Origin of the sequence: Arthrobacter cavernae, assembly GCF_017368795.1 — a bacterium.
GTDB lineage: Bacteria > Actinomycetota > Actinomycetes > Actinomycetales > Micrococcaceae > Arthrobacter > Arthrobacter cavernae.
Map to the genome: position 1 here is coordinate 1 of NZ_JAFNLL010000029.1, position 57,181 is coordinate 57,181.

Below are 57,181 nucleotides of genomic sequence, written 5' to 3' on the forward strand. Positions count from 1 at the left end.
CAACCCCCACCAAGGGGACCGGCTCGCTCCGGAGCAACTTTTCAAACTTACACGATGGCTTCCTCCGAGTCAAATCGGCGTTCTTGACTTGATTTCCATGTGGATGCATGTCAACTTCACCGATCTCCACTGGGGAGCTGCGCGGGTACTAACTATACCACCACTTTTCCGGGCTGGCAAAGCCCTCGCCGAGGAGGGCCCTGGAAGCCCGGAATGACGCGGAAGAGGGCCCGGAAACGCGTGGTTTCCGGGCCCTCGAAGGGCTTCCGCGGACTGTTGCTTAGCCCGCCGGCGTGAACCAGGTGGAGCCGAGCGGCGGCAAGGTTACGCTCAGCGACGCAGGCTGTCCGTCCACTCCGGGTGCCGTGGCGGCGAGGCTTCCGGTGTTGACCACGCCTGATCCGCCATAGACCTCGGCATCGGTGTTCAGGACTTCCCGCCACTTCCCGGCCACGGGCACGCCGAGGATGTAGTCCTCGTGCGGGCCGCCCGAGAAGTTCACTGCACAGACGAGCGGCTTGCCCTCGGTGTCCCAGCGGATGAAGGTCAGGACGTTGCGGTTCGAGTCGCCGCCGTTGATCCAGGTGAAGCCGGCGGGCTCATTGTCCTGTTCGTACAGGGCCGGCGTCGAGGCGTAGAGCCCGTTCAGATCGCGGGTCAGCTGCTGCAGTCCGCGGTGCGCCGGGATGTCCGCCAGGAACCAGTCGAGTCCGTGCTGTTCGGACCATTCGGCTTCCTGGCCGAATTCGGTGCCCATGAAGATCAGCTGCTTGCCCGGGTGCGCCCACTGGTAGGCGAGGAAGGCACGCAGGTTGGCCAGCTGCTGCCAGCGGTCACCGGGCATCTTGCGCAGCATGGAGCCCTTGCCGTGCACCACTTCGTCGTGGCTGATGGGCAGCAGGAAGCTCTCCGAGAACGCGTAGATCATGGAGAACGTGATGGTTCCGTGGTGCCAGCTGCGGTTCACCGGGTTCTCGGCGATGTACTTGAGCGAATCGTGCATCCAGCCCATGTTCCACTTCAGGCCAAAGCCGAGTCCGCCGTGGTCCGTGGGTGCGGTCACTCCGGAAAAGGCGGTGGACTCCTCGGCGATGGTCACTGCGCCGGGGTGGGTCTTGTAGATGGTGGCGTTGACTTCCTGCATGAAGGAGATGGCATCGAGGTTCTCCCGGCCGCCGAACTTGTTGGGCGACCACTGGCCGTCTTCGCGCGAGTAGTCCAGGTAGAGCATGGAGGCCACGGCGTCCACGCGAAGTCCATCGATGTGGAATTCATCCAGCCAGTACAGCGCGTTGGCCACCAGGAAGTTCCGGACCTCGGTCCGGCCGAAGTCGAAGATCAGCGTGCCCCAGTCCGGGTGCTCTCCGAGCCTGGGGTCGGCGTGTTCGTAGAGCGCTTCGCCGTCGAAGCGGGCCAGGGCCCATTCGTCCTTGGGGAAGTGTGCCGGGACCCAGTCCAGCAGGACGCCGACCCCTGCCTGGTGCAGGGAATCGACGAGGAAACGAAATTCGTCCGGGTGCCCGAAGCGTGAGGTGGGTGCGTAGTAGGAGGTGACCTGGTAGCCCCACGAGCCGCCGAAGGGGTGCTCTGCAACCGGCATGAACTCGACATGGGTGAAGCCGAGCCACTTGACGTACTCCACGAGCTCCTTGGCCAGCTCCTTGTAGCCGAGGCCCAGGCGCCACGAGCCCAGGTGGACTTCGTAAACGCTCATGGGCGAATTGTGCGGATCGCGGTCGGCTCGGGCGGTCATCCAGGCCGCGTCCTTGAAGCGGTAGTGCGACTCCACCACACGGGATGCCGTCAGCGGCGGAACCTCCGTGCCGAAGGCAAGGGGATCGGCCTTCTCCACCCAGTGACCGGCCTTGGAGAGCAACTCGAACTTGTAGCACGCCCCTGCTACAACACCGGGGACAAAGATTTCCCAGACGCCCGAGGAGCCCAGCGAGCGCAGCGCATGCTGGCGGCCGTCCCAGTCGTTGAAATCGCCCTTGACGCGCACGGCCTGCGCATTGGGAGCCCACACGGCGAACGAGACGCCGTCCACGTCGCCCAGCGCCGAACGGTACCGCTGGACGTGGGCGCCCAGCGTGTCCCAGAGCCGCTCGTGCCGGCCCTCGCCGATCAGGTGCAGGTCAAGCTCACCGACTGTGGGGAGGTAGTGGTAGGGGTCATCCACTGTCAGCGGCTCGCCGCCGTCGTACACAACCTCAAGACGGTAGTCCGGCACGTGCCCGGCCTGGAGCGGTTCCAGGACGACCGTCCAGATGCCGTCGCTCTCGTGCTTCATGGGCGTGGTGCCTGCTTCAGTCACCACGGCCACGGAATCCGCCAAGTGTTTCACCGTACGGACTGTGACATGTCCGTGGTCATCAAGGTGTGCCCCCAGCACGGAGTGCGGAGCATGGTGCGCGCCGGCCGCCACACGGGCCAGGGTCTCGGCGTCCACATGCAAGGGGACGCGGGGCCGTTCGGTACGTGCAGAGCCAGTCATTTCATTACCTTCCGCTGTAGCCGCGGCATGCTTGCCGGGGCTCATGTTGTCGAGGAGTTGTCGCGATGCGTTGGCCGGAATGGGGAGCCACTCCGGCCGGTTCCGCAGCTCGTAAACCACTTCGTATAAGGCCTTGTCCAGCCACAATGCCACAAAGAGTGGAGAGCGGCGGTCTATGGTTCCGGGCGTGACTTCGCCGTAGCCGGCCAGGAATGCCTCGGCGCAGTCGTCCACCCAGCGCGTGGGGATCCTGGCGCCCGGGTTTTCGCGCCCGGCGGCGCCGGCGGCGTAGTCGAAGGAGCGCAGCATGCCGACCACATCGCGCAGCGGCATGTCGGGGAGGTTGCGCTCGGAGATGGGCCGCAGGGGCTCCCCTTCGAAGTCGAGGATGGCCCACCTCCCGGGCCCGCCCGGCACTGCAGGGACCTGCAGGATCTGGCCGAGGTGCAGGTCGCCGTGGATGCGCTGCAGGCGCCCGGCGCCTTGCCCGTCGAGCCGCGCCAGAAGCGTTTCGAGCCTGTCGTCATAGGGCCCGACGGCGGCAGCTGCTTCCGTCCACGAGCGGCGGATGCGCCCTGCTACTGCGGGTGCGATGTCCCTGCCCGGATGCGTTTCCGCGCTGCTTCCCAGGGTGCGCGCGAGCCTGTCGTGGACCGTGGCTGTGGCAACGCCGAGCGCATGGGCTTCTGCGCTGAAGTCGGCGCCCGCTGCTGCTGCGTCAACGGCCAGCCGCCAGGCGTCCAGGCAGCCGTTAAGGAATTCATGGGCCACAGCGAGTTCACCGCTTGCCGTCCCGGCAGGCGTTGCCCAGGATCCGGTGATCCAGCCCAGCGTCGCAGGGACCTCGGAGGTACCGGCCGCGGTCAGTGCGGCGCCAAGCTCCACCTCGGGATTCCGACCGGCGGAAAGGACCCGGAAGATCTTCACCATCGCCGCGCCCGCGCCGTCGTCGACGATCACCGAAGTGTTGGACTGCTCGCCGGACAGGACCCGGACGCCTGATCCCGCTGCCGGGAGCGCAAAGCCGGGCCGGACGAGGTGGCCGCTGGCGGCGCCGTCGGCTGTGGAGCGTTCGTGCTGCATGAGGTCCAGCCACGCCGCGATGAACAGGGGGTCATGCACGGCGTCGTAGATCCAGCGGCGCCCCAGGCCCGGAAGCGTGGCTTCGCCCACCAGCGCAGACCCGGCGTCGTCGAGCGGCGCGGACCTGAAGCTCAAGGGGAGCTGCACGACGTCGGCACGGCCGCCGCCGTCGGCCGTTTGGTAGGACACGGCCGCGAGGACGATGTCCAGCACGGCGTCGCTGCCCAGGTCCCCCAGCGGGAAGCCGCCTACGCGTTCCAGGCCGAAACCGGCGTTCTTGACCGGGAACCAGCGTTTCCCGGGCAGCCATGCCCGGAGCAGTTCCTCCATGGAAGGATCAAAAGTGCCCTGCCTCATCTCATCCTTTGGACGCCACCACAGGGACGGCCTGCGTGTAGGGAGATGTGGGGTTGGAGAAGGCCGAGCGCAAACGGAGCCAGTAGAAGCTGTGGCTGCCGAGCGTCAGCGTCAGCCTGCCGTTGTCCCCGACGGCAGGAAACGGCTGGCCGCCGAACACGTCGCGGAGCCCGCGTCCCGCGTACTCGGGAACGTCCAGTGTGGTGGCCACCGGGTGCTGGGAGAGGTTGAAGACGCACAGAATCGTCTCTGCCTCTTCGCCTTCGGCGTTGCCCTCGCTGAGCTCCCGGACGTAGGCCAGCACCACTTCGTGGTCCGCCTCAACGTGTCGGAAACCGCCCAGGCCAAAGACCGGATGGTTCCGCCGGACGCTGAGCACCTGGCGGGTCCAGCGCAGCAGGGATCCCGAGTGCGCGGCTTCGGCTTCCACGTTGGCCATGCCGTAGTTGTAGACCAGCGACTGGATCACCGGGAGATAGATCTTCCCGGGATCGGCGCTGGAAAAGCCGGCGTTCCGGTCAGGATTCCACTGCATCGGGGTCCGGACGGCGTCGCGGTCATCCAGCCAGATGTTGTCGCCCATGCCGATTTCGTCGCCGTAGTACAGGAACGGGCTGCCCGGCAGGGAGAGCAGCAGGGCGTTGATGAGTTCGATCTCGGCCCGTGAGTTGTCCAGCAGCGGGGCCAGCCGGCGGCGGATGCCGATGTTGGCCCGCATCCGCGGATCCGGGGCATACCAGCCGAGCATGGCCGCCCGTTCGTCCTGGGTGACCATTTCCAGGGTCAGTTCATCGTGGTTGCGCAGGAACGTACCCCACTGCGCGCCCGCCGGGATGTCCGGCGTCTCGCGCAGCGTTTCGATGATGGGGGCGGCCTTCTGGTCCCGCAGCGCGTAGTACAGCCGGGGCATGATGGGGAAATGGAAGGCCATGTGGCATTCCGGTTCCTCCTCCGTGCCGAAGTATTCGACCACCTCGTGGGGAGGCTGGTTTGCCTCGGCGATGATCACGCGGCCGGGGTAGTTTTCGTCCACCATCTTGCGCAGATCGCGCAGGAACGTGTGCGTTGCGGGCAGGTTCTCGCAGTTGGTGCCCTCTTCTTCGAAGAGGTACGGGATGGCGTCCGCCCGGAACCCGTCGATCCCCTGGTCCAGCCAGAAGCGGATCACATCGTAGAGCGATTCCACCACCTTGGGGTTTTCGAAGTTCAGGTCCGGCTGGTGGCTGAAGAAACGGTGCCAGAAGAACTGCCGGCGGATCGGGTCAAAGGTCCAGTTGGACTCCTCCGTGTCCACGAAGATGATGCGCGCGTCCTGGTACTTCTCGTCGGTGTCACTCCAGACATAGAAATCCCCGTACGGCCCGGAGGGGTCCCTGCGGGATTCCTGGAACCACATGTGCTGGTCCGAGGTGTGGTTCAGTGGCAGGTCGATGATGACGCGGACGCCCCGGGCGTGCGCCTCGGCAACGAGCCGCTTGAAATCGCTGATGGTGCCGAACTCGTCCAGGACCGAGTTGTAGTCCGCGATGTCGTAGCCGCCGTCGCGCAGCGGGGAATGGAAGAACGGCGGCAGCCAGAGGCAGTCCACGCCAAGCCACTGCAGGTAGTCCAGCTTGTCGATGAGGCCGTGAAAGTCCCCGGAGCCGTCTCCGTTAGCATCCGCAAATGCCCTGACCAGTACTTCGTAGAAGACCGCTTTCCGGTACCAGTGTGGATCATGCTGGAGACCGGGGGCGCTCAGTTCGAAGGTGTTCTTCGGGGTGAAGTACTGGCCGGGATTCGACGGGGTGAAGCTCACTAAGGTTGCCTCCGGATGCTGAGGATGTGCGCCGGCTCGATGTGGGCGTCAAGCCGTACGTAGTTGTCCCCGCCCCACTCCCAGCTCTGGCCGCTGATCAAATCATCCACCCGGAAGCGTCCGTTTGCACCGGTATCGGCGGGATCCAGCTGCAGGGCAGCCAGATCCAGGGAAACCGTGCTCTCGCGTGCACTGTGCGGGTCCACGTTGACGACGATGATCAGGGTGTCCTTGCTGCCGTCTGGCAGCGTCTTGTGCTTGGAGTAGACGATCGTGGCGTCATCGGTGCTGTGGTGCAGGGTGAGGTTCTGCAGATCGCCCAGCGCGGGGTGCGCCTTGCGAATGGCGTTGAGCCGGGTGATGTACGGCGCCAAGGTATGTCCGGAGGCGGCGGCGCCGTCCCAGTCGCGGTCCTTGTACTCGTACTTCTCGTTGTCGATGTATTCCTCGGCGCCGGGCCTGGCCACGTGCTCATACAGTTCGTAGCCGGCGTAGACGCCCCAGAGCGGGCTGGCCGTGGCCGCGAGCGCGGCGCGGATGCGGAAGGCCGCGGGGCCGCCGTACTGCAGGTACTCGGTGAGGATGTCCGGGGTGTTGACGAAGAAGTTCGGCCGGAAGTAGGCCGGGCTTTCGTGGCTGACCTCGGTGAAGTATTCCTCAAGCTCGGCCTTGGTGTTGCGCCAGGTGAAGTAGGTGTAAGACTGCTGGAAGCCGGCCCGGCCCAGGGCGTGCATCATGGCAGGGCGGGTGAACGCCTCCGCCAGGAACACGACCTCGGGGTGCTTCTTGTTCACCTTGCCGATGAGCCATTCCCAGAACCACACGGGCTTGGTGTGCGGGTTGTCCACGCGGAAGATCTTCACTCCGTGACTGATCCACAGGAACACGATCCGCAGGATCTCCTTGGACAGGCCCTCGGGGTCGTTGTCGAAGTTCAGCGGGAAAATGTCCTGGTACTTCTTGGGCGGGTTTTCCGCATACGCGATGCTGCCGTCCACGCGCGTGGTGAACCATTCGGGGTGCGATTCCACCCAGGGGTGGTCCGGCGCGGCCTGCAGGGCCAGGTCCAGGGCGACCTCGAGGCCGAGTTCGGCAGCACGCGCCACGAAGGCATCGAAATCCTCAAAGGTGCCCAGATCCGGGTGGATGGCGTCGTGCCCGCCTTCCTTGGCGCCGATGGCCCACGGCGAGCCGGGGTCCTGCGGGCCCGGAGTCAGTGTGTTGTTGCGCCCCTTGCGGTGCTGGACGCCGATCGGGTGGATCGGCGGCAGGTAGATGACATCGAAGCCCATGCCGGCCACGGCGTCGAGCCGCTTCGCCGCCGTACGGAAGGTCCCCGACGTCCATTCGCCGGTGGCCCGGTCCAGGACGGCACCTTCGGAGCGGGGGAAGAACTCATACCAGGAGCCGCGGCCAGCAAGCTCGCGCTCAACCAGCAACGGGTACGTTTCGGATACGGCCACGAGTTCGCGGATCGGAAAACGCCCGACGGCGGCAGCCACGTCCGCGCCGAAGCCGGCGCCCAGGCGCTCCTCGGCGGATTTCGCCGTGTCGGCGAGCGCTGCCGCCGCGGCACGGAAGGTGCGCTTGTCCGCGGCGCTGCGTCCGGCGTCGTCGGCTGCTCCCGCAAGGAGGGCGGCACCCTCGGCGAGCATGAGCTCGACGTCGATCCCGGCTTCAACCTTGACCTCGGCGTTGTGGTGCCAGGTGCCGTAGCGGTCGTGCCAGGCCTCGATGACGAACGACCAGGCGCCCGGGGCGGTAGGGGTCAGCAGCCCCTCCCAACGGTCCGTGCCCATGCCGCGCACGCCCGGAGCCGGCGCGAGGCGGACGCGCTGGCGCTCCTTGCCCTTGGGATCGAGCAAGACGGCGGTGACGCCCAGCTGGTCGTGGCCTTCGCGGAACACCGTGGCGCCCACCACCAAGTCCTCGCCCGGCAGGGCCTTGGCGGGAAAGCGGCCATCCTCGATGACCGGCTGCACTGCAGTGATGGGGAACCTGCCGAAGCGGAGCCCGTCTGTAATGTGCGCCTTCGTCTTGGTTTTCGATGGTGAGCTGGCTCGCAAAGTAGTGGTCACAGCCTCGACGTTAGCGACAAAAATCACAGATTGCTAAGGCGCCGTCACATACTCCTGCTTGCAAGGAGTCATTTACCTAAAAGAAACCAAAACCGGTTCCAGCTGTCGTGGGAGTCCGTTAGTGTGGCGCTCGTGAAGGCAATCCGAAGGTTTACAGTCCGTACCGTCCTCCCCGAGTCGATCCGGCCCCTGGCACGGCTCGCGACCAACCTGCGCTGGTCCTGGCACCGGCCCACGCGTGAGCTCTTTGCGGGCCTCAGCCCGGAGCTCTGGGAAGAGAGCCATCACGACCCCATCGCCCTGCTGGGTTCGATCAGCCGGGAAAAGCTGGAGGAGCTGGCCGCCGACAGCGGAGTCGTTGAGCGCATCCAGTCCGCGGCTGCCGACCTGGACCGCTACCTCAGCCAGCCCCGCTGGTACCAGGGCCTGGGCGAGGACGCACCCGCCTGCATTGCCTACTTCTCGCCCGAGTTCGGCATCACCGAGGTGCTCCCCCAGTACTCCGGCGGCCTCGGCATCCTGGCCGGCGACCACCTCAAGGCCGCCTCGGACCTGGGCGTGCCCCTGATCGGCGTCGGGCTCCTGTACCAGGCCGGCTACTTCAAGCAGTCGCTGTCCCGCGACGCCTGGCAGCAGGAAACGTACCCGGTCCTGGACCCGGACGGCCTGCCCCTGACGCTGCTGCGCCAGCACTCCAAGGGCGGCGTCCCGGGCAAGCCGGTACAGATTTCCCTCCCGCTGCCCAACGGCCGCACGCTCCACGCGCACGTCTGGCGTGCCGACGTCGGGCGTGTGCCGCTGCTGCTGCTGGACTCCAACGTTCCGGCCAACGACGACGCCGCCCGCGGCATCACCGACCGCCTGTACGGCGGCGGCGGAGACCACCGCCTGCAGCAGGAGCTGCTGCTCGGCATGGGCGGCGTCAAGGCGCTGCGCGTCTACCAGCAGCTCACCGGCACCCCCGCACCCGAAGTCTTCCACACCAACGAAGGCCACGCCGGCTTCCTGGGCATCGAACGCATCCAGGAGGCCATGGCGGACCCCAACGAACCGCTCACCTGGGACGAAGCCCTGGCCGCCGGCCGCGCCTCCACGGTGTTCACCACGCACACCCCGGTCCCTGCCGGCATCGACCGCTTCGAGACCGTGCAGATCAAGCACTTCTTCGAAGCCGGACTGGCGCCCGCGGTGCCCACCGAGAAGATCCTGGAACTGGGACGCGAAAACTACGACGGCGGCAACCCGTCCGTGTTCAACATGGCCGTCATGGGGCTCCGCCTCGCCCAGCGCGCCAACGGTGTGGCCAAGCTGCACGGCGTGGTCTCCCGGGAAATGTTCGCCGGGCTCTGGCCGGGATTCGACCACTCCGAAATCCCCATCACCTCGGTGACCAACGGCGTCCACGTGCCCACCTGGGTGGACCCGCGGATCGCCATGCTGGCCCGTGAGCAGTTCGGCTCCGAGGCCGAGGCCCTGGGCCGCTGGGACCTCGCCTACAACGTCAGCGACGAAGATGTTTGGGCCATGCGCCGGCAGCTGCGCGCGTCCTTGGTCGAGGATGTGCGGCGCCGGCTGCGGGCCTCGTGGAAGAAGCGCGGGGCCGCCGACGCCGAACTGGGCTGGACCGACACTGTGCTGGACCCGGATGTGCTGACCATCGGCTTCGCCCGCCGCGTGCCCACCTACAAGCGCCTGACGCTCATGCTGCGTGACCCCAAGCGGCTCAAGGCCCTGCTCCTCGACCCCCAGCACCCCATCCAGCTCGTCATCGCGGGCAAGTCCCACCCGGCCGACGACGCCGGCAAGAAGATGATCCAGGACCTGGTCCGCTTCACCGACGACCCCGCGGTCCGGCACCGGATCGTGTTCCTGCCCAACTACGACATCGCCATGGCACGGACCCTGTTCCCCGGCTGCGATGTATGGCTGAACAACCCGCTGCGCCCGCTGGAAGCCTGCGGCACGTCCGGCATGAAGGCCGCCATCAACGGTTCCCTCAACCTCTCCGTGCTGGACGGCTGGTGGGACGAGATGTACGACGGCGAGAACGGCTGGGCGATCCCGACGGCCAACAACGGCGCGTCCAGCGAGGAACGCGACGACATCGAAGCCGCGGCCCTGTACGAACTCCTGGAAACCCAGGTCGCCCCGCGCTTCTACGGCTCCACGGTGTCCGACGGCGCCGGCGCGGCCGGGCCCTCCCAGCCGCGGCCGGAGGCCGTCCCGACGCACTGGGTGTCCATGATCAAGCACACCCTGGCCCACCTGGGCCCGGCCGTCTCCGCCGAGCGCATGCTGCAGGACTACGTCAACACGCTGTACCGCCCCGCAGCCGTATCAGGACGCCGGGCCGCGGCTGAGTCCTTCAAGGAAGCCAAGGGACTCGCCGCCTGGACGTCCAAGGTCCGCGCCGCCTGGCCGCAGCTCATGGTGGAACACGTGGACTCCGTGGGCGTCTCCGAGGAACCGCAGATCGGCGACACCCTGCAGGTCAACGCCTACGTCGCCCTGCACAACCTCACCCCGGACGACGTGTCCGTGGAGGTGGCCTACGGGCGGGCCGAGGAGTCCGACGAACTCGAGGAAGTCACTGTGGCCGAGCTGGGCGCCCTGGAGAACCTCGGCAACGGCCGCCACCTGTTCAGCGGCTCCGTGGTGATCAACCGCTCCGGCTCCTTCGGCTACACCGTGCGGGTCTTCCCGAAGCATTCGGCGCTGGCGTCCAAGGCCGAACTGGGGCTGATCGTCAACGCCTAAGCCGTTTCCAGACATCCGCCGGATGTCAGTCATCCTCCGCGTGCTAGCTCGTTCCTCGCTTTTGACGCACGCTTCCGGATAACTGACATCCGGCGTTCGTTTTGTGGAAAGCGCCGTTGGCGGTTGGCGACGTTAGTTTTGGAAGACCGCGATTACTGCGAGGTCGCGGCCTGAGTAGGATTCGGCGTCCTGGAGGATTTCGCAGACCACTCCGAAGGAACGGTCCGTGCGGTAGGCCGCCGGGACCTGCCAGATCAGGGTGACCGGGGCTTCGCCGTCTTCTGACAGGGAGTCGGCGAAGTCATGCAGGGAGTCGTTGAGGGCGTCGAGGTTCACGCCATAGTATTCGGGAAAGTCGAGGACCTGGCCGAAGACCTCCAGGACTGCCTTCTTGCTGTCGGCGGGGGGCACCAGGACCGTGCGGCGGCCGGCGTCGCTGACCTGCTGCTGAAGTTCCTCGATCGTCCAAGTGTCTGCTGAATAGATCTTCATGGGCTCCTACTTGCCTTCGACGATGAACTTGAACGATTCGTAGTGGTCCGGCGTGTAGTACTTGGCGCCGTCCTTGCCGGCGATGATCCGGCGTGGACCGCGGTCCGACTCACCGGGAGTCTTCACTGTGTATTCCCTTGTAGTATCCACCGGATTTCTTCGGCAGCTGCGAGGCGTTGACGGCCGCCAGACCCGAGGACGAGAACAACGACGGCGATGACAAGTCCCGCCAAGGCAAGCAGCCTGCTGCTGCTCCGCTTCATGTGATGGATCCCTAGGTGCGGTAGATGTTGATGGTGTTGGCTTGCAGGATATCCCGCTCGCCGGAAGCCACCAAGGCGCCCTGTCTGCGCTCGTGGAGTTCGGAGGTGGTGAAGCGGAGCTCGAACATGCGTTTGCCGACGCCGGACTCGCTCAGGATCTCGGGCAGGACGATCTTGAGGTCGTTCTTGCTCCCGTTGACCACGATCAGGCCGCGGATTTCGCTGTCCTCGGCGCCCATCAGGAGCTGCACCACCCGCAGTGCAGGGTCATGCCAGCGGGTGGGCGTCATCCGCTTGCCCTTGTCATCAAACCACTGCAGGAAAGAGTCGTCCGCCTTCGCGGGAAAATCCCAGGGCTGGTGCCGGAGGAAGGACCTGCGCAGCTCAATGAGCTCCTTGGTGGTCCGGAGGATGGCGCTGGACTCGTGCGACATGCCCCAGTCGAGCCACGCCATGTGGTTGTCCTGGCAGTAGGCGTTGTTGTTGCCGTTCTGTGTTCGACCCAGTTCATCGCCGGCCGTGATCATGGGGACCCCGACCGACATGATCAAGGTGGTCAGCAGGTTCCGGATGGACAGCCCCCGGGCAGCAACCACCGCCCCGTTCTCCGTGCGGCCCTCGACACCGTGGTTGTAGCTGCGGTTGTCGCCATGGCCGTCCCGGTTCTCCTCCCCGTTGTCCTCGTTGTGTTTGCGGTCGTAGCGGACCAAGTCCATCAGCGTGAAGCCGTCATGGGCGGTGATGAGGTTGATCGAGGCCAGGCGCGAACGGCCGGACTGCGCGAAGAGGCCGGCCGAACCGGAAAGGGCGTCGGCGAGCAAAGTGACAGGACTGCCGTGCCCGCCCGATTCGATGGCAGCACGGTCGGACAGCCAGAAGCGCCGAACGCCGTCGCGGAAGTGGTCGTTCCAGTCCGCCCAGCCCTCCGGGAACCGCCCCGTCTGCCAGCCGTCGTACCCCACATCCCAAGGTTCGGCGATGAGCTTGACCTTGGACAGAACCGGATCCTCGGCGATCCCGGTGAGGAACGGATGCCGGGGGTCGAACTGGTTGCCCTCGTTGCGGCACAGGGTCACGGCCAGGTCGAAGCGGAAGCCATCAATATGGAACTCGTTCACCCAGTACCGCAGCGAATCGAGGGCCATCCCGACCACCGCGGGATCGCTGAAATCGAGCGTATTGCCGCAGCCGGTGGTGTCCAGGTAGCGGCCGTGGGCGTCGTGCCGGTAGTAGCGGCCCTCGGCCAGGCCGCGGAAACTCAGCGCGGGCCCGTCCGGCCCGGCCTCGGCCGTGTGGTTGTAGACGACGTCGAGAAGGACCTCGATGCCGGCGGCATGCAGGAGTTTCACCATGCCCTTGAGCTCGTCCTGCACCGCGTGCGGTCCGGCGTTGCGGGCCGCTTCCGTGGCGTAGTCCGCGTGCGGCGCGAAGAAGGCGGCCGTGTTGTAGCCCCAGTAGTTGGTCAGGCCAAGGTCCTGGAGATGCGCCTCGTCGAGGTGGAAGTGCACCGGAAGCAGCTGGACGGCGGTCACGCCCAGCTCGCTCAGATGCTTGATCATGGCCGGGTGGGCCATACCGGCGTACGTGCCGCGGAGGTGCTCGGGGATGCCTGGGTGCAGCATGGACTGGCCGCGGACGTGTGCCTCGTAGATGATGGTGCTGCGCATGGGAATGCGCCGGGCGAAGTCGTCGCCCCAGTCAAAAGCGGAATCCATGCAGACACTGGTGAGGAATTCGCCCCGTTGGTCCACGGCCCGGCCGTAAGGATCCAGCAGCAGCGGCTGGCCGCCGTCGGTGGCCTCGGCCATGGCATCGAAGTCCGGTGCCGGGACGGACAGGGGGAGCCCGCCCTCTCCGGGTGCGGCGCGGAAGCCGTACCGGGTGCCTGGCGGCATGCCCCCGACAATCCCGAAGTGCACGCCGTCTTCCTGGTAAGGAAGTGTATGGGCGCGCCACCCCTCGCCCGGGGCCTGGTAGGCGAGCTCAACGTGCCTCAGGTCCGGGGCGAAGACGGCCACGTTCACGGAGTCCGGAGCAGGCTCCTCGGCGTACGGAAGCCCGGGCTGGGGGATGCTCAGTCCGAGCGGCGAGGGCCGCGATGCGCCCAAGGTGGATGCTGTGTCAATAATCGGCATAACCATTGATTGCAAGCTTAGTTCCCGGCCTCGGAACTGCGCTGCTGGCCGCTCATGTGACGATCCTCCCGGCACGTCAGTTCCGGTATCCCGGGCAGTACCGCACCGGCCGAATGTGCCGTTCACATGCTGAAATATCCCGCCGGACGAGTGATTCGGCCATTCGGTGACGTGGCAGCCGGCGCCTTTTGTTTCGCCGGGCCGGCACCGTGCACCCCGTTTGCCGTTGCATACTTTACGGGTACACCAAACTGGAGGTAACTGTGCGTGTAGCACTCGCTCAAGTCATTACCGGCCGTGATCTCGCCGGGAACCTCTCACTCCTGGAGGACTACGCCCGGCGTGCCAAGGACGGCGGAGCCGAACTGGTGGTCTTCCCCGAGGCCACCATGCGGGCGTTCGGGAATTCGCTCGTGGACATCGCCGAGCCGCTCGACGGACCGTGGGCCACCCGGGTGCGCGAGATCGCCGCGGAGCTGCATATCGTCATCGTTGCCGGCATGTTCACGCCCGGCACGGGCGGCACCGGAACGGCCGGGTCCAAGGTCCGCAACACACTGATCGCCACCGGCCCCGACGTCGACGCAAGCTACGACAAGATCCACCTCTTCGACGCCTTCGGCTTCGCCGAGTCGGACACCGTCGATCCCGGCACCGAGCCCGTCACCTTCGAGGCCGGCGGTCTGACCTTTGGCCTGGCAACCTGCTACGACATCCGATTCCCGGCCCTTTTCACGGCCAACGCCCTGCGGGGCGCGGTGGCCAACATCGTCTGCGCGTCCTGGGGATCCGGTCCGGGCAAGGCCGAGCAGTGGCAGCTCCTGGCCCGCGCCCGCGCCGTGGACACCACCACATTCGTGCTGGCCTGCGGCCAGGGCGACCCCGTGACCCAAGGCATCGAGCCCAAGGGCGCTGCCCCCACCGGAGTGGGGTACTCCGCCGTCGTTTCCCCCTTGGGCCAGGTGCTTGAAGCCCTCGACGCCGAACCGGGCCTCCTCTTCGCCGAACTGGACCCCGCCGTCGTCGAGGAAGCCAGAACGAAACTTCCCGTCCTGGCCAACCGCCGCGAATTCCAATAAGAACAGCAACGCTCCCCCACCGAGAGGTGAGAGAGCGTTGCAGCTTTAAGCCCCAAAAGTGAGAGAGCGTTGGCGGCGCGGCCGGCATCCGGAAGCGTGCGTCAAAGCGACGAAGGAGCAGCACGCGGAGGATGGCGGTCGTGCCGCCACCCACCGCACCACTGAGCCTACTTAGCCGCGCGCTGCCTTGAGACTTCGTACAGGGAGATGCCCACCGCCATGGAGGCGTTGAGCGATTCCATGGCGGAGTCGATCGGGATGGAGACGATCTGGTCGCAGTTTTCGCGCACCAGGCGGCTGAGGCCCTTGCCTTCGGAGCCGACCACGATGCAGACAGGCTCGGTGGCCACGGTCAGATCGGGCAGCGAGACATCGCCCTCGCCGTCCAGGCCGAGCACGTAGATGCCCATGTTCTTGAACTGCTTGAGGGCGTTGTTCAGGTTGGCCGCGCGTGCCACGGGGACGCGGACGGCCGCACCTGCGCTGGTCTTCCAGGCGGAGGCTGTGACGCCCACGGAGCGGCGCTCGGGAACGATCACGCCGTGGCCGCTGAAGGCCGAGACGGAGCGGATGATGGCGCCCAGGTTGCGGGGGTCGGTGATGCCGTCCAGTGCCACGAAGATGGGGGCGTTGGAGACATGCCCCTTCTTCCACTTGGCGATGGTTTCCTCGGCGAGGTCGTAGGCGTCCTGGTACTCGTACGGCGGGATCTGCAGCACGAGGCCCTGGTGGACGGCTTCCTCGGTCATGCGGTCCAGTTCCGGCTTCCCGGTTTCCAGCAGCGGGATGCCGCGCTCGGCCGCAAGCTTCAGGGACTCCTTGACGCGGTCGTCCATCTCGATGCGGATGGCGACGTGCAGGGCCTTGGCCGGGATGCCGGCGCGCAGTGCCTCGACGACGGAGTTGCGGCCCGTGACCATCTCTTCCGTGGCACGGCCCTTGGGGCCGGAGCGTGCGCCGGCGCCGCCGGGGCGGGTGCCCGTGCCGCGCTTGGCAGCCGAGCGCTCAGCCAACTGCTTGTTCTTGTGCGCCTTGTGGTAGGTGCGGTCTTCCGCCTTGGGCGTGGGACCCTTGCCCTCCAGGGCCTTGCGGCCGTGGCCACCGGTTCCGGTAGTGGGGCCCTTCTTCTTCTTGACCGACCGGCGACCGTTGTTGGCCATGAGTTTCCATCCTTGATTTTGTGAGTAAGTCTGCTATCCAGTCTACTGAATCAAGTTAAATCGAGATTCCGCGGCTTTCTCAGTCCCTTTTGAGGCTCCAACTCGCGCCGTCCGCACCATCTTCGACCACGATTCCGGCGGCCGCGAGGGTGTCGCGGATGGCGTCGGACGCCGCCCAGTTCTTGTTGGCCCGTGCCTCGGCACGCGCCGCCAGCTGGGCCTCGACCAGGACCTCGAGGGCCTGCGAGAGCTGCGGGTTGTCCTGCGCCTCGCCCTGGACATCGTTCAGGCCCAGGACCGTGGTCATGGCCATGACGGCGCGCAGGGCCTGCTGGGCACCAGCGTCGTCCCCGGCCGCCAGCGCCGTGTTGCCGGCCCGGACGGTCTCGTGCAGCACGCCCAAGGCCTGCGGCACGTTCAGGTCGTCGTCCATCGCCGTGCCGAAGGCCTCCGGCACGGTGTTCGATTCCGCGTGGGCGGTAAAGTCCCCGCCAAACTTCCTGGCAGCCTTGGCGATGAAGCCGTAGATGCGTTCGACGGCGGCCGCCGCCTCCTGCAGCGAAGTAGGACGGTAGTCAAGGATGGAGCGGTACTGGGCCTGGCCAAGGTAGTAGCGGACCACCCGGGCCGATGCGAGCGACAGCATCTCGGCCGGGCTCACCGTGTTGCCGATGGACTTGGACATCTTTTCACCCTCATAGGTGACCATGCCGTTGTGCATCCAGAAGTTCGCGAAGTCATCGCCCGCGGCCTGCGACTGGGCCATTTCGTTTTCGTGGTGCGGGAAGCGCAGGTCGAGTCCGCCGCCATGGATATCGAACCGCGTGCCAAGGTACTTGGTGACCATCGCCGAGCATTCCAGGTGCCAGCCGGGGCGGCCGGCGCCCCACGGCGATGCCCAGCTTGCCGAGGACGGCTCGCCGTCCTTGTAACCCTTCCACAGCGCAAAGTCGCGGGGATCCTTCTTGCCGCGGGGATCGGCGTCGGGGGCTCCCTGCATGTCATCGATGTTCTGGCGCGTCAGGGACCCGTACTTGCTCCAGGAGCGGACGTCGAAGTAGACGTCGCCGGAGCCGTCCAGCGCCGGGTAGGCGTGGCCGCGGTCGATGAGGCGCTGGATGAGTGCGTGCATTTCCGGGATGTGGCCGGTGGCGCGCGGCTCGTACGTGGGACGGCCGACGCCGAGGGCGTCGTAGGCCTGCTCGAATTCCTGCTCGTAGCGGTAGGCCAGCGCCCACCATTCCTCGGCCTGCTTCGCCGACGGTTCCTCAGCCCAGTCCGGGCCGAACGACTGCTCGGACCTGGCCAGGATCTTGTCGTCGATGTCCGTGACGTTGCGGACCACGGTGACCCGCAGGCCGCGGTATTCGAGCCAGCGCGTCAGCTGGTCGAAGGCGATCGCGGACCTGACGTGGCCCACGTGCGGCATGCCCTGGACCGTGGCCCCGCAGTAGTACACGCTGGCCGTGCCGGCTTCGAGGGGAACGAAGTCGCGGACTTCGGCGGAGGCAGTGTCGTAAAAGCGCAGGGTCACCGCTCCAGATTAGCCGATGCCCGCCGCCATACGGCCTGCTGCCACTGCAGCGGAGAGAACGACGGCGGTGCGCGGCTTGCTCATGCGGGTTCTCCTGCGGGGGCGGCCGGGACGGTGCAGACGAGCGCCGTGGCCACGGCCGAGATGCCTTCGCCCCGGCCGGTGAAGCCCAGGCCGTCGCTAGTGGTGGCAGTGACGCTGACCGGCGCGCCGACGGCCTCGCTGAGGACGCGCTGGGATTCCTCGCGGCGGGGACCGAACTTGGGCCGGTTCGCCACGAACTGCACGGCCACATTGCCGATCTCGAAGCCGGCCGCCCGGACGATCCGGGCTGCCTCGCCGAGGAGGGTCACGCCGGAGGCACCCGCAAGTTCGGGCCGGTCGGTGCCGAAGTGGGTTCCGAGGTCGCCGATGCCGCAGGCCGAAAAGAGGGCGTCGGCCGCGGCGTGGGCCACGCAGTCGCCGTCGGAGTGGCCCGCCAGTCCGCGCTCTCCCTCCCAGAACAAGCCGCCGAGCCACAGGGGCCGGGGGTCGTCGTCGGACGCATAGGCGTGCACGTCCACGCCGATTCCGGTGCGCGGCAGCAGCATGTGTCCTCCTGCGGTGTTGGGGGCGGCGGGTGCGGCCATCAGCCTTCCACCCAGCGGATCCCGAGAGGCCCTTCGAGCAGGCCCTCGGCGATGATCAGGTCCAGCGGGGTGGTGATCTTCAGGGACTGGCTGGCCCCGCGGACGGCATGCACGGGAACACCCAGGAGTTCCACGAGCATGGCGTCGTCAGTGACAGCCGCCGATTGGGCGTCGTCGAACAGCAGGGCGGCATCGTGGGCGCGCCGCAGGGTTGCCACCTCGAAGCCCTGGGGCGTCTGGACAGCGCGGAGTGCCTCGCGGGGCGCCGTTCCCGTGACGAGCTCGGGGGCGACGGCGGCGTCGTCGCCATGGGTCTCGATGACCGTCTTGACGGTATCCACCACCGGAATCGCCGGGATGACTGCCTTCGCACCGGCGGCCAAGGCGTCCGCAACCCGGTGGAAGACACGCTCCGGGGTCAGGGCACGGGCCGCGTCATGCACGAGTACGGCTTCGGTGCCGTCCAGCAAGGCCGCGAGGGCTGAGCGGACGGAATCCGAACGCGTGGAACCGCCGTCGACCACTGTGATCTGGGTGCTTGAGTCGCCGAGCTCGGCGGCGAACGCGGCGCACAGGGCGCGGAGCTGAGTATCGCCCTTCGGAACGGCCACGCAGATCTGCCGGGCGACGTCCGCCGCGGCCACACCGCGCAGCGCGTGGGTGAGGATCGTTTCGCCGCCCAGGGGCACCTTTGCCTTGGGCATGCCGTAGCCGAGCCGTTCACCGGAGCCTGCCGCGACCACGATGACGGCGGTGACCGGACGCTTTGCTGGATTAGTCATGCGCCCCAGTCTACTTTCGGGCAAAAAGAAACCCCGGCAGCAATCTGCTGCCGGGGCTCAATTCTTAGGAAGCAAGAACCTCGTCGAGAACGCTGGCTGCCTTCTCTTCGTCGGTCTTCTCGGCCAGGGCCAATTCTGAGATCAGAATCTGGCGAGCCTTGGCCAACATGCGCTTCTCACCTGCGGAAAGGCCGCGGTCGTGATCACGGCGCCACAGGTCGCGGACGACCTCTGCCACCTTGATGACGTCACCGGAAGCAAGCTTCTCCAGGTTTGCCTTGTAACGACGCGACCAGTTGGTGGGTTCTTCAGTGAACTCGGCGCGAAGCACATCGAATACGTGCTCCAAGCCTTCTTTGCCGACTACGTCCCGAACCCCAACAAGGTCTACGTTCTCTGCTGGAACTTCAATGGTCAGATCACCCTGAGCCACCTTGAGCTTGAGATACATCTTCTCAACGCCCTTGATGGTGCGCATCTTGATTTCCTCAATTTTTGCTGCACCGTGGTGAGGGTAAACTACTGTCTCGCCGACCTCAAAAACCATGTGGACTTTCCCCTTTCCCGCAGACCAGTTTATCACGGTTAAGGCATACGACTGGCATCGAAGGACCCCTCCTGCCGCGCCAATAAAGGGAACTAGGCCCCAAACGGCCCTCCGGACCCCCTTGACGAAACGCACGAAAGGTGCATCAGGAAGGCCCGCGGCGCCACCCGGTCCCAGCCACCGCAGACGCCACATTGCCGGGACGAATCCTTGTTTCAGGCCGTTTGCCGATAGGCTAGGCCTGAAAAAGTGTTCCAATGACTCTTGAGGAGTAGGTGTCGTGCGCATTACTGCGATGAACCCTGTCCAGCGCGGCAAGCTGGCAATTGCGGCGGCCGCAATCGGCGTCGGCCTTCTGTCGGTGACGGGCTGCGGCTACGTCAACGCCCAGCAGACTTCCCACCAGTACGCGGCTTCCGATGGCATCAACGAGGATCTCGGCCCGCTCAAGCTGCGCAATCTCATCATCGTCTCCACTGGCACGGACCAGCCGGGCCGCGTCATCGGTGCCGTGTTCAACGACTCCAGCAATGACGGAACCCTGACGATCAGCGGCGCCAAGGGCTCGCAGACGCAGATTCCGGTCAAGGCCAACTCCGAGACGTACCTGAACGACGCCGCCGACGCCGCGGTCCTGAGCACCAGCGGCGCCAACCCCGGCTCGCTGGCTCCCGTGACCATCCGCAGCGGTTCCGAATCCCGCACCGTGAAGGTCCCCGTGGTTGACGGCACCCTGGCCGAATACGTGAAGTACCTGCCGGCAGGTTCGACGCCGACGAGCACACCCTCCCCCGCGGCCACGCCGAGCCAGGGCGCCGGCCACTAACTGGCCACCTCCAGCAAACACAAAGGGAAGGACCTCCGCGGGGGTCCTTCCCTTTTGCTGTTGGCCGGTTTCATGGCCCGGCGGCCTGCTCGCCCTGGCTTGCTCGCCGGCGGCCCGCTCGCCGTGGCTCGCGGCCTACGGCTCGAACTTGTAGCCGAGGCCGCGGACCGTCACCAGGAAGCGCGGGGCCGAGGGATCGGGCTCGATCTTGCTGCGCAGGCGCTTGACGTGGACGTCAAGGGTCTTGGTGTCGCCCACATAGTCCGAGCCCCAGACACGGTCGATCAGCTGCCCGCGGGTCAGGACACGGCCGGAGTTGCGGAGCAGCATCTCGAGCAGTTCGAACTCCTTCAGCGGCAGGGCAACCTGCTCGCCGTTGACGCTGACCACATGGCGTTCGATGTCCATGCGGACGGGACCGGCCTGGACCGTGGAGGTGATCAGTTCCTCCGGTTCGCCCTGGCGGCGCAGCACGGCGCGGACGCGGGCTACGAGCTCGCGGGAGGAGTATGGCTTGGTGACGTAGTCGTCGGCACCGAGTTCCAGGCCCACCACCTTGTCGATTTCCGAGTCCTTGGCGGTCAGCATGATCACCGGGACGCTGGAGCGCTGGCGCAGCTGGCGGCAGACCTCGGTTCCGGGGGTTCCGGGGAGCTGCAGGTCCAGCAGGACCAGGTCGGCGCCGTTGCGGTCGAATTCGATCAACGCATCGCTGCCGTTGTCCACCACCTCGACGTCGAAGCCCTCTTTGCCCAACAGATAGGACAGGGGGTCGCTGAAGGACTCCTCGTCCTCCACAATCAAAATCCGGCTCAAGCGCTGGCTCCTTGCTCTTGGGCGCCGGAGGCGCCCGTGGGTTGACTCAAGTTTCGGGTTTCGGACACGGCGCCGCCGGGCGAGGCGGGCACCGCCGCGGGCAGGGCTGCTGCAGGAGCCGGGCGCCCGGCGTCGTCGTCCTGGCCTTCCATCTCCGGAAGGCGCAGGGTGAAGGTGGATCCCTGGCCCGGCTGGGACCACAGCGTGACCTCGCCGCCGTGGTTGGACACCACATGCTTGACGATGCTCAGGCCAAGGCCCGTGCCGCCGGTGTGCCGCGAGCGGGCAGAGTCCACGCGGTAGAAGCGCTCGAAGACGCGTTCCTGGTCCTCGGGGCTGAGGCCTTCGCCCTGGTCCGTAACCGAGATCGCCACCACGCCTTCCTTGGTGCGGACGCCGACGCCCACCCGGGTGTTTTCCGGGGAGTAGCGGATGGCGTTGTCGATCAGGTTGCGCAACGCCGTGACCAGCAGGTCCTGGTCGCCGAAGACCAGGCTGTCGGAATGGCCACCCACGATGATCTGGATGTTCTTGCTTTCGGCCGGGAGCTGCGAGCGGTCCACGGCTTCGGCAACGACGGCGTTGATGTCCACGGCGTGGCCCTGCTGGGCGACGTTGGCGCCCTGGAGGCGCGAGAGCTCGATGATGTCCTGGACCAGGGCCGCGAGCCGGGCCGACTCCTTGTGCATGCGCTTGGCGAAGCGGCGGACGGCCACCTCGTCGTCCGGGCTGGCCTCCAGCGCCTCGGCCAGCAGCGAAATGGCGCCCACAGGGGTTTTCAGTTCGTGGGACACATTTGCCACGAAGTCGTTGCGGATCTCCTCAGTCCGGGTGATCTCGGTGCGGTCGTCGGCCAGGAGCACAATGTATTCCCAGCCGAGCATGGCGGCCCGGACCTGAACCACAATGGTCCCCTTGCCGAGGGGCCCGCGCGGGAGCTCGTACTGCTCTTCCAGGATCACGCCATCGCGGCGGACACGGGCGGTCATGTCCAGAAGCTGCTTGTGGACCACCGTGTGGCCCCGCACCAAGCCGTAGGCATAGGCGGCGGGACTCGCGCGGACCACGCCGTCGATGGCGTCCACCACCACAAAGGCACGGCCGACGACGGCGAGCACCTCCGCGGCGCCTTCCGGCAGCAGCGGCTCGGCGACGTCCAGATCCACGATCCGGCGCTGGCGTTCGCTGATCCTGAATGCGAGCATGCCAAAGACCCCCAGCGACAGCCCTACCAGGCCTGCAATGACAGCTAAGAGCAATGGATCCACGCATCCAGCTTATGCGCTGGAAACGCCGCAAAGTATTGATCTGAAGCCAAACGCCGGCGGTTCAACTAACGTTCATCTAAAGATGCGCAACAGTTCACGGACCCCTGTCACTGTTACAAGTTGGACTGCACATTGGTTTGAAATCCGCCGCCCGCAGCGGGAACAGGATTTCCAAGGAAAGGACGCCTCAGTGCGCAAGGTTTTTCAGGAGGAGCTCACCCAAGTGGGTGACGACCTCATCGAGATCTCCAAGCTGGTCAGCGAAGCAATCGAGAAAGCCACCACGGCCTTCGAAGGCGCCGACATTGATCTTGCCCAGGATGTCATAGCGGCCGATGCCCGGATCGACTTCCTGCAGAACGGCCTGGACGAGCGCGCCATCGATATCCTGGCGCTGCAGGGCCCCGTGGCCAGCGACCTGCGCATGATCGTCGGATCACTGCGCATGAGCGCTTCCCTGGAGCGCATGGGCGATCTCGCCCGGCATGTGGCCCAGCTGGCCCGCCTGCGCTACCCCGCCACCGTCATTCCCTCCTCGCTGACGGAAACGTTCAAGGCCATGGCCCGGCACGACCTCCAGATCACCCACCAGGTCACCCAGCTTCTCGAAACCCGGGACCTAAACGTTGCCCGGGAGATCCTCAAGACGAACAGCGCCGTCGATGACCTGCACCTGAGCGTGTTCAAGGCCATCGCGTCGCCTGACTGGAACGAGACTGCTTCCACCACCGTGGATGTGGCCCTGGCCAGCCGCTACTTCGAGCGCTTCGCCGACCACGGCGTGTCCGTGGCCCGCAAGGTCACGTACCTCGTGACGGGTGAATGGCAGCCCGAAGGCTTCTAGAACTGCATTAACGACGAAGCCGGCCGCTCACCTGAAAGGTGGGCGACCGGCGTCGTTAACTCTTGGGGAAGAAGCGCGGAGCCTTACTTCTTGCCCTGGGCTGCTACGGCCTTGATGGACTCGGCTGCGGCCTCGGGGTCGAGGTAGGTGCCGCCCGGGGTGAGCGGCTGGAAGTCCTCGTCCAGTTCATACACCAGCGGGATGCCCGTGGGGATGTTCAGGCCGGTGATGTCTTCGTCGCTGATGCCGTCCAGGTGCTTGACGAGGGCACGCAGGGAGTTGCCGTGGGCGGTGACCAGGACCGTCTTGCCGGCCTTGAGGTCTTCCTTGATGTCCGATTCCCAGTACGGCAGCAGACGGACCAGGACGTCCTTGAGGCATTCGGTACGGGGCAGGGCGTCGCCGAGGCCGGCGTAGCGGGGGTCGCCCACCTGGGAGAACTCGCTGTCGTCCGAGAGGACGGGCGGCGGGGTGTCGTAGCTGCGGCGCCATTCCATGAACTGCTCTTCGCCGAACTCGGCCAGGGTCTGGGCCTTGTCCTTGCCCTGCAGGGCGCCGTAGTGGCGCTCGTTGAGGCGCCAGTCGCGCTTGACGGGAATCCAGCCGCGGTCGGCCTTGTCCAGGGAGATGTTCGCCGTGTTGATGGCGCGCTTGAGGAGCGAGGTGTAGAGGACGTCCGGGAGAACGTTGTTCTCAACCAGGAGCTCACCGCCGCGGGCTGCTTCCTCACGGCCTTGGTCGTTCAGGTCAACGTCCACCCAGCCGGTGAAGAGGTTCTTGGCGTTCCAGTCGCTGTGGCCGTGGCGCAGCAGAATCAGCTTGTAAGTCATGGTTTTCATCCTAATTGATCCGCCGAGGGCCCTGCCGGGCGTTACGTTTCACAACGCGGGGTCGGAAGACGCCGGAAGATACAGTGGGTCGGTGGTCCAAAAAGCAGAACGCGTGAGCGCCCCTCGGAGCCGGAGCGGCAAGCCGGTCGGCAACATCACCCGCGGCACCACCAATCCGAACCGCATGCGCCGCCTGGACCGCTGGCTCGCCGGCCCGCAGGCGTGGCGGCTGCGCACCGTCGTCGACCCCTTGGTGGTGGACCTGGGCTACGGCGCCTCGCCGGCCACCGCCGTCGAGCTTTTTGAACGGCTGCAGGCCGTCCGCCCGGATGTCCGCGTGTGCGGGATCGAGATCGAGCCTGAACGCGTGCGGACCGCCAAGGCGCTGGAACGCCCCGGCCTGAGTTTCCATGTGGGCGGCTTCGAAGTGCCGGTTCCCGGCAATCCCGTGCTGGTGCGGGCTTTCAACGTGCTGCGGCAGTACGAGGAGGCGGACGTGGCAGGGATCTGGGGCCTGGTGCAGTCGCGGCTGGCTCCGGGCGGGCTGTTCATTGACGGCACCTGCGACGAGATCGGCCGCAGGGTCACCTGGGTGGCCCTTGATCCCGACGGCCCCCTGAGCCTGAGCCTCTCGGTGCGCTTCGGCAGTTTCGAGCTGCCCTCGGAGGTGGCCGAGCGGCTGCCCAAGGCGCTCATCCACCGCAATGTGCCCGGTGAGCGGATCCACGCCTTTCTGCAGGCCATGGACAAGGCCTGGCTTGAGGCCGCGCCACTGGCGTCGTTCGGCAAGCGGCAGCGCTGGACCGGCATGTGCCATTCACTGCGCGACGCCGGCTGGCCCCTTCAGGAGGGGCCGTCGCGGTGGCGCCTGGGTGAAGTTAGCGTGGCCTGGGATGCGGTGGCGCCGCTTTAGGCGGACGTCACCAGGGGCCGTAGGGTCCCACGTTGCGGCCGCCGCCGCTTCCGGCCTCGCGCACCGCGGGACGGACATCGGCGAGGTACACGCACGACGCCGTCACGGCGGCGATGCCGAAGAGGCCAAGGCTGCTGCCGCCGGTCACCAGGGTCAGCGCACCGACGAGGAAGCCGATACCGGTCAAGGCGAGCCAGAACGTCTTGGTGCGCTTGGACGCGGCCACGAACAGGCTCGGCTTGTGACGGAGGCAGTCCACCAGCGCCCACAGCTCAAGCGAAACAGCGACGAGCGCCAAGATGAAGTAGATCCCGCTGGTCACATAGCCGATCAAAAGTTTTCCGTCCACGTCCCCAAGCCTAGCCCCCAATGCCCCCTAACCTCGCTACGCTTCGGTCAGGGAACCCTGCATCGTGGGCCCATGCGAGGGCCCCCAGCCGACCGCAGCGAGCTTGGGGAGCAAGGTAGGCGCTAACTGTCCAGGGACTTCAGCGCTTGTTCCAGATCGGACCAAAGGTCCTCGACGTTCTCAATTCCGACGCTGAGGCGGACCAGGTTGTCCGGGACGCTGAGCGGCTCGGCCGTGTGCCGGCGTCGGCGTTCAATGAGGGACTCGACGCCGCCGAGCGAGGTGGCGGGGAGCCACAGCTGCAGGGCGCGGACCAGGGCGTCAGCGGCGTCGGCGCCGCTGCGGGCTTCGTCGCCGGCCACCTGGATGCAGAGGACGGAGCCGAAGCCCTTCATCTGGGCCTTGGCGCGCTCGTGGCCGGGGTCGCTGGGCAGGCCCGGGAAACGAATGGTCTCGACGCGCGGGTGGGTGCTGAGCCGCCCGGCGAGCGTGGCGGCCGAGGCCTGCGAGCGCTCGATCCGCAGGGCCAGCGTGCGCAGGCCTCGCAAGGCCAGCCAGGCTTCGAAGGGGCCCGCGATGCCGCCGTGGATGGTGCGGTGGTGCAGCAGCGTGGCGCGCAGTTCCGGGTTGGAGGTCACCAGTGCGCCGAGTACAACGTCGGAGTGGCCGGCCAGGTATTTTGTCACCGAGTGGAGCACGACGTCGGAGCCCAGGGCCAGGGGCTGCTGCACGAGCGGTGTGGAGAAGGTGTTGTCCGTGACCACGATGGCGCCGGCCGCGTGGGCGGCTTCCGTCAGTGCCCGGACGTCGGCAATCCCGAGCATCGGGTTGGTGGGGCTCTCAAGCCAGAGCAGGTCAGCGGCCTTGCCGGAGGCGGGGACAAGCTGGGCCTTGACGGCGTCGGTGTCCGCGATGTCAACGGTCCGCAGTTCCAAAAAGCCCTTCTCAGCAAGCTCCGTGGCCATCACCAGCGATCCCGCGTAGCTGTGGGACGGCATGACCACCACACCGCCGGCCGGGACCAGGGACAGTGCCGAGCTCACGGCGGCGAGGCCGGAGGCGTAGAGCAGGCCCGGCAATGTGGCGCCTTCGAGCTGGGCCAGGGCTTCCTCGAAGGGGTCCCAGGTGGGGTTGGCATAGCGCCCGTAGCCGCGGTCGCCGTCGCCCAGCGAACCGGTGCCGAAGTAGGTGGAGGACAGGACGATGGGCGGGTTGACCGGTTCGTCGTGGCTGCGCTCGGGGCGGCCTGCGGCCACCACCACGGTTTCCGGGGACAGGGCTGCGGCGTGCTCTTCGGAAAGGCTCATGGTTTCAGGGTAGTCGCGGGCAAGCCTGTGGATGAAAGCCATGACGCGGCCCGGCGATCGGTAGGCTAGACAAGTGAGTATTCAGAGCCCAGGACTTTTCATCGCCTTCGAGGGCGGGGACGGAGCGGGCAAGTCCACCCAGGCCGCCCAGCTCGCCGCGGCCCTTGAGTCCCTGGGGCTGTCCGTGCTGCGCACGCGCGAACCCGGCGGCACGCCCATCGGCGAGAAACTGCGCTCCCTGGTGCTGGACCACGGGCACGGCACCATCGACGCCCGCACCGAGGCCCTCATGTTTGCCGCCTCCCGTGCAGCGCACGCCAGCCAGATTATCCGGCCCGCCCTCGCCGAGGGAAAAGTGGTCATCACGGACCGCTACATCGATTCCTCCGTGGCCTACCAGGGTGCGGGCCGCGACCTTGGCACCGACGGCGTCCGTACCCTCAACGAATGGGCCACCGAAGGCCTGCTGCCGGACCTGACGGTACTGCTCGACGTCGACCCCCTGCAGGGGCGCGAACGCCGCACCGCCGGTGACGCCGCCGAGGACCGCCTGGAGTCCGAGCCCGATGCTTTCCACGCCAGGATCCGTGCCGCCTTCCTTGCCTTGGCCGAGGCGCGGCCCACTGCCTACCTGGTGCTGCCAGCCAAGAGCCCCATCGACGAGCTCGCCGCACGGATCCTTGAGCGGGTCCAGTCGCTGCTGGCTGAGCGGCTTGTGGGCGAGCGCCCGTGACAGTTTGGGATGACCTCCAGGGCCAGGGGCCCGTCGTCGCGCAGTTGAAGCAGGCGGCGCAGGGCGAGGGCCTCACCCATGCGTGGCTGTTCACCGGCCCGCCCGGGTCCGGCCGCTCCAACGCTGCCAAGGCGTTCGCCGCTGCGCTGAACTGCGATCAGGACGAGGTGGCGCTGCGGGGCTGCGGCGAGTGCGCCGCCTGCCGCACCATCCTGGGTGAAACGCACTCGGACGTGACGTTCGTGCGCACCGAGAAGGTCACCATCACCATTCAAGAGGCCCGCGAGCTCGTCTCCAAGGCCGGGGACCGTCCGGCCACCGGGCGCTGGCGGATCATCGTGGTGGAAGACGCCGACCGGATGGCCGAGCGCACCACCAACGTCCTCCTCAAGGCCATCGAGGAACCCACCCCGCGCACCATCTGGATGCTGTGCGCCCCCTCCCCCGCGGATGTCCTTGTCACCATCCGTTCGCGCTGCCGCCCCGTGAGCCTGCGGCTTCCGCCGGCCGCCGACGTCGCGGCCCTCCTGGTGAGGCGCGACGGCGTCGACCCCCAGCTCGCGGACCGCGCCGCCCGTGCGGCGCAGAGCCACATCGGCATTGCCCGCCGGCTGGCCCGCGACCCCGAGGCCCGCGAACGCCGGCTGGAAACCGTCCGCTTCCCGCTGACGCTGCGCGGCGTCACGGCCGCCGTGATGATGGCCGAGAAACTCGTCAAGATCGCCACGGACGAGGCAAACAGCTCCAACGACGAGCGCGACGCCGCCGAGAAGATCGCCCTGCTGGCCAGCCTGGGCGCGCCCGAATCCGGGACCCTGCCGCCGTCGATGCGCAGCCAGGTCAAGCAGCTCGAGGAAGACCAGAAACGCCGCGCCAAGCGGTCCATCACGGACTCCCTCGACAGGACGTTGACGGACCTGCTGTCCTTCTACCGCGATGTGCTGATCATCCAGCTGGGGAACTCCGTGGAACTGGTCAACGTTGAACTCAGGAGCGAACTGGAGGAATACGCTGGCCGCTCGACGCCGGAAACCACCCTGGCCCGGATGGACGCCATCAACAAGGCCCGGGTACGGATCACCACCACCAACGTGGCACCGCTTCTGGCGGTCGAGTCCATGGCCACCAGCCTCATCCAGCAATAGGAGAACCCATGAAGTCCGCCCGACGCCGGCCTGCCGGTACCCCTTCACGGGACCGGTCCCGCCAGCCCCGGACGGCCCATGGTGCGGGTGCGCGCCGCGGACTCCTTGCCATCGCGGGCGCCCTGGCCACGGCCCTGGTGCTGGGCGGCTGCAGCTTCCCGTTCCCCCTGCCAGCCCCGGCTGCAAGCCAGGGGACGGTGGATCCCTCGATCGCGGCGAGCGCCCCGGAAGGCCTGGAGGAGTTCTATTCCCAGCAGCTTGACTGGACCTCCTGCGAAAGCGGCTTCCAATGCGGCAACGTTCGCGTCCCCCTGGACTACGCGAACCCGGCGTCCGGGCACATCGCCCTCGCGGCGATCAAGCTGCCAAGCAGGGGCACCAAGCAAGGCTCCCTCCTGGTCAACCCCGGAGGCCCGGGCGGTTCCGGCGTCGACTTCGTGAAGAACGCCGGCCGCACGCACTTCACGGACAAGCTGCGTTCCGCGTTCGATCTGGTGGGCTTCGACCCCCGCGGCGTCAAGCGTTCGGCCCCCGTCTCCTGCCAGAGCGACGCCGAACGCGACGTCTCCCGGCAGAAGGTCTACCAGCTCGAAAGCGACGCGGGGCTTGAGGCCGCCCTCGCGGACAACAAGGCCATCTTCGAGCAGTGCGTGGAAAAGACCGGCCCCATCCTGGGCCACATTGACACCGTCAGCGCGGCGAGGGACCTGGACATCCTCCGGGCTGTGATGAACGATGCCAAGCTGAACTACCTGGGCTACTCCTACGGCACCTTCCTGGGCTCCACCTACGCCTCGCTGTTCCCAGACAATGTCGGGCGCCTGGTGCTGGACGGAGCGGTGGATCCTTCCATCAGCAACGAGGACCTCACCTCTGGCCAGGCCAAGGCATTCGAGAAGGCCATCCACAGCTACGTGGCCGACTGCCTCTCGCAGGATTCCTGCCCGCTGCGGGGCACCGTGAACCAGGGAGTCCAGGAGATCCGGGACCTCATCACCTCGGTCAACGACACCCCGAAGACGGCCAACGACGGCCGCCTGGTGACGGGCCCTGCCTTCGTCAACGGCTTCATCACCCCGCTGTACGACAACGCCAGCTGGCCCGCACTGACCCAGGCCCTGGATGCGGCCCTGAGCGGCGACGTCTCACCGATGCTGCGGATCGCCGACCTCGCCGCGGACCGCGAGGCGAACGGCACCTACAGCTCAAACTCCACCTTCGCGTTCAACGCCATCAACTGCCTCGACTACCCGATGGTCACCGACACCGCAGGTATGCGGGCCGAGGCTGCACGCTTGATGGTGGACTCCCCCACGCTTGGCTACTTCTTCGCTTACGGGGGCACCAACTGCAAGGAATGGCCCTACAAGAACACCCGCGCCCCGGGTCCCGTGCAGTACAAGGGCGAGGCCCCGATCGTGGTCATCGGCACCACGGGCGACCCCGCCACGCCGCTGGAATGGGCGGAGTCTTTGCGCCGGCAGCTCGGCAACGCGTCCCTGCTCACCTGGAAGGGCGAGGGCCACACCGCCTATGGCCGCTCCAACAGCTGCGTGTCCAACGCGGTGGATGGCTACTTCGTGGACGGCAAGCTGCCCCAGGACGGGCTCAGCTGCTAATTTTGCTTAGGGGCGCCGCAACATCTGACCACTTTTGACCTTGGATTTTGCCAGGGCCCGCGGATTCCAGAGGGCACGCCGCCCAATAGTGGTCATTTGTTGAGCCGGTACCCGGCCCTGTGTGCCCGGATAGCCTCCCCCACCTCGGCCACCATGCGCTCCGGGTGGTGGACCACGTCCTCGTAGAAGTACCTCAGGACCGAGTAGCCGCCGGCGACGGAGGTGCTGTCCCGCCGTCGGTCCCTCTTGATGGCGGGCTTCTCGAAGTGCGTCCCGCCGTCGAGCTCCACGATCAGGAAGCCCTCCACCACAAAGTCCACCTCTCCGACGCCTGCGACGTCGACATGCTGCACGAAGCGGATGCCGGCCTGGCGGAAATGCATGGCCGCCAAGGGCTCCAGCAACGAGTCTGCTTTAGGGCCGACGAAGTCCAGGACTGCGCGCGCCCGCCCGTTCCTGTTCCCCGGCAGCCGCCGCCGGAGGTAGTCCACGGTCGAGTTCGCCGCGGACCACGGCGCACTGCACCATCACCAGGGATTCCGCGGCGGGCCGGCAGCGCAGCGCATGGAGCAGGACGTCGGCCAGCGCGGCGACCGGCAAGCCGCTGAGCGGTGGCCGGGACAGGGAACGGTGGAGCACCACGCCCGGGCGTTCCAGGCCGTTGCCGCAGGCGAGGTGGAATTCCGGGACGTCGTGCAGCTGCCAGAGCCGGTGGAACGGCGCCGCGGAGACGCAGGCGATGATGCCGCCGTGGCGATAGGCCTCGGTCAGCGCCGCCGAGGCCTGCGGCAGGGCAAGGACACCACGGGCGGGCGCATCCACCTCACCGCGTTCCACAGCCCTCCGCAGCGTCCACGCGCTGACGCCGGCCTTGAGGAGGTCCCGACGGCGGGCCGTGCCGCCGCGGCTGCGAAGGGCTGTTGCGAGGTCCATGGGACCAGACTGCCCACCGGCATGCTCTGCCGCTGCCGTGGGGGTGCCTATGTGGATAACTCCGCGCTTGCGGGGCTCAACAACTGACCACCTTTGCGGGCGCCTACATCTGCCCAGCCGCGCCATTCCGGGGGCAGGGGGCAGTGCCCGCCGGCAAAGGTGGTCGGAACTGGCGGCAGCTCAGAGCTGCCAGGCGGCGCGCTTCTCCAGCAGGGTCGGGAGTTCCTTGATGGAATCGACGACGGCGGTGGCACCGGCGGCGCGCAGGGTCGCCTCCGAGTGTGATCCGGTGAGGACGCCCGCGATGACGGAGGCGCCGGAACGGACACCGGTGAGCATGTCGGAGCCGGTGTCGCCCACGACGGCGACCTCCCGCACGTCGTCGAGGTCCAGCGCCAGGACCGCCGTCAGCACCATGTCCGGGTAGGGGCGGCCGCGTCCGGCGTCGGCGGGGCACAGGCTCAGGTCCGCAAGCCCCATCCAGCCCAGGGATTCGAGCACCATGTTCTGGGTGTGCCGGCCGAATCCGGTGGCCAGGCAGACCTTCATGCCGGCGTCCCGCATCCAGGCAATCGCGTCCTCGGCGCCGGGGATGGCACGGACACCGCCGTCGGAGATCAGTTCGTCGTAGGCGAGCTCGAAGACCTTGTTGGCGCGCTCGGCGACGGCAGGATCGTCGAACAGGTGGCCGAAAACTTCCATCTTGGAATAGCCCATGGTGTCCCGGGCGTAGCCGAGCATGCTCTCGAAACGGCTGGTTCCGGGCTCCACGCCGTGCTCGACAAGGGCGCGGGACATGGCCCGCTCGGTGCGGCCGTCGTCCGTGATGGTTGTGCCCACCATGTCCAGAACGGCGAGTGACAGCCTCTTGGGTGTCTTGTCCATGTCCGTCGTCATCGCGCAGCCCTTCGCTCGGGGGTGGCCGCCTGCACTCGGCCACGGTAGATTTCCCAGCATCCGCCCGCCGGGAAACGGCCGGCTGAACCGGCCCCGACGCTCCGGTGAACATCGCCGCAACGGCTGTCCCGGCGTCGGGCCTCCCGCCGTTTTGACCCGGGCGCCGTGACTCTATTACAGTTATGTCTTGCGTGATTCAGCCGGTTCGGTCGAAATGCGCGGTGCTTCCTTAGCTCAGTCGGTAGAGCGTTTCACTCGTAATGAAAAGGTCATCAGTTCGATTCTGATAGGAAGCTCAGATCAGAAAGGTCCTCGCCGCCGGCGAGGGCCTTTCGTCGTCTAGCCCCAGCATCCAGGATGCTGGCACTCAGGCCTTGGAGCCGCTTGGCAGTGGCCATGCTGCGCCGGGGCCCGCTCAGCGGACGGGTGCTCCGGCTGCGCGCCAGGCGCCCATGCCTCCACGGATGGAGTATGCGTCGTAGCCTTTGCCGGCGAGTGTGCGTGCCGCTGAGGCCGATCGGATCCCGGACTGGCAGATGGCGATCACGGGGCGCGCTTGCGGGATGCCGGCGGTGTTGGACTGCAGCCGATCCAGTGGGATGTGTTTTGCCTGGTGGGGGTGGCCGCTGCGCCATTCCTGGGTTGTGCGGACATCGATGAGTGTTGCTCCGGAGCTCATCAAGGCTTTTGCCTCGATGACACCGATGGTTTTGTAGGGCTTGGCGAACATTGACTTCAGGGAGTTGAGCAGTCCCACAGCGGGGCCTTTCTGTCAGGGTGGGGAACGCCGGACATTGTGTCGGCGGTGAATCCGGCGGTGGTCAGCGCTTCTCCTTCTCTCCTTCAGCATTTCCGACAGTGGCGGGGGTGTTCAGTGCGGCCCAGGCGGTGTACCCGCCGAGCATGTCACTGACGCGGGCGTGGCCGCGTTCGCGCAGGACGCTGGCTGCGACGCTGGAGCGCCAGCCGCCGGCGCAGTGGACGATCACGGGCCGGTCGTCGGGCAGTTCGGCGTGGCGGCGGCCGATTTCGGCCAGGGGGATATGGATGGATCCGGGGACGGATCCATCGTCCCGCTCGCCCTGATTGCGGACATCGAGGATGATCGCGTTCTCATCTCCTGCCGTGGCTTCGAGGTCTTCTGCCTTGATCCTGCGCCCGGTCTGCGTGGGTGCAAGCACGGCGAACGCGTCATGTGAGACGTTCAGGTAGCCTGCAACCCTGTCGTAGCCGATGCGCCCCAGCCGCAGCGCTGCCTCCCGCTCGCGCCCCGGTTCGGCGACGATGATGATCTCCTCGTCGACGTCCAGGACCATGCCCGCGGTTTCCGCGAACCGGCCGTCGATGCCGACGTTCAGGGACTGCTCCAGGTGCCCGGATGCGAAGGCTTCCGGGCTGCGGGTATCGAGGATTTTCGCTCCGGCAGCGACCAGCTCCCTAACGGCGGCCGCACCCAGGACGGCCGGGCTGGGCGAGTCCATCAGGGCACGGTTTTTCCGGTTCAGCACGGCATCCGTGGCGAAGTACCGGGGAATCGAGGGCTGCCCGGTGGTAATCATCTGCACGAAGTCTTCCTCGGACATCGGCTGGACCGAGGGATTCATGAACCGTTGCGCACCAATGGTGGATTCAAGGTCTTCCGAGAGGTTCTTGCCGCAGGCCGAGCCGGCGCCGTGGGCAGGCATCAGGCGCACCTCTCCCGGTAGCACCATCAGTATCTCGTGGATGGAGCGGTACAGGGCCCGGGCCAGTTCGACGGAATCGGCGCCCACGGCCGCGGCAAGATCAGGCCGTCCGACATCGCCAACGAACAACGCATCGCCGGTCAGGACGGCATGCGGGACAGCGCCCCCTGGCCGCTCGCGCACCAGCACTGAGATGGACTCCCACGTGTGCCCGGGGGTTTCCAGGATCTCCAGTTCCACGGAACCGAGGGAAATCCTCTCCCCGTGCGAGAGCGCACGGACGTCGTATTCAGCTTCGGCCCTGCGGCCGTATCCGATCCACGCCCCCGTAGCCTCAGCCAGTTCCAAATGACCGGCGATGAAGTCGGCGTGGAAATGGGTATTGATGACGCCCTCGATGCTCAGGCCGCTGGACGCCGCGTCGGCAAGGTACCCTCCGATGTCACGGCGGGGATCAACAACCACGGCCCTTCCCGTCGTTTCATCCCCAATCAGATACGAACCGTGAGAGAGGCAGTCGATGTAGTACTGCTTAATAAGCATGGGAATCCTCCTGGATAACGTCATCCACCGGTTCAACCGGCCGGGCGTACCACCCATGCTACACATACCCCCTGGGGTATTCAAGATACCCGTGGGGGTATATAATTGGAAGCAGTCAATGAGACGAGCCGCGGAGGAATCATGGAACTCGACCCCGCCGATATGAAATCGGTCATCAACCGTCTGCGCCGGGCCCAGGGCCAGCTCACGGCCGTCACCCGGATGATCGAGGAAGGCCGGGACTGCAAGGCTGTCGTGACTCAGCTCGCCGCAGTGTCCAGCGCCCTGGACAAAGCCGGATTCGCGATCATCGCCACCGGCCTGCAGCAGTGCATGCAGCAGGACGACCCGAGCATGGACAAGGCCGAGCTCGAAAAGCTCTTCCTCTCCCTGGCCTGAACCTTCCCTGCCCTGGCAACACCGGGCAGGGACCGTCCGGCCCGGACCCGAGCATGACACCACCTCCCGCCGCGATGACGGCTGCCCGCAACAGGGCGCGCCGTCGGCACCGACCACATCACAACCCCGGAGCACAGCATGAGAACCACCACCGAGCCGACCACACCCTTGGCGATCGAAGCCGAAACCCTCAAGAATCGGATCCTGGAACACGATGACCTGCTGGTCATTGACGTGCGCAGCAGCGCGGAGTTCGAAGCCCTGCACATCCGCGGGTCCTACCATGTGCCTCTGCCGCTGCTGGGCGAGCATGCACAGGACTTCGCTGACCGGTTCGGGCCCAAAGTCGTCCTTGTCTGCCAGTCCGGCATCAGGGCCGGGCAGGCCCGGGAGCTGCTGGGCAGTTGCGGGCTCGAAGGCGCAGCCGTGCTGGAGGGCGGAGTACCGGCCTTTGCCGCAGCGGGCGGCGATGTCGTGCGCGGCCGCAACGCGTGGGCGCTGGAGCGGCAAGTGCGGATGGCCGCCGGAACTCTCGTGCTGGCAGGAATTGCCGGTGGCCGGTTTCTCTCCCCGAAGCTGCGCCTGGTCGCAGGAGGCATCGGCGCAGGACTGACGTTCTCGGCCGCCACCAACAGTTGCGCAATGGGAGCAGTGCTGCTGAAAATGCCCTGGAACCGGCGCAGGCCCGAGCCCACGGCCCGCCAGGCCCTGGAGCAGCTCCCCGTCGCTTCGTGATCGCCCCAGCGCTCGGCCTCGGCGCCATCGTCGGCGCGCTGCTGGGGATCGTCGGCGGGGGCGGGTCGATCCTGGCCGTCCCCGCCCTCGTCTACGGGATCGGCATGCCCCTGTCGGCGGCCATTCCCAGTTCCCTCATCGTCGTCGGCACGTCCTCGGCCGTGGCCGTCCTCCCCCGCCTCAAGAGCGGTGTCAACTGGCGCCTTGCCGGCATCATCGGCAGCGCCGGCATCGCCACGGTCTACGCGGGCGCCGCAGTGAACAAGCGCCTGGACCCGGACATCCTGCTGATGGCCTTCGCGCTGATCATGGTCGTTGCCGGCATCCGCATGTTCTCCGACAACGACAGAACCGGCGGTGCCTGCGCCCTGCCCTCGGGCAGGATCAACTGGCACCGATGCCTCCCCAAAGCCGTCGCAACCGGCGCCATCGTCGGATTCCTCACCGGACTGCTTGGCGTCGGCGGAGGATTCCTGATCGTTCCCGCCCTCGCGATCGTCCTTGGCCTGCCGATGGCCGCAGCAGTCGGCACCTCTCTGGTCATCATCGTGGTAAATTCCCTGGCCGGCTTCGCTTCCCACCTGCAGAACCTCGACCTGGACTGGGGCGTGACCGCAGCGTTCGTCGCGGCCGCCATGGTCGCATCCCTGCTCTCAGCACGGATCGGACGGAACCTCCCCGGGACCGTCCTGAAAAAAGGCTTCGCCGTCCTCGTCCTGCTCATCGCCGTGTTCGTTGCCGTCCAGGCAACCCTGGGGCAAGGCGGCACCTGATAGGAAGCTCGAAAAAGAAATCCCCGCACTCCTCGAGTGCGGGGATTTCTGCGTTCCAGCCAGCGTTTGGATGCCGACGGCGGGATCAGGCGAAGTCGGAGACCGCCGGGTCCGGGCCGATGCGGCCCTCGGCGCCGCGGTCCAGGCCGTTGATGGCCTCGACGTCGGCGGCGTCAAGGGTGACGCCCAAAGCCGCGAAGTTCTCTTGGATGCGGGATTCGGTGACGGACTTGGGGATCACCACATTGCCGATGGCCAGGTGCCAGGCGATGACCACTTGGGCCGGGGTGGCGTTGTGCTTGGCCGCGATCCCGGCCACGGTGGCGTCCTCCAGGAGCTCGCCGCCCTGGCCCAGCGGGGACCAGGCCTGCGTCAGGATGCCCTTGGAGACATTGAACGCGCGCAGCTCGGCCTGGTTGAAGAAGGGGTGCAGCTCCACCTGGTTGATGGCCGGAACCACGCCGGTCTCGTCAATGATGCGCTGCAGGCCTTCCTTGGTGAAGTTGGAGACGCCGATGGATTTGACGCGCCCACGCTTCTGGAGTTCGACCAGGGCCTTCCACGTGTCCACGTACTTGTCCTGCTGGGGCTGCAGCCAGTGGATGAGATAGAGATCCAGGGACACCAGGCCCAGCCGGTCCAAGGAGGTTTCGAAGGCTGCCAGGGTGGATTCGTAGCCCTGGTCGGCATTCCACAGCTTGGTGGTGATGAAGAGTTCCTCGGGCGAGAGGCCGGAAGACGCGATGGCACGGCCCACACCTGCCTCGTTGCCGTAGATCTTTGCGGTATCGATGTGGCGGAAGCCGGCGTCGAATGCCTGGCGGACCACCTTTTCAGCTACACCGTCTTCGACTTGCCACACCCCGTAGCCGAGCTGGGGAATGGTGTTGCCGTCGTTAAAGGTCAGGTTTGGTGACGTAGTCATGACAACCATCCTGCCAGCCGCGGCATGCTCAGACGTGGAGCTGCCGCTCGGCGTCGGCGATCTGTTCAAACACATGTTCCGCACGCCGGCGCACCGAGATGGCACCGACAGGCACAGGCCCGACGGCAAGCCGGAGCATGGCCGCTGCTTCCGCCGTGGTGGCCAGCGAGTTCCCGGCCTTGGACAGCGCCCGGTGGACGCCGGCCAGCGGACCCGGAATGTCCAGGCCGTCGCTGGGCGAGGTCTTCTGCGCTTCCACGCAGATGGCCCTCACGCGAGGAGACAATTCGGCCAGCTCATTGGCGATCTCCACGAGCTCGTTGTACAGCTGCTCGTCGTCCACGCCCTCCAGGACCTGGTGGTACCGGTCCAGGCCGCGGTGGAAGCGGTCATGGGCGCGGCGCCACAGCCCCTTGCCCAGTTCAATATCGTCCTTCCGCCCTTGCCGGACGGTCCCGAAGAAACCCAAACCTGCCCTTAGAGGTACTGGCCGGGACCGTGGTCCGGGTCCTCGGCGTGCGAAGGCTGGGCTGCGCCCGCCTTTTCGGGCGCAGGAGCACGCTGCGGCTCACCATTTGCACCGATGACGACGCCGGGGGCGATCACGGTGCCGGGTGGGAGCTGGCGGAGTTGCATCTGGGCGACGACATGCTCGCGCGCCGCCTGCTGTGCGGCTATGGTCGCCTGGATGCCGTGGAACAGGCCCTCAAGCCAGCCGACCAGCTGGGCTTGGGCAATGCGAAGTTCAGCCTCGGAGGGTGCCTTGCCTTCAGGGAACGGCAGGCTGATGCGCTCCAGCTCATCGATGAGCTCCTGTGAGAGGCCCTCTTCGAGCTCCTTGATGGACCGCTCGTGGATCTCCGCGAGCCGGCCCCGCGCAGCCTCATCCAAAGGCGCGCTCTTCACTTCCTCCAGCAGCTGGCGGATCATGGTGCCGATCCGCATCACCTTGGCAGGCTCGTCCACGAGGTCCTGGACGCTGCCCGTCTTCGCTTTGGCGGCCTTGCCCTCGACGTCCCGGGCAGCCTCCTGCTCCTGGGGTGTCTGCACACCGTCGTCCAGGGTGGTGCCTTCCACGGGGATGTCGTCCGAAGTTTCATCCGTGGACTGAATGCCGCTCAGATCGCTCATGCGTTCATACTCTCACGGAGCCCCGATGGTCCATCTGTCATGGCCGGGATTTCGACTTCGTCCGTAGCGAAACAGCATGTCAGCAGCACCTTCCCTGCGGGTTGCTGTCCTGCCGGTCCATGCGGTCACGCCAGAACTCGCGCTCGGTCATGGCGGGACCTGAGTGGCCCGAGGCCTCGTGGTGTTCAAGGTATCTCTCGAACGCGTCAGCGCCCATGATTCCTTTCACGAACGCCGTGAAGCCCCGGAGACCCCTCACGATGGAAGACATCAGTGGTGTGCCGGCCGCTCGGTCCGTTGCCCGGCAGGCAGGCTGTTCCACTCGGCCTGGAGTTCCTTCTCGGCCTTGGTGGGAAAGAGCCCGGCGGGGGCGAATACCCTGGACGGCCGTGGCTCGTCCTCGTGGTCGTGGCCGCCGCCCTGCTTGAAGGCCTTGGCCGTGGCGATGAGCGCTGCGATGATCACTATGACGCTGAGCGTCACGAAAATGACCGACAGGACCCCCTGGACCATCGTGTTGCGGACCACGGCCTCCATGGCTTCGACCGTCTTGGCCGTGCCGAAGGAGGATTTGCCGTCCGCCAGCGCCTTGGCGAACGCCGCATTGTTGGCAAAGTAGCCCACGGCCGGAACCGGGGAGAAGATCTTCTGCAGGCTCGCCGTCACGGTGACGACGGCTACGAAGGCCAGAGGAACGGCCACGATCCAGAGGTACTTGAAGGAGCCCCGCTTGGCTGCGATGGCCATGCAGACCGCGAGCGCGATGGCGGCCAGGAGCTGGTTGGCGATGCCGAACAGCGGGAACAGCGTGTTGATGCCGCCCAGCGGATCGGTGACGCCCATGAGCAGGACGGCACCCCAGGCGCCGACCATCACGGCGGTGCACAGCCAGGCGCCCGGGCGCCAGGACGCCTCCTTGAACTTCGGGATGAAATTGCCGATGGAATCCTGCAGCATGAAGCGCGCCACGCGGGTTCCGGCGTCGACGGCGGTGAGGATGAACAGTGCCTCGAACATGATGGCGAAGTGGTACCAGAAGGCCATCATGGAGGTGCCACCGATGAACTGCTGCATGATGTGGGCGAGCCCGACGGCGAGGGTCGGGGCGCCGCCGGTGCGTGACACAATGCTGGGCTCGCCAACGTTCGTGGCGGTCTGTGCGAGATCGGCCGGCGTGATGTTGACGCCGGACAGCCCCAGGCTGTTGACCCAGGCCGCCGCCGTCTCAACCGTGCCGCCGGTCAGGGCGACAGGGGCGTTCATGGCGAAGTAGATGCCGCGGTCGATCGAGATGGCCGCAACGAGGGCCATGATGGCGACGAACGATTCCATGAGCATGCCGCCGTAGCCGATGAACCTGGTCTGGCGTTCCTTTTCGATCAGCTTGGGTGTGGTTCCCGAGGAGATCAGGGCGTGGAAGCCGGAGAGCGCGCCACAGGCGATGGTGACGAAGAGGAACGGGAACAGCGCGCCGGAGAACACGGGACCGTTGTCCTTGCCGGCGAATTCGCTGAAGGCGGGGACGGTGATCTCCGGGCGGACCACGATGATGGCCACGGCCAGCATGACGATGACGCCGATTTTCATGAACGTGGACAGGTAGTCGCGCGGGGCCAGCAGCAGCCAGACGGGAAGGATCGCGGCGATGAAGCCGTAGACGATGATGCCCCAGGCGATGGTGACCTTGTCCAGGTGGAAGAACGCGGCACCCCATTCGGTGCTGGCAACCGCGCCGCCGCCGACGATGGCGGCCATGAGCAGGACGAAGCCGATGATGGAGACTTCCATGACCTTGCCCGGGCGGATGAAGCGCAGGTAGACGCCCATGAACAGGGCGATGGGGATGGTCATGCCCACGGAGAACACACCCCAGGGGCTTTCGCCGAGGGCGTTGACCACCACGAGGGCCAGGATCGCGACGATGATGATCATGATCAGCAGTGTTGCGATGAGCGCAGCCGTGCCGCCGATGGCGCCAAGCTCCTCGCGTGCCATCTGGCCGAGGGAACGTCCGCCGCGGCGCATGGAGAAGAACATGACCAGATAGTCCTGGACGGCGCCGGCGAGGACGACGCCGATGATGATCCAGATGGTGCCGGGCAGGTAGCCCATCTGGGCCGCGATGATGGGGCCCACGAGCGGCCCAGCCCCGGCGATGGCGGCGAAGTGGTGGCCGAACAGCACGTTCCGGTCGGTGCGGACGTAGTCCTTGCCGTCGGCCTTGTATTCGGCCGGGGTGGCACGGCGGTCATTGGGTTTGAGCAGGTAGCGCTCGATGAACTTGGAGTAGAAGCGGTAGCCGATCAGGTAGGTGCAGACCGCGGCGAAGACGAACCAGATCGCGTTCACCGTTTCCCCGCGGACCAGGGCCACCATGAACCAGGCGACGGCGCCGAGCAGGGAAATGGCCGCCCAGACAGCAACCTTGGCCGGGGTCCACTTCCGCTCCGCGGCCTCGCGGACGGCGTCGTCCACGGCGGGTGCGGGCAGGGTGGGGTCACGTTCCATTACTGCGAGGGCCGGTTGTTCGTCTGCGGGTCTGCCCATGTCTCCTCCTTGAGATGAAGTGCCGGTGCATGCTGCGGTGCTCCAGTCCACAGCACCCTAGCAAGGGGGACGGACAGGACAGCGGGCGCGGCGGGCTTGTCGAAAGGCTGCTCGGTGAACGGCGGCAACCGTGCGCCGGACGCAGCGGCTCCCGGCCAAAGCCCGGTCACATTGCGTGGCCCAGCCGCGCCTCGCAGAGGTCCAGCCAGCGGATTTCGGCTTCGGCCTGGAAGATCAGGGAATCCAGCACGAGCAGCCGGGCAGAGTCCGCCGGCCGCTGGTTGGCGGCCGTGTCCTTCCGGCCAGGGTGGTATAGACCTGGCCGATGTTCAGCGGTCAGGCCGATGATCAGCGGCCAGACGGCCCCGACGCGGCTTTCAAACTCGGCGCGCAGCTGATAGCCGTGTCGGGGCTGTTCCTGCAGCAGTGCCAGGATGCTGTGCCGGATGCTCATGGGGGCTCCTTGCGGACAGGGAGGGCGCGGACACGTTCAGAGGAGCAGCAGAACCTTGCCCACGTGCTCGCCGGAATCGAAATACTCGTGGGCCTGCCGGACCTGCTCCAGAGGGAACGACTTCGCCACGAGCGGCTTGATCCTGCCGTCGCTGAGCATGGGCCAGATGAACTCGCGCACGGCGTTCATGATGACGGCCTTTTCCTCGACCGGGCGCGGCCGCAGGGAGGTGCCGATAATCGCGGCGCGCTTGCGGAGCAGCTGGCCGAGATCGACCTCGCCCTTGGCCCCGCCCTGCAGGCCGATGACGATCAGCCGGCCGTAGTCGGCCAGGGCGTCGATGTTCTGCTGGAGGTATTTGGCACCGACGACGTCGAGGATCACGTCCGCGCCTTTGCCGCCGTTCTGCGCCTTGAGGCTTTCCGGGAAGTTCTCTTCGGCGTAATTGATGGCGATGTCCGCGCCCAGGAAGGCTTTGGCGGTGCCGACTTTTTCGTCGCTGCCGGCCGTTGCGGCCACGGTGGCGCCAACCGCCTTCGCAAGCTGGATCGCCATGGTGCCGATGCCGCCCGTGGCTCCGTGGATCAGGACCGTCTCACCGGCTTGCAGCTGCGCGGTCATGATCAGGTTCGAGTAGACCGTGGCCGCGACCTCGGGCAGCGATGCGGCGGTGACCAGGTCAACGCCGTCGGGAAGCCGCAGGACCTGTTCGGCGGACACGGCCACCTGCTGGGCGTAGCCGCCACCGGCGAGCAGCGCCACCACCTTGTCCCCGAGCGAGAACGCCTTGGTGACACCGGGGCCGAAGGCCGCGATGCGGCCGGAAACTTCCAGTCCCGGAACTTCGGAGGCTCCGGGGGGCGGCGGGTAGTGTCCCCGGCGCTGCTGGACATCCGCGCGGTTGAGACCGGCCGCGACGACGTCGATCAGCACCTCGCCCGGTCCCGGCACGGGAGCCGGGACCTCGCGGATCTCGAGGACTTCGGGCCCGCCCGGGGTGGAGATGTAGACGGCTTTCATGACGTGCTCCCGATTCCTGGCTGATGCGTGCAAGTGGCTGCCCGTCCGCGTGGAACACGGCGTCCGGTGTTTTGGTGCAGCCAACTCCCTATGAAACACTACTAGGCAGGGAAGGTTGTCCGAGCGGCCTAAGGAGCTGGTCTTGAAAACCAGTGTGCGGTAACCCCGCACCAAGGGTTCAAATCCCTTACCTTCCGCCCATGGGACGTCCCGGATTCTGTTGCAGAGTCCGGGGCGTCTTTTTTGTTGTCCGCCACGTTGTCCGTTCACGCGATCTGAGAACTGACCTTCAGAAGAGCATTGAAACTGTCACGGGCCCGGCATAGGGTTCTGTCTGTCTCCACCACTCACTCAGAAGACCGCGGCCTCCGGGCCCGGAACAGACACAGGAGCCATACCCATGCCAACACCTGACATCACCCCCGGCGCACCCTGCTGGATCGACCTGATGACCTCGGACACCGAAAAAGCCAAGTCCTTCTACAACGCTCTCTTCGGCTGGACCTACGAGACCGGTGACGAGGAAAAGTACGGCGGCTATATCACGGCATCAAAGAACGGCCAGATGGTGGCCGGGATCATGCAGAAGCAGGAAGACATGGCTCAGATGCCGGATGTCTGGTCCACGTACCTGCGCACGGATGACATCAAGGCCACCACGGCGGCAGCCACCGCCAACGGCGGCCAGGTCTACATGGAGCCTATGGAAATCCCGGAGCAGGGCAGCATGGCGATGTACGCCGACCCGTCCGGAGCGGCCATCGGCGCCTGGCAGTTCGGCGAGATGAAGGGCTACGAGCTCGCCGCTGAATCGGGAGCGCCGGCCTGGCACGAACTGCTGTCCAAGGACTTTGCCGCGGCTGTCGGCTTCTACGAGAACGTCTTCGCCTGGGACACGTCAGTGGTGGGCGACACCGACGAATTCCGCTATTCCACGCTCGGCGCCGGGGACGACGCCAAGGCCGGCATCATGGACGCTTCAGGCTTCCTGCCCGAGGAGGTTCCGTCCCACTGGGGCGTGTACTTCGCGGTGGACAAGGTGGACTCCACCGTGGAACAGGCCCTCGCGCTCGGTGCCACGGTCATCCAGCCAGCCGAGGACACCCCGTTCGGCCGCCTGTGCACGCTGAACGATCCGACGGGCGCCACCTTCAAACTCGTCGAGGATCTGAAGCTGGCAGGTTAGGCCTCCACAGAAACTGATGTCACGGCAATGCCCCCAAGACTTGTCTTGGGGGCATTGCCTTTCGCTCAGCCTCCTACTTCTGCGCCAGCTCCGGTTCCTGTACCTGCCCGGATTCCTGCTCCAGCTCGGCCCGGAACTCCGCGTAGCGGGCCAGGTGCGTGGGACGGCGGCGCAGGATGAACCAGGCGACCCCGAGCACCACGAACCAGAGCGGCGTGACCAGCAGCGCGGTGAGCGTGTCCGGCTGGGTGGTCAGCGTCCAGAGCACGAAGGCGAAGAAGGCGAACACCGTCCAGACCATCGGAATGCCGCCGGGCATCTTGAACTTGGACCCGTCATGCAGCTGCGGGCGGCGCTTGCGGAAGGCAAGGTAGCTGGCCAGGATGATCGACCAGACGAAGACGAAGCAGACGGCGGACACGGTGGTCACCATGTCGAAGGCCTTGCCGATGTCCTGGCCCGCGTACATGAGCACGACGCCGGAGAGCAGCAGCACGCAGGACAGGAACAGGGCGTTCTGCGGCACCTTGCGGCGGGACAGCTTGCTGAACACGGCAGGGGCGTCGCCCTCCTGGGCCAGGCCGTAGACCATGCGCGAGGTGGAGTAGATGCCGGAGTTGGCCGAGGACATGGCCGAGGACAGGACCACCAGGTTGACGATGGTCGCGGCGGCGCCGAGGCCGGCCAGGGAGAACATGGCGATGAAGGGGCTGTGCCCGGCGGCGAACTGGGTCCACGGGGTGACGGACATCAGGATGATGAGGGCACCCACGTAGAAGAGCAGCACGCGGATGGGGATCGAGTTGATGGCCTTGGGCAGGTTCTTCTCCGGGTTCTTGGCCTCGGCGGCCGTGGTGCCCACCAGTTCGATCCCGACAAAGGCGAACACGGCAATCTGGAAGCCGGCCACGAAGCCCATGAACTCGTTCGGGAAGAAGCCGCCGTGGCTCCACAGGTTGGTGAAGCTGGCCGGTCCGGCGTCGGACTGGAAGCCGCTGAAGATCATGAACAGGCCCACCACGATCAATGCCGCAATGGCGATGATCTTGATCAGGGCGAACCAGAACTCGGTCTCACCGAAGGCCTTGACCGTGGCCAGGTTCAGGAGCAGCAGGATGGCCACGGTGGCCAGGCCCGGCACCCACAGAGGGAGGCCCGGCCAGAGTTCCTGGGAGTAGCCCGCGATCGCGATGACGTCCGCGATTCCGGTGACCACCCAGCAGAACCAGTAGGTCCAGCCGGTGAAGAAGCCGGCCCACGGGCCCAGCAGGTCCGCGGCGAAATCGCTGAAAGACTTGTAGTTCAGGTTGGACAGCAGCAGCTCGCCCATGGCCCGCATGACGAAGAACAGCATGAAGCCGATGATCATGTAGACGAAGATGACGGAGGGCCCGGCCGCCGAGATGGTCTTGCCCGAGCCCATGAACAGGCCGGTGCCGATGGCGCCGCCGATCGCGATGAGCTGGATGTGGCGATTGCTGAGCTGCCGTTCAAGGTGGGGTGAACCGGCAGCAGTGGAAGGTGGGCGCTGAATCGTCATGAGGAACTCCATCGTTCAGGTGGCACGGGGGGGGTGCCACGATGATTCGGGTTCCTCCCCGCTCTGTCGTGGACCTGAGAGTTTCCGCGCCCCCTGCTTGCACAGGGCCCGCTTGCACCTTCGGTGAGCCCGGTAGACCGGACTGCTTTCCAGAGTTGCCTCGCCGCGGCGGTACATGGGCCTGAGAGATTCCTGGGGAGGATTTGCTCCTACGGCGCCTGCTGAATGTACCGGCAGGACTCTCCCGCCGCAGATCATAAGCGTCTTCACTTGTCAGTGATGCGGCTCACACATTAGCGGAAAAGGGGGGCCCGCCGCAAGTGCGCCGCAATTGCGCAGCGGGAATTACAGGCCGAGGATGCTCCGCGCGATTTCATCGGCATCACGCAGGGTGCGCTGGCCGCTGGTGTACGCCGGGCCCTCTGCCGGCCGGGCTTCGGCGGCGATGGCGGTCCCCCACTGGGCGGCGGACAACTGCAGTCCGAGCACATAGATGCCTTCCGTCACCGAGCCGTTGGCGCCCACGGGCCGGTACGGGTGCGGCTCCACGTCCAGGCCCGAGGTCTGCACCGGGCTGCCCTCGGCCGTCATCATGACCTTGGCCCGGACCAGGCCGTCGGCGAGCAGCTGCCGAAGGATCGGCGAGACGTTGATGGCCACCCGGTTGGCCGGCGACATCGCCTCGATGAGGGTCCGGGCTTCCACGGGTGCGTCGTGGACCCACGGCGAGACCGCGCGGAACACCCCGGCACCCCGGTCCACGCTGAATTTGGGGTCCGGTCCCACGAAGCTCACGACGCCGGCCCTCGCCAGGGCGGCCAGCTGTGCCGAACGCAGCGCGGGCGGCCCGCTGGCCAGCCCCTCGACGAACGACTCGAACCAGCCACGCAGTTCGGCCACCCACGACTCATCGGTGATACCGCCGTCGGCCACTGCCGTCTTGAGAATCGCACGTCCGGTGTGCAGGGCACCGATGGCCATCTTGACAGGGTCCGCCTCGCCCAGCGCGGAGCGCCTGGCGTCGTCGTCCAGGTAGTCGACGACGGCGTCGTCGAGTTCCGCGCGGGAGCCGAACGAGCGCCCGGCCAGCGGTGCGGCCAGCCCGGGCAGGTTCAGCCGCCGGGACGCGACGACGTGCTTGTGCACAAGGCCGGCCACCACGGCTTCCCAGCTGCCGGCGGCGTGGGCATGCGGCCGCAGGGCATCGTCCAGGGCCGCGAGGAACTCCTCCGCGTCACTCACCGCGACGGGTTCCGAACGCGCCAGCGTGGCGTAATAGGCCCACAGGGCGTCACGGTGCAGGAGCGGCCAGAGGTCGTGGTCGAAGCCGGGCTGGATGCCCGCCGCCTTGAATCGCGCGACGGCGGACTCCGTCAGGTACCGCAGCGTGATGCTCCGGGCGTAGTACCCGTCCAGGCCCGCCTTGGCGCGGTACGGCGTGCCGCGCCGGGACGCGGCGACGATCCGCGGCTCCCGGCCGGAGGGACGGTATTCGAGCACCCCGCCGGCCTCGACGAACACGCCGCCGCGACCCTCGGTCAGCTGGCCCATGACGTCGAAGAAGTTCAGGCCCATGCCGCGCACCAAAACGGTTTCCTGGTCCGGCACCTGCTGCCAGTCGACGTCGGCCGGCGCGGCGGGCGGCACGTACAGCAGGCCGAGTTCCTCCGCGGCGTCCTTGAAGGCGCGCTGTTCGGGGTTCAGCCGGGATTCGATGTGGCCGAGCGCGAGGACGAGCGAATCGACGGCGAGGCTGCCGCCGTCGTCGAGTTCGACGTCGAACCCTCCTGCGGCGGGCCGGGCGGCCGTCGCGCTGCTTGCGTGGAAGGTGACCGTGACGCCGTCGGGCAGCCGCTCAAGCAGTTCCGCCAGCGTCCAGCGCAGGTAGCGCCCGTACAGTGCCCGACTGGGGAAGTTGTCCGACTCCAGGCCGGCCAGCTCGGCACGCTCCGCGTCGCTCAGCGCTGTGCCGTCTTGACCACCGCCGCCCTGCCCACCGCCGTCCTGCCGGCGGGCCGAGCGCCACTGGTCAAAGGAGCCGCCGGCCAGGGGCGGCGCGAGGCCGGGTTCTTCGGGGATCAGCGTGGGGTAGAAGGACTGCGTGTTCATCAGGTACAGCCGCGACTGGCCGGGCTGCCAGACGTGCCCGGGACCGGCCGGGAAGGGGTCCACGACGTCGATGTGCAGCGAGCGTCCGGGCGCGGCCGGAGCGTCCCCGGACCGGGCTGCGGCGGCGGCCCAGTTGGCGAGCAAGCGCTCCAGCACGCTGGTGCCGCGGGGGCCCGCCCCGATCAATGCCACACGGATGTTCTGCGATTTGCCCACGGTCAAGCCTAACTTCCTGTGACTTGCTTCCTGCTGGAGGGTGTTGCTTGGATGGATCGATGACCGCCACAGCAGCTGATCACACGCCACTGCCAGAGAACGACACTGCCAAGGAGTCCCACCCCGGCGACGCCAACACCGCCGCCCCGGAGCCCACGGATGAAAACGTGTGGCTCGAAGAAATCCACGGCGACGAGCCGCTGGCCTGGGTCCGCGAACAGAATGCCCGGACCGAGGACCTGCTCGAAGACGCGGGCTACGCCGCCCTCGAAGCGGGCATCCTGGAGGTCCTCGACTCCACGGACCGGATCGCCATGGTCAACAAGCGCGGCGATTTCTACTACAACTTCTGGAAGGACCGGGAGAACCCCAAAGGCCTCTGGCGCCGCACCACCTGGGAGAGCTACCTGAACGAGGAACCCGAATGGGATGTCCTCCTGGACGTGGATGCCCTCGCCGCCGCCGAGGGCGAGGAATGGGTCTTCCACGGCGCCGGCTTCCTGCGCCCCGCCGAGGGCGAACCGCACCGGCTCGCCATGATTTCGCTCTCCCCGGACGGCGGCGACGCCAACCGGCACCGGGAGTTCGACGTCGAGACGCGCACCTTCGTGGATCCGGCCGCCGGAGGCTTCGACATCCCCACGGCCAAGGGCCACACGAGCTGGCTCGACGCCGACACCCTGCTGGTGTCCAGCACCGCCGAGGACCTGCCCAAGACCAGCTCCTCCTACGCCCGCACGGCCGTGAAGCTGCGCCGCGGCGAGTCCCTGGCCCAGGCCGGGAGAATCTTCGAAATCCCCGAAGACCACATGCTGGCGATGGTCGCCCACGATCCCACGCCCGGGTTCGAGCGGACCTTCGCCGTGGACTACATCGACTTCTACAACCGCACCACCTGGCTGCTCCGCGATGGAGAATGGATCGCCATTGACGTCCCCACGGACGTCAACATCAGCGCGCACCGGGACTGGCTGCTGTTCCGCCCGCAACAGGACTGGGACGTGGACGGCACCGTATACCCGGCAGGCTCGCTGCTCGCCGCGGTGTTCGAGGGCCACTTGGCCGGCGGCCGCTCGTTCGTGGTGCTCTTCGAGCCGGACGAGTCCACCTCACTGCAGTCCTGGAGCTGGACCAGGGACTACCTGCTGCTGAACCTGCTGCGCGACGTCTCGTCCGAAATCCGGGTGCTCGATCCCTCAAGCGCGGACTCCTCCGGCGCTTGGGCGGCCACCGTGCTGGATGCCTGCCCGCCGCTGCACGATGTCAACGCCTACGCCGTGGACGATGAGGACGAGGCTGCCGGGGATGAGGCCGGCGGCAACGACTACTGGCTGGTCGCCACCGGGTTCACCACCCCCACCACCCTGACGCGGGGCACCCTGTCCCAGGGCGAAGTCACCTACACGCTCGATGCGGGGCGCGACGGCGGCGTGGCCAGCCGGCATGCGGTGGTGAAGTCGTCGCCGTCGTTCTTCAACGACTCCGCCTACGAGGTCCAGCAGCACTTCGCCGTCTCGGCCGATGGGACACGTGTTCCGTACTTCCAGGTGGCGTCAAAGGACCTGGTGCTGGACGGCCAGAATCCCACGCAGCTTTCGGGCTATGGCGGATTCGAGGTCGCCCGCACCCCGGCCTACAGCGGCACGGTGGGCCGGGCCTGGCTGGAACGCCGCACCGAGGACGCAGCCATCCAGGACAGCTCCGAGACCCACTCCCGCGGCGGCGTGTACGTGGTGGCGAACATCCGCGGCGGCGGCGAATACGGGCCGTCCTGGCACCGCGCCGCCCTGAAGGAAAAGCGGCACCGCGCCTTCGAGGACTTCGCGGCCGTGGCCCAGGACCTCATCTCCCGCGGCGTCACCAGCCGGCACCGGCTCGGCTGCGTGGGCGGCTCCAACGGCGGGCTCCTGGTGGGCAACATGCTGACCCAGTACCCGGAACTGTTCGGCGCCGTGTCCTGCGGCGTGCCCCTGCTGGACATGCGCCGCTACACCAGGCTGTCCGCCGGGGCCTCGTGGATTGCCGAATACGGCGACCCCGATGTGCCCGAGGAGTGGGAGTACATCCGTACTTTCTCGCCGTACCACCTGCTCCGGGACGGAGTGGAATACCCCGAAACGTTCATTTGGACGGCTACGTCGGACGACCGGGTGGGCCCCGTCCAGGCCCGCAAGATGGCCGCCCGCATGCAGGCCATGGGCATTCCGAACGTGTGGTTCCACGAGGCCCTCGAGGGCGGGCACGCCGGCGCCTCGGACAACCGGCAGGCGGCATCCCAGCAGGCCCGCAGCCAGCAGTTCCTGTGGCGGGCGCTGGCGGGGAAGTAATACTCCCCGTTTTGCGCTGCACGCCATGTTCTGCGTATCCTTGGTGGGCTAGCAATAGCGACTGGAGACGTGCCAGAGCGGCCGAATGGGCTTCACTGCTAATGAAGTGTGGGGCACAACTCCACCGGGGGTTCAAATCCCCCCGTCTCCGCGATTTGGTCCCGGTTTTCGAACCGGGACCATTTGCGTTTAAGCCCGGCCCCGGGCCGGGTTCCGGGCAACGCAAACGGCCCCGCTCCCAGGATCCTGGGCGCGGGGCCGTTTCCGGTTTTCAGCCTAAGAAGAGGCCGGCTGTCAGGCCTTCGGCAGCTGCGGGTCCACGCCGTACTTCTCGGCGAGCTTGGTCAGGACCGCATGCGCGCCCTGCAGGCTCACGGACGTCGCGAAGACGGTGTCGTCAACGTTGAGGACCTCGCCCTTGAGCGTGCCCCACAGTGGGTTGGCCATGAACTTTTCCTTCTGGGCGCGGGACTTTTCGCCTTCTGCCGTGTCCTGGCCGAACGCGGACGTAACGATGAGGCCTGCCTCGGCAGCCGAGAGCTGCTCCTGGGACAGCGGCACGAAGATTTTCTCCGCGGAATCCGGCTGGCCGGCCGGGCGCGGGATGCCGGCGTCGACCATGATCTCGCCGAAGAAGGACTTGCTGGAGTAGAGGCGGGCCGTGTCCTCGCCATTGAAGCGGACGTAGGAGTACGTCAGGCCCGGGTTCTTGGCGAGGATCGCGCTGCCGACCTTCTTTGCGCGTTCCTGGTAGGCCTGAATGATCTGTTCGGCCTTGTCCTTCTTGCCGAGTGCGTCACCCAGCATCACGATGTTCTGCTTCCACGTCGGTCCGGTCGAGACAGACATGATCGTGGGGGCGATCTTCGCAAGCTGAGGGTAGAGGGCCTCATGGCGGACCTTCGCCGAGACGATCAGGTCCGGCTGCGCCGCGAGGATCTTGTCGAGGCTCGGCTCAGCAAGGGAGCCGACGTTCGCGGCATCCTTTGTCTGGGCGCTGACGTCCCCGAGGTAGGACGGGAACTCGGTGTCACCCTTGCGGTAGATCACGTATCCCGCAACGTCAGCACCGAGCGCGAGGGCCGCGTCCGTGTAGCTGGGGTCGAGCGTCACAATGCGCTTCGGCGCGGTCTTGATTTCCGTGCTCCCGAACACGTGCTGGATGGTCTTGGGGAACTGGGCGTCGACGTTGCTCGCGGCAGAAGACGCCGCTGCGGACGGCGCTGCGGTGCTCTGCCCGCCACACGCTGTGAGCGCAATGAGGCTGGCAGCAGCCGCAGCGGCCACCACGGTTCGGGTGATTCGGAGACGGGTCATGGGTGTCCTCCAGGAAGATGCGAATGTCGGTGTGGGCCGCTTCGGGCCAAATCGAGGGAGTGAGGCAAGCCTTGCCTCACTGCTGCCGTAGACTGTACCGGACGTATTCGAAATACGCACAACTTGTCTGACGTAATTAGGTACCAAGGGGAATTTCGTGTCTGTCCAACTGTCTGCACTGCGGACACCTGGCACCCGCAGTACGCCCGCGCTCGGGCTCGCCATGGGCGTTCTCGTGGTCATTGCTTCCCTGGCGTTGAGCCTCGCGTTCGGAGGCCGCCCCACAAGTTTCGAAGAGCTGGTCCATGCAGTTTTCGCCCCCGACGGATCGGTGGCCGACATCGCCATCCGTGAGCTCCGGTGGCCGCGTACGCTCAATGCACTCGCTGTCGGCACCTGCGTGGGGGTGGCCGGTTGCCTGGCCCAGGGCCAAACCCGCAACCCCATCGCGGACCCCGGCCTGCTCGGCATTTATCCGGGCGCTGCCCTCGCGATCGTTGCCGGGTCGCTGCTCCCGGGCGCTGCCGGAATGAGTACCTACGCCCAGGCCGGATTCGCGTTTGCCGGAGCCGTGACCGCCTGCGCCCTGGTCATCGCCGTCGGATCAGCGACGCGCCACGGCGCAACCCCGCTCACGCTCGTCCTCGCGGGAGCCGCCGTCTCGGCGCTTGCCGGCGGCGTTGTGTCGCTCATCGTCCTCAGCAGTGACGCGGCGCTGGACACTCTCCGTTTCTGGCAAATGGGATCGGTGGCGGCCCGCGGCGCCCTGCTTCCGCAGCTCGTTCCGCTCATCATCGTTGGCCTCGTCCTCGCCGTGGCCAACATCGGCCCGCTCAACGCCCTCGCTCTCGGCGACGACACCGCCCGCTCGCTCGGCGTCTCGGTGGCCCGGGCACGAATCCTCGGTCTCGCGGCACTCGCCGTCCTCGCGGCGGCTTCCGTAACCCTCGCGGGACCCCTCGCGTTCGCGGGCCTCCTCGTGCCGCACGCGGTCCGCGGCCTCGTCGGTGCAGACTACCGCTGGCAGATCCCCGGGAGCGCGCTATTCGGGGCCTCGCTCCTTCTCCTCACCGACACCGCCGGGCGGGTCATCGCACGCCCGGGCGAACTGCCGGTCGGCGTCGTCCTCGCCGTCGTCGGCGCGCCGTTCTTCATCTATCTCGCCCGACGCCGCCGGCTGGTGACCCTGTGAGCGGGGCGCCCGGACTCCTCGCTCCGGGGTCCCGCGTGATCCGCGTGCGGACGGCGTCCCTCGTGCTCCTGCCGCGCATCGCATGGCTCAGCCTCGCGGCGCTGGTGCTCCTGCTTGCAGCCGTTGCGGGTCATCTCATGCTGGCCGGAAGGCCCGTCCAGCTTTCACAGGTGCTCGCCGCCTTCATGGACGATCCCGCGCTTCCCCGGGCCGTCAGGCTGACCGTGCTCGAATTCCGGCTCCCCCGCACCATCGCGGGAGCCGTCGCCGGGGCATGTCTCGCCGTCGCAGGCGGCCTCACCCAAACGATCGCCCGCAATCCCCTCGCGACGCCCGAGGTCCTCGGAGTGACCGCTGGCGCATCGACCGGCGCGGTCGCGGTCCTCGTGCTGGCCGGGGCAGGGCACGGCGGTGCCAGCGGCTTGGCGGCCGCAGTCGGCATGCCCGTCGCGTCTGCGGTGGGGGCCCTCGGCACCGGAACCGCGGTGTTCCTGCTCACCTACCGGCGCGCCCAGCAGGGCTTCGACAGCATGCGCCTCGTGCTCGTCGGCCTCGGTGCCGCTGGCCTCGCGTCCAGCACCACCATTTGGCTCCTCACCCTGGGGGACGTGACAAATGCCTCCCAGGCGATCACCTGGATGATGGGCTCGCTCAACGGCAAGGACTGGGGAGCCGTAGTGCCTGCACTCCTCGCATCGGTGCCGCTCCTCGCAGTGGCCGGGGCATGCGGCCGTTGGCTCCTCATCAGCGCGTTCGACGACGACACCGCCCGCAGCCTCGGCCTCCCGCTGGGGCGGAGCCGGCCGTTGCTCCTGGTGCTCGCTGTTCTCCTTGCGGCCGTGGGAACCGTACTCGCCGGGCCCGTTGCCTTCGTCGCGCTCCTGTGCCCGCTCGCGGCGCGCTTCGCGGGGCGGACAGTCGTTCCCTCACTCGGGCTCACCGCCCTGCTCGGCGCCGCCTTCGTGGTGCTGAGCGACCTCATAGCCGGGTTCTTGCTGCCGCATGCCCTTCCCGTCGGCGTCTTCACCACCGTGCTCGGCGCCCCTGTCCTTATTGCCCTTGTGTTCCGCAGCCAGAAGAGGACCATATGACCACCGCGACCCAGCCCGCACCAAGGGACGACACCGCCCTCCTCTCCGCGCATGGCCTCACCCTGGGCTTTGACGGGCGGACCGTGGTGCCATCGCTGGACGTCGCGTTTGCCCGCGGTACCGTGACGTCGGTCATCGGACCCAACGGATGCGGGAAGTCCACTCTGCTGCGCGGCCTCGGGCGCCTGCTGCGCCCCCAGGCGGGGCGTGTAGCGCTCGACGGCGGCGACCTCGCCGGCATGTCTTCACGGGCCACAGCGCAAAGAATGAGCATCCTCCCGCAGACGCCCCACGCCCCGAGTGGCCTGACCGTGGGTGAACTCGTGGCGCGCGGGCGCCATCCGCGGCAGCGCTGGTACCAGCAGTTCTCCCACTCCGATGAGGGGGCGATCGCGGACGCGCTCGCGGCGACGGACATCGCCGACCTCGCAGCCACTCCGCTCGAGGACCTTTCCGGCGGGCAGCGCCAGCGGGCATGGATCTCGATGATCCTCGCCCAGGAAACCGAACTCATGCTCCTCGACGAACCGACCACCTACCTTGACCTCGCCCACCAGGTGGACGTCCTCGAGCTCGTGCGGCGGCTCAACCAGGACATGGGGCGCACCGTCGTCATGGTGCTGCACGACATCTCCCTCGCGGCGCGGTACTCGGACGTGATCATCGCGATGCGGGATGGCCGGATCGTTGCCGAGGGCCCGCCGTCGGACGTCATCACGCCGGAACTCCTCTGGGAGGTCTTCGGGCTCAGGGCCGAGGTCATCCAGGAGCCCACCGAGGGCCGTCCGCATGTGGTGCCGCTCGGCGCGGGCAGCGTCAAAAGTGCCGCAGCTCCGGGCATGCGTGCCGGCCTGCAGGTCATGAGTGAGGCAGACGCATGACCGGCCCGCTCCGAGCCCCGGCGCGCGGCCTGACCGTACAGTCAACCAAGCCATTCCCGCTGTCGGTGACCGCGATCCGCGATCTGGGCCCGCGCCTGCGCCGCGTCACGTTCGGGGGCACGAGCCTGCTTGGTTTCGGGATTTACAACGGTGCCACCTGGGACTTGCGGATCAAGATCGTGATCCCTTCGCCGGGACGGTCCCTTCCCCGAGCCAAAGCATTTGAATGCCGCGACGCCGAGGACCCCGGCCGCTCGTGGCGGCAGGCGTGGCTGCGCCTGCCCGAGGCCGAGCGCGGCGAACTGCGCAGCTACACCGTGCGGGAGGCCCGCCTCGACGAAGCATACCCGGAGATCGACGTCGACTTCGTCCTGCACCCGGACGGCCCACAAGGCCCCGCGGCCCGCTGGGCCCGGGGCATCAGGATCGGCGAACCGGCGCTCGTCATCGGTCCAAGCGCCTCGGCGGGCCAGTGCGCCGGGATCGAGTTCGCGCCGGGCCGGGCGCGGCACGTGCTCCTGGCGGGGGACGAGACTGCGCTGCCCGCGATCGCGGGAATCCTCCGCGACCTGCCCTCCGGGCTCATGGCAGAGGCCATCATCGAGATTCCCGACGCCGGCATGATTCAGGACCTCCCGACGCAGGCGGCGGCGCAGGTGACGTGGCTTGAGCGCCGGGGACACACCCATGGCGAATTGCTCGCCGATGCGGTGCGCCGCGCCGTCCCGGCCCCGCTGTGCGCGCCCGGCCCCGCCGTCGTCGACCGTGTGGTCGCAGCAGCGGAGCCGCTCGACGTCGGTCCCGAGCGGGTGCTCGTGTGGGACACGCCCCAGTACCGGCGGCTATTCGGCCAGGGGGCCGGGCGCGCAGAGCGAGGCGCCGCGCCGTTCTATGCCTGGATCGCCGGTGAGTCGACACTCGTGACGGGCCTGCGGCGCTATCTGGTCCGCGAGTGCGGAATCGACCGCGAGCAAGTCGCATTCATGGGCTACTGGAAGCAAGGCACGGCGCAGCGCTGATGTGCGGGTGGGGGCGCTCAGCCGCCCACGTGGATGACACGCGGTGCCGGGTGCATGAGGAAGTCCCGGTGGCTGATGTTGTACGCGTACGCGCCGGCCATCCCGAACACCACCAGGTCCCCGACCGCGAGCGACTCGACGGACACCTCGCGCGCGAGGACGTCCTTAGGCGTGCACAGCTGTCCGACGAACGTCACCGGTACGCCGGCGACCTCAGTGTCCTCCCGGCCGGCGTCGAGCGGCACGACGGCGAGCGGCTGGCTATGGCCCTTCGCAGCGGGCGTCCGCAAGTGGTGTGTGCCGCCGGCGCACACCGCGAACCAGCTCCCGTGGCTGCGTTTGAGATCGAGGACGCGCGTGGCGTACCACCCGGAGTAGGCGCTCACGGCCCGGCCGGGCTCGATGCGCACCCGCACGGGGGCATGGCGTGCGACGACGTCGGCCATGCACCGGCCGTAGTCGTCCCAGTCGAAGGCCTCGTCCGGGCGTGCGTAGTCGACCGACATGCCGCCGCCCACGTTGACCTCCTCGAGCGGCATGCCGTGGCGGTCGGCGAAATCGCGCGCCCAGCGCAGGATGCTCTCAGCCATTTCGGCGCACTGGCCGGGACCTAGTCCGCTCGCGAGATGCGCATGGATCCCCACGAAACGGATGGCGTCCAGCTGCGGCAGGCTGGCCGCTGCGTCGTCGGCCGTGTCCGGGTCCATGCCGAAGGGACTGGGGGTGCCGCCCATCATCAGGGCCGCCCCGGCGGCGGCACCGCTTGCCCCGGCAGCTCCGGCGCCGTCCCCTTCCGCGTCGTCGAGCGGGAGGTTGCAGCGCAGGAGCACCGAGGCGACCACGCCGCGCTCACTGGCGAAGCGCTGGAGCCGGTGCAGCTCGCGCGGGCTCTCGACATGGAAGCGGTCGACGCCGGCCTCGAGCGCCGCAACGAGCTCTTCATCCGTTTTGCCCGGGCCGCCGAACGCGAGCGGCACGTCCGGCAGGAGCCTGCGCACGTGGGCGAGCTCGCCGCCGCTCGCGACCTCCAGAGCATCCACGTGCCTCGCAATGACCTCAAGGAGGCCGGCGTCGGGATTGGCCTTGACCGCGTGCAGCAGGCTCAGCCCCGGTCCGGCCTGCGCAAGCCCCGCCTGGATCGTGCCGAGGTGCTTGGCCAGGTGGCCGACGTCGTACACGTATGCCGGCAAGGTGCCCGCGGCGGCCGCGCTGTGCACGGCGTCCAACACTGCCTGGGTGACGGGGACGGATGGGGAAAGGGCAGTGGTGCTCATCGTGCTTCCTCCGGAAGGGCGGTACCAAATGGATTGGGGAACGGGACGTAGCCGGCATGCCGGTCGGCAGCGCGCTGCCAGCGGATCAGCATGTTCGTCTTTGCAGGGAGCGGCACGCCCGCGAGAAGCGCACGGAGCCTCGCGGGACGGCCCAGCTCCTCGCTCACGCGCTCGATAACGTCACCCAGCCGGGCCCAGAGCGCGTCCTCAAATCCGGGATCCTCCAGTACGAGGTCGGCGAGCGCGCCCGCGACCTCCGCGAGGTTGTTCACGAACAGGCAGTAGGCGATCCGGTTCCAGCCGCGCTCTTCGTCATATGCGGCGCCGCGCGCCACTTCCTCCGGCAGGGCGGCCAGGGTGTCCACGTGCCGGGACTCGATGAGCTTGGTGCCCTCAAGGTCCCGCGCGAGGACCGTGCGCGGCAGGCCGTCCGGTCCGAGCACGGCGAGCACGTTCTGCAAGTGCGGTTCCAGGACGATCCCGTGCCCGCCCCACAAACGCAGCACAGACGGCACCAGCAGGCCGACATACCGCTCCCACCAGTCCCTCGCCCAGTCGGAACGGGCTGTGCAGGAACCGTCCGGGGCAAGGTCGGCCAGGCGCGTGGGGGTCCCGGCGGGATCCGGGGATGCCACCAAGCTGCCCAGCAAATGCACGCGGGAGCTGCCTCCCGCCGCACTCCGCAGCCCGCTCCGCACGATGGTACCGAAGCCTTCGAGGACGGCAAGGCGCTGCTCGTCGGTGCCGAGGTGCCCGGGGAGCTGCACACTGCGTGCGGCAGGCTCCAGGAGGAGGTCGAAGCCAGGGCTGGCGGCCCGGACCACGTCCAGGGTGTCGGCGAGCAGGCCTGTGAGAGCCACTGCGCCGGAGAGCTCATAGGCGGCGTTCTTGCGCAGGCAGTTCGTGAGGCGCACGTTGAGGCTCGTCTTGAGGAAGACGTCCGTTTCCGGCTGATAGAGGGTACGGACGCTGGCTGTTGGGTGGAAGGGCAGGCCGATCTCGCCCAGGTCCACAATGACCCCCTCGGCGAGCGCCTGCGCAATCACGGGACCGGTTTCCGGGTCCGCGGAGAGCAGTTCGAACTGCCAGGGGTGGACCGGGACCGCCCGGTGGCCCGCCGGAACGGCATTCCCGGCGAGCAATTCCTGG

49 protein-coding genes, 3 tRNA genes, 1 pseudogene and 1 riboswitch (1 of these 54 cut by a window edge) are annotated in these 57,181 nt (G+C 67.2%); of the genes and pseudogenes, 20 read left to right on the forward strand and 33 right to left on the reverse strand.

Translation table 11 applies throughout. The annotated features are described in order from the left end of the window. Positions 1-280: 280 nt before the first annotated feature. Genes J1902_RS12420 through J1902_RS12430 form a run of 3 tightly spaced genes read right to left on the reverse strand, consistent with a single transcriptional unit; the run spans position 281 to position 7,810 of the window. A complete protein-coding gene (locus J1902_RS12420) occupies positions 281-3,934 on the reverse strand; it encodes a 1,4-alpha-glucan branching enzyme (RefSeq protein ID WP_207616566.1) in 3,654 nt (1,217 codons plus the stop codon). 1 nt (position 3,935) lies between these two features. Continuing rightward, complete coding sequence (treS, locus tag J1902_RS12425; RefSeq protein ID WP_207616567.1) at positions 3,936-5,732, reverse strand: maltose alpha-D-glucosyltransferase; 1,797 nt, start codon at positions 5,730-5,732, stop codon at positions 3,936-3,938. Then, entirely contained in the window at positions 5,732-7,810 is a 2,079-nt protein-coding gene (locus J1902_RS12430) for an alpha-1,4-glucan--maltose-1-phosphate maltosyltransferase (RefSeq protein ID WP_307794441.1), read from the reverse strand. Before J1902_RS12430 ends, treS begins: the two co-directional genes overlap by 1 nt. 132 nt (positions 7,811-7,942) lie before the next feature. Here J1902_RS12430 and glgP point away from each other — a divergent pair, with 132 nt between their 5' ends. Beyond that, entirely contained in the window at positions 7,943-10,567 is a 2,625-nt protein-coding gene (glgP, locus tag J1902_RS12435) for an alpha-glucan family phosphorylase (RefSeq protein WP_207616569.1), read from the forward strand. Between the two features lie 132 nt (positions 10,568-10,699). On the opposite strand, the gene J1902_RS12440 is transcribed toward glgP, so the two are convergent. The 3 genes and pseudogenes from J1902_RS12440 to glgX all read right to left on the reverse strand — a co-directional run bounded on the left by J1902_RS12440 (position 10,700) and on the right by glgX (position 13,463). Beyond that, the gene (locus tag J1902_RS12440) at positions 10,700-11,059 is read right to left on the reverse strand and encodes a barstar family protein (protein ID WP_207616570.1); all 360 of its coding nucleotides are present in this window, start codon (positions 11,057-11,059) and stop codon (positions 10,700-10,702) included. A 6-nt stretch (positions 11,060-11,065) separates the two neighbouring features. Further along, positions 11,066-11,225, reverse strand: a pseudogene (locus J1902_RS12445) (ribonuclease domain-containing protein); the annotation flags it as partial. 108 nt (positions 11,226-11,333) lie between these two features. Then, positions 11,334-13,463 carry a glycogen debranching protein GlgX gene (gene glgX / locus J1902_RS12450; protein WP_207616571.1) on the reverse strand — a complete coding sequence of 710 codons (2,130 nt, stop codon included), beginning with the start codon at positions 13,461-13,463 and terminating at the stop codon, positions 11,334-11,336. A 257-nt stretch (positions 13,464-13,720) separates the two neighbouring features. On the opposite strand from glgX, the gene J1902_RS12455 reads away from it, so the two are divergent. Next, complete coding sequence (locus J1902_RS12455; RefSeq protein ID WP_207616572.1) at positions 13,721-14,536, forward strand: carbon-nitrogen hydrolase family protein; 816 nt, start codon at positions 13,721-13,723, stop codon at positions 14,534-14,536. 167 nt (positions 14,537-14,703) lie between these two features. Here J1902_RS12455 and rlmB read toward each other — a convergent pair whose 3' ends face one another. From rlmB to J1902_RS12480, 5 genes are all read right to left on the reverse strand, one after another. Then, positions 14,704-15,696, reverse strand: a complete 993-nt coding sequence (gene rlmB / locus J1902_RS12460; protein ID WP_207616573.1) for a 23S rRNA (guanosine(2251)-2'-O)-methyltransferase RlmB — start codon at positions 15,694-15,696, stop codon at positions 14,704-14,706. 79 nt (positions 15,697-15,775) lie between these two features. Next, on the reverse strand, positions 15,776-17,230 hold the full coding sequence (cysS, locus tag J1902_RS12465) for a cysteine--tRNA ligase (protein ID WP_207616574.1): 1,455 nt from the start codon (positions 17,228-17,230) through the stop codon (positions 15,776-15,778). Between the two features lie 80 nt (positions 17,231-17,310). Further along, entirely contained in the window at positions 17,311-17,820 is a 510-nt protein-coding gene (ispF, locus tag J1902_RS12470) for a 2-C-methyl-D-erythritol 2,4-cyclodiphosphate synthase (protein WP_207616647.1), read from the reverse strand. Between the two features lie 38 nt (positions 17,821-17,858). Further along, entirely contained in the window at positions 17,859-18,641 is a 783-nt protein-coding gene (gene ispD / locus J1902_RS12475; protein ID WP_207616575.1) for a 2-C-methyl-D-erythritol 4-phosphate cytidylyltransferase, read from the reverse strand. A 64-nt stretch (positions 18,642-18,705) separates the two neighbouring features. Continuing rightward, positions 18,706-19,188, reverse strand: a complete 483-nt coding sequence (locus J1902_RS12480) for a CarD family transcriptional regulator (RefSeq protein WP_207616576.1) — start codon at positions 19,186-19,188, stop codon at positions 18,706-18,708. A 295-nt stretch (positions 19,189-19,483) separates the two neighbouring features. Here J1902_RS12480 and J1902_RS12485 point away from each other — a divergent pair, with 295 nt between their 5' ends. Then, on the forward strand, positions 19,484-20,014 hold the full coding sequence (locus J1902_RS12485; protein WP_207616648.1) for a hypothetical protein: 531 nt from the start codon (positions 19,484-19,486) through the stop codon (positions 20,012-20,014). 135 nt (positions 20,015-20,149) lie between these two features. Here the strand turns inward: J1902_RS12485 and J1902_RS12490 are convergent, their stop codons facing one another. Next, positions 20,150-20,830: a winged helix-turn-helix domain-containing protein gene (locus J1902_RS12490; RefSeq protein WP_207616577.1), complete on the reverse strand. Its 681-nt coding sequence runs from the start codon at positions 20,828-20,830 to the stop codon at positions 20,150-20,152. Continuing rightward, a complete protein-coding gene (locus J1902_RS12495; protein ID WP_207616649.1) occupies positions 20,827-22,089 on the reverse strand; it encodes a sensor histidine kinase in 1,263 nt (420 codons plus the stop codon). Before J1902_RS12495 ends, J1902_RS12490 begins: the two co-directional genes overlap by 4 nt. Before the next feature lie 199 nt (positions 22,090-22,288). Here J1902_RS12495 and phoU point away from each other — a divergent pair, with 199 nt between their 5' ends. Further along, positions 22,289-22,942 (forward strand): phosphate signaling complex protein PhoU, encoded by a 654-nt coding sequence (gene phoU, locus J1902_RS12500; RefSeq protein ID WP_207616578.1) that lies wholly within the window; start codon positions 22,289-22,291, stop codon positions 22,940-22,942. 83 nt (positions 22,943-23,025) lie between these two features. Here phoU and J1902_RS12505 read toward each other — a convergent pair whose 3' ends face one another. Next, positions 23,026-23,772 carry a phosphoglyceromutase gene (locus tag J1902_RS12505; protein ID WP_207616579.1) on the reverse strand — a complete coding sequence of 249 codons (747 nt, stop codon included), beginning with the start codon at positions 23,770-23,772 and terminating at the stop codon, positions 23,026-23,028. 91 nt (positions 23,773-23,863) lie between these two features. On the opposite strand from J1902_RS12505, the gene J1902_RS12510 reads away from it, so the two are divergent. Next, positions 23,864-24,685, forward strand: coding sequence for a class I SAM-dependent methyltransferase (locus J1902_RS12510; RefSeq protein ID WP_207616580.1), 822 nt, complete (start codon positions 23,864-23,866; stop codon positions 24,683-24,685). Positions 24,686-24,692: 7 nt separating this feature from the next. On the opposite strand, the gene J1902_RS12515 is transcribed toward J1902_RS12510, so the two are convergent. Beyond that, positions 24,693-25,034: a DUF2516 family protein gene (locus J1902_RS12515; RefSeq protein WP_207616581.1), complete on the reverse strand. Its 342-nt coding sequence runs from the start codon at positions 25,032-25,034 to the stop codon at positions 24,693-24,695. Positions 25,035-25,156: 122 nt separating this feature from the next. Next, positions 25,157-26,341 (reverse strand): trans-sulfuration enzyme family protein, encoded by a 1,185-nt coding sequence (locus tag J1902_RS12520; protein ID WP_207616582.1) that lies wholly within the window; start codon positions 26,339-26,341, stop codon positions 25,157-25,159. 73 nt (positions 26,342-26,414) lie between these two features. Here J1902_RS12520 and tmk point away from each other — a divergent pair, with 73 nt between their 5' ends. The 3 genes from tmk to J1902_RS12535 are packed head-to-tail and all read left to right on the forward strand — an operon-like array spanning position 26,415 to position 29,838. Next, positions 26,415-27,074 (forward strand): dTMP kinase, encoded by a 660-nt coding sequence (gene tmk, locus J1902_RS12525; protein WP_207616583.1) that lies wholly within the window; start codon positions 26,415-26,417, stop codon positions 27,072-27,074. Further along, positions 27,071-28,219, forward strand: coding sequence for a DNA polymerase III subunit delta' (locus J1902_RS12530; RefSeq protein ID WP_207616584.1), 1,149 nt, complete (start codon positions 27,071-27,073; stop codon positions 28,217-28,219). Before tmk ends, J1902_RS12530 begins: the two co-directional genes overlap by 4 nt. Positions 28,220-28,227: 8 nt before the next feature. Beyond that, entirely contained in the window at positions 28,228-29,838 is a 1,611-nt protein-coding gene (locus J1902_RS12535; RefSeq protein ID WP_207616585.1) for an alpha/beta hydrolase, read from the forward strand. A 92-nt stretch (positions 29,839-29,930) separates the two neighbouring features. Here J1902_RS12535 and J1902_RS19370 read toward each other — a convergent pair whose 3' ends face one another. The 3 genes from J1902_RS19370 to J1902_RS12545 all read right to left on the reverse strand — a co-directional run bounded on the left by J1902_RS19370 (position 29,931) and on the right by J1902_RS12545 (position 31,656). Then, the gene (locus J1902_RS19370) at positions 29,931-30,242 is read right to left on the reverse strand and encodes an endonuclease domain-containing protein (RefSeq protein WP_242701958.1); all 312 of its coding nucleotides are present in this window, start codon (positions 30,240-30,242) and stop codon (positions 29,931-29,933) included. A gap of 10 nt (positions 30,243-30,252) precedes the next feature. After that, positions 30,253-30,771 (reverse strand): type IV toxin-antitoxin system AbiEi family antitoxin domain-containing protein, encoded by a 519-nt coding sequence (locus J1902_RS19375; protein ID WP_242701959.1) that lies wholly within the window; start codon positions 30,769-30,771, stop codon positions 30,253-30,255. Between the two features lie 180 nt (positions 30,772-30,951). Then, positions 30,952-31,656: an HAD family hydrolase gene (locus tag J1902_RS12545; RefSeq protein ID WP_242701960.1), complete on the reverse strand. Its 705-nt coding sequence runs from the start codon at positions 31,654-31,656 to the stop codon at positions 30,952-30,954. A gap of 235 nt (positions 31,657-31,891) precedes the next feature. On the opposite strand from J1902_RS12545, the gene J1902_RS12550 reads away from it, so the two are divergent. Continuing rightward, positions 31,892-31,964 (forward strand) — tRNA-Thr (locus J1902_RS12550). A gap of 119 nt (positions 31,965-32,083) precedes the next feature. On the opposite strand, the gene J1902_RS12555 is transcribed toward J1902_RS12550, so the two are convergent. Together J1902_RS12555 and J1902_RS12560 are read right to left on the reverse strand one after the other, a co-directional pair. Then, positions 32,084-32,425, reverse strand: a complete 342-nt coding sequence (locus tag J1902_RS12555) for a rhodanese-like domain-containing protein (RefSeq protein WP_207616587.1) — start codon at positions 32,423-32,425, stop codon at positions 32,084-32,086. A 64-nt stretch (positions 32,426-32,489) separates the two neighbouring features. Then, entirely contained in the window at positions 32,490-33,896 is a 1,407-nt protein-coding gene (locus J1902_RS12560) for an MBL fold metallo-hydrolase (protein WP_207616588.1), read from the reverse strand. Positions 33,897-34,037: 141 nt separating this feature from the next. Here J1902_RS12560 and J1902_RS12565 point away from each other — a divergent pair, with 141 nt between their 5' ends. The 3 genes from J1902_RS12565 (at position 34,038) to J1902_RS12575 (ending at position 35,803) form a co-directional block, all read left to right on the forward strand. Further along, on the forward strand, positions 34,038-34,295 hold the full coding sequence (locus J1902_RS12565) for a metal-sensitive transcriptional regulator (RefSeq protein ID WP_207616589.1): 258 nt from the start codon (positions 34,038-34,040) through the stop codon (positions 34,293-34,295). A 138-nt stretch (positions 34,296-34,433) separates the two neighbouring features. Beyond that, the gene (locus J1902_RS12570; protein ID WP_207616590.1) at positions 34,434-35,030 is read left to right on the forward strand and encodes a rhodanese-like domain-containing protein; all 597 of its coding nucleotides are present in this window, start codon (positions 34,434-34,436) and stop codon (positions 35,028-35,030) included. Next, the gene (locus J1902_RS12575) at positions 35,027-35,803 is read left to right on the forward strand and encodes a sulfite exporter TauE/SafE family protein (protein WP_307794442.1); all 777 of its coding nucleotides are present in this window, start codon (positions 35,027-35,029) and stop codon (positions 35,801-35,803) included. Before J1902_RS12570 ends, J1902_RS12575 begins: the two co-directional genes overlap by 4 nt. 85 nt (positions 35,804-35,888) lie before the next feature. On the opposite strand, the gene J1902_RS12580 is transcribed toward J1902_RS12575, so the two are convergent. The 7 genes from J1902_RS12580 to J1902_RS12610 form a co-directional block, all read right to left on the reverse strand. After that, positions 35,889-36,728, reverse strand: a complete 840-nt coding sequence (locus tag J1902_RS12580; RefSeq protein WP_207616591.1) for an aldo/keto reductase — start codon at positions 36,726-36,728, stop codon at positions 35,889-35,891. Positions 36,729-36,756: 28 nt separating this feature from the next. Then, positions 36,757-37,197: a hypothetical protein gene (locus J1902_RS12585; RefSeq protein ID WP_207616592.1), complete on the reverse strand. Its 441-nt coding sequence runs from the start codon at positions 37,195-37,197 to the stop codon at positions 36,757-36,759. Between the two features lie 8 nt (positions 37,198-37,205). Then, a complete protein-coding gene (locus J1902_RS12590; RefSeq protein ID WP_207616593.1) occupies positions 37,206-37,859 on the reverse strand; it encodes a bacterial proteasome activator family protein in 654 nt (217 codons plus the stop codon). A gap of 79 nt (positions 37,860-37,938) precedes the next feature. Continuing rightward, positions 37,939-38,130, reverse strand: coding sequence for a YbdD/YjiX family protein (locus tag J1902_RS12595; protein ID WP_207616594.1), 192 nt, complete (start codon positions 38,128-38,130; stop codon positions 37,939-37,941). Further along, positions 38,130-40,406 carry a carbon starvation CstA family protein gene (locus J1902_RS12600; protein ID WP_207616595.1) on the reverse strand — a complete coding sequence of 759 codons (2,277 nt, stop codon included), beginning with the start codon at positions 40,404-40,406 and terminating at the stop codon, positions 38,130-38,132. Before J1902_RS12600 ends, J1902_RS12595 begins: the two co-directional genes overlap by 1 nt. 166 nt (positions 40,407-40,572) lie before the next feature. Then, positions 40,573-40,860, reverse strand: a complete 288-nt coding sequence (locus J1902_RS12605) for a PadR family transcriptional regulator (RefSeq protein WP_207616596.1) — start codon at positions 40,858-40,860, stop codon at positions 40,573-40,575. Positions 40,861-40,896: 36 nt separating this feature from the next. Beyond that, positions 40,897-41,880: an NAD(P)H-quinone oxidoreductase gene (locus J1902_RS12610; protein WP_207616597.1), complete on the reverse strand. Its 984-nt coding sequence runs from the start codon at positions 41,878-41,880 to the stop codon at positions 40,897-40,899. Between the two features lie 109 nt (positions 41,881-41,989). Between J1902_RS12610 and J1902_RS12615 the strand changes: the two genes are divergently transcribed. Beyond that, positions 41,990-42,077, forward strand: a tRNA-Ser gene (locus J1902_RS12615). A 203-nt stretch (positions 42,078-42,280) separates the two neighbouring features. After that, positions 42,281-43,066, forward strand: coding sequence for a VOC family protein (locus tag J1902_RS12620; RefSeq protein WP_207616598.1), 786 nt, complete (start codon positions 42,281-42,283; stop codon positions 43,064-43,066). Between the two features lie 73 nt (positions 43,067-43,139). Here J1902_RS12620 and cycA read toward each other — a convergent pair whose 3' ends face one another. Continuing rightward, entirely contained in the window at positions 43,140-44,606 is a 1,467-nt protein-coding gene (gene cycA / locus J1902_RS12625; protein ID WP_207616599.1) for a D-serine/D-alanine/glycine transporter, read from the reverse strand. Positions 44,607-44,765: 159 nt separating this feature from the next. Then, a riboswitch (glycine riboswitch) is annotated at positions 44,766-44,863 on the reverse strand. 88 nt (positions 44,864-44,951) lie between these two features. Continuing rightward, positions 44,952-46,931 (reverse strand): FAD/NAD(P)-binding protein, encoded by a 1,980-nt coding sequence (locus J1902_RS12630; protein ID WP_207616651.1) that lies wholly within the window; start codon positions 46,929-46,931, stop codon positions 44,952-44,954. Between the two features lie 59 nt (positions 46,932-46,990). Here J1902_RS12630 and J1902_RS12635 point away from each other — a divergent pair, with 59 nt between their 5' ends. Further along, complete coding sequence (locus J1902_RS12635) at positions 46,991-49,258, forward strand: prolyl oligopeptidase family serine peptidase (RefSeq protein WP_207616600.1); 2,268 nt, start codon at positions 46,991-46,993, stop codon at positions 49,256-49,258. Positions 49,259-49,321: 63 nt separating this feature from the next. Beyond that, a tRNA-Ser gene (locus J1902_RS12640) sits at positions 49,322-49,409 on the forward strand. A 143-nt stretch (positions 49,410-49,552) separates the two neighbouring features. On the opposite strand, the gene J1902_RS12645 is transcribed toward J1902_RS12640, so the two are convergent. After that, positions 49,553-50,575 (reverse strand): ABC transporter substrate-binding protein, encoded by a 1,023-nt coding sequence (locus tag J1902_RS12645; protein ID WP_207616601.1) that lies wholly within the window; start codon positions 50,573-50,575, stop codon positions 49,553-49,555. Between the two features lie 157 nt (positions 50,576-50,732). On the opposite strand from J1902_RS12645, the gene J1902_RS12650 reads away from it, so the two are divergent. From J1902_RS12650 to J1902_RS12665, 4 genes are read left to right on the forward strand one after another with little or no spacing between them, the layout of a single operon-like run. Then, entirely contained in the window at positions 50,733-51,767 is a 1,035-nt protein-coding gene (locus J1902_RS12650; RefSeq protein WP_307794443.1) for a FecCD family ABC transporter permease, read from the forward strand. Beyond that, positions 51,764-52,858 (forward strand): FecCD family ABC transporter permease, encoded by a 1,095-nt coding sequence (locus J1902_RS12655; protein WP_307794444.1) that lies wholly within the window; start codon positions 51,764-51,766, stop codon positions 52,856-52,858. Before J1902_RS12650 ends, J1902_RS12655 begins: the two co-directional genes overlap by 4 nt. Then, a complete protein-coding gene (locus tag J1902_RS12660) occupies positions 52,855-53,739 on the forward strand; it encodes an ABC transporter ATP-binding protein (RefSeq protein WP_207616602.1) in 885 nt (294 codons plus the stop codon). The genes J1902_RS12655 and J1902_RS12660 overlap by 4 nt, the downstream gene beginning before the upstream one ends. Continuing rightward, a complete protein-coding gene (locus J1902_RS12665) occupies positions 53,736-54,758 on the forward strand; it encodes a siderophore-interacting protein (RefSeq protein WP_207616603.1) in 1,023 nt (340 codons plus the stop codon). Before J1902_RS12660 ends, J1902_RS12665 begins: the two co-directional genes overlap by 4 nt. Before the next feature lie 17 nt (positions 54,759-54,775). Here the strand turns inward: J1902_RS12665 and J1902_RS12670 are convergent, their stop codons facing one another. Continuing rightward, positions 54,776-56,032, reverse strand: coding sequence for a type III PLP-dependent enzyme domain-containing protein (locus J1902_RS12670; RefSeq protein WP_207616604.1), 1,257 nt, complete (start codon positions 56,030-56,032; stop codon positions 54,776-54,778). Next, positions 56,029-57,181, reverse strand: the 3' portion of a protein-coding gene (locus J1902_RS12675; RefSeq protein ID WP_207616605.1) for an IucA/IucC family protein. The gene runs 623 nt beyond the window's last position; 1,153 of the gene's 1,776 nt are visible here — the last part of the coding sequence; the start codon falls outside the window, past its right edge; the stop codon is at positions 56,029-56,031. The genes J1902_RS12670 and J1902_RS12675 overlap by 4 nt, the downstream gene beginning before the upstream one ends.

Excerpts from the sequence above, each read along its gene's own strand:
- cycA (WP_207616599.1), bottom strand. The coding sequence starts at position 44,606 with ATGACGATTCAGCGCCCACCTTCCACTGCTGCCGGTTCACCCCACCTT.
- J1902_RS12560 (WP_207616588.1), bottom strand. The coding sequence starts at position 33,896 with ATGCTTATTAAGCAGTACTACATCGACTGCCTCTCTCACGGTTCGTAT.
- J1902_RS12600 (WP_207616595.1), bottom strand. The coding sequence starts at position 40,406 with ATGGGCAGACCCGCAGACGAACAACCGGCCCTCGCAGTAATGGAACGT.
- J1902_RS12620 (WP_207616598.1), top strand. The coding sequence starts at position 42,281 with ATGCCAACACCTGACATCACCCCCGGCGCACCCTGCTGGATCGACCTG.
- J1902_RS12485 (WP_207616648.1), top strand. The coding sequence starts at position 19,484 with ATGAACCCTGTCCAGCGCGGCAAGCTGGCAATTGCGGCGGCCGCAATC.
- J1902_RS12670 (WP_207616604.1), bottom strand. The coding sequence starts at position 56,032 with ATGAGCACCACTGCCCTTTCCCCATCCGTCCCCGTCACCCAGGCAGTG.
- J1902_RS12635 (WP_207616600.1), top strand. The coding sequence starts at position 46,991 with ATGACCGCCACAGCAGCTGATCACACGCCACTGCCAGAGAACGACACT.
- J1902_RS12590 (WP_207616593.1), bottom strand. The coding sequence starts at position 37,859 with ATGAGCGATCTGAGCGGCATTCAGTCCACGGATGAAACTTCGGACGAC.
- J1902_RS12645 (WP_207616601.1), bottom strand. The coding sequence starts at position 50,575 with ATGACCCGTCTCCGAATCACCCGAACCGTGGTGGCCGCTGCGGCTGCT.
- J1902_RS12570 (WP_207616590.1), top strand. The coding sequence starts at position 34,434 with ATGAGAACCACCACCGAGCCGACCACACCCTTGGCGATCGAAGCCGAA.
- J1902_RS12505 (WP_207616579.1), bottom strand. The coding sequence starts at position 23,772 with ATGACTTACAAGCTGATTCTGCTGCGCCACGGCCACAGCGACTGGAAC.
- J1902_RS12480 (WP_207616576.1), bottom strand. The coding sequence starts at position 19,188 with ATGGTTTTTGAGGTCGGCGAGACAGTAGTTTACCCTCACCACGGTGCA.
- J1902_RS12660 (WP_207616602.1), top strand. The coding sequence starts at position 52,855 with ATGACCACCGCGACCCAGCCCGCACCAAGGGACGACACCGCCCTCCTC.
- J1902_RS12440 (WP_207616570.1), bottom strand. The coding sequence starts at position 11,059 with ATGAAGATCTATTCAGCAGACACTTGGACGATCGAGGAACTTCAGCAG.
- J1902_RS12545 (WP_242701960.1), bottom strand. The coding sequence starts at position 31,656 with ATGGACAAGACACCCAAGAGGCTGTCACTCGCCGTTCTGGACATGGTG.
- J1902_RS12665 (WP_207616603.1), top strand. The coding sequence starts at position 53,736 with ATGACCGGCCCGCTCCGAGCCCCGGCGCGCGGCCTGACCGTACAGTCA.
- rlmB (WP_207616573.1), bottom strand. The coding sequence starts at position 15,696 with ATGGCCAACAACGGTCGCCGGTCGGTCAAGAAGAAGAAGGGCCCCACT.
- J1902_RS19375 (WP_242701959.1), bottom strand. The coding sequence starts at position 30,771 with ATGGACCTCGCAACAGCCCTTCGCAGCCGCGGCGGCACGGCCCGCCGT.
- ispD (WP_207616575.1), bottom strand. The coding sequence starts at position 18,641 with ATGACTAATCCAGCAAAGCGTCCGGTCACCGCCGTCATCGTGGTCGCG.
- J1902_RS12565 (WP_207616589.1), top strand. The coding sequence starts at position 34,038 with ATGGAACTCGACCCCGCCGATATGAAATCGGTCATCAACCGTCTGCGC.
- ispF (WP_207616647.1), bottom strand. The coding sequence starts at position 17,820 with ATGCTGCTGCCGCGCACCGGAATCGGCGTGGACGTGCACGCCTATGCG.
- glgX (WP_207616571.1), bottom strand. The coding sequence starts at position 13,463 with ATGGTTATGCCGATTATTGACACAGCATCCACCTTGGGCGCATCGCGG.
- J1902_RS12520 (WP_207616582.1), bottom strand. The coding sequence starts at position 26,341 with ATGAGCCTTTCCGAAGAGCACGCCGCAGCCCTGTCCCCGGAAACCGTG.
- J1902_RS12535 (WP_207616585.1), top strand. The coding sequence starts at position 28,228 with ATGAAGTCCGCCCGACGCCGGCCTGCCGGTACCCCTTCACGGGACCGG.
- J1902_RS12605 (WP_207616596.1), bottom strand. The coding sequence starts at position 40,860 with ATGAGCATCCGGCACAGCATCCTGGCACTGCTGCAGGAACAGCCCCGA.
- J1902_RS12595 (WP_207616594.1), bottom strand. The coding sequence starts at position 38,130 with ATGTCTTCCATCGTGAGGGGTCTCCGGGGCTTCACGGCGTTCGTGAAA.
- J1902_RS12420 (WP_207616566.1), bottom strand. The coding sequence starts at position 3,934 with ATGAGGCAGGGCACTTTTGATCCTTCCATGGAGGAACTGCTCCGGGCA.
- J1902_RS12580 (WP_207616591.1), bottom strand. The coding sequence starts at position 36,728 with ATGACTACGTCACCAAACCTGACCTTTAACGACGGCAACACCATTCCC.
- J1902_RS12610 (WP_207616597.1), bottom strand. The coding sequence starts at position 41,880 with ATGAAAGCCGTCTACATCTCCACCCCGGGCGGGCCCGAAGTCCTCGAG.